45 protein-coding genes are annotated in these 49,259 nt (G+C 72.5%); 22 read left to right on the forward strand and 23 right to left on the reverse strand.

The annotated features are described in order from the left end of the window. From FAF44_RS37105 to FAF44_RS37115, 3 genes are all read right to left on the reverse strand, one after another. On the reverse strand, positions 1-805 hold an 805-nt coding region (locus FAF44_RS37105), incomplete at its 3' end, for a serine/threonine-protein kinase (RefSeq protein ID WP_237108023.1). 185 nt (positions 806-990) lie between these two features. Beyond that, entirely contained in the window at positions 991-1,836 is an 846-nt protein-coding gene (locus tag FAF44_RS37110; protein ID WP_237108024.1) for a siderophore-interacting protein, read from the reverse strand. A gap of 98 nt (positions 1,837-1,934) precedes the next feature. Beyond that, positions 1,935-2,912: an alpha/beta hydrolase gene (locus tag FAF44_RS37115; RefSeq protein WP_237108025.1), complete on the reverse strand. Its 978-nt coding sequence runs from the start codon at positions 2,910-2,912 to the stop codon at positions 1,935-1,937. A gap of 361 nt (positions 2,913-3,273) precedes the next feature. On the opposite strand from FAF44_RS37115, the gene FAF44_RS37120 reads away from it, so the two are divergent. From FAF44_RS37120 to FAF44_RS37130, 3 genes are read left to right on the forward strand one after another with little or no spacing between them, the layout of a single operon-like run. Then, positions 3,274-3,960, forward strand: coding sequence for an ABC-2 family transporter protein (locus FAF44_RS37120; protein WP_237108026.1), 687 nt, complete (start codon positions 3,274-3,276; stop codon positions 3,958-3,960). Continuing rightward, positions 3,953-4,741 carry an ABC transporter permease gene (locus FAF44_RS37125; protein WP_237108027.1) on the forward strand — a complete coding sequence of 263 codons (789 nt, stop codon included), beginning with the start codon at positions 3,953-3,955 and terminating at the stop codon, positions 4,739-4,741. Before FAF44_RS37120 ends, FAF44_RS37125 begins: the two co-directional genes overlap by 8 nt. A gap of 3 nt (positions 4,742-4,744) precedes the next feature. Beyond that, entirely contained in the window at positions 4,745-5,485 is a 741-nt protein-coding gene (locus FAF44_RS37130) for an ATP-binding cassette domain-containing protein (RefSeq protein ID WP_237108028.1), read from the forward strand. A 61-nt stretch (positions 5,486-5,546) separates the two neighbouring features. On the opposite strand, the gene FAF44_RS37135 is transcribed toward FAF44_RS37130, so the two are convergent. Next, the gene (locus FAF44_RS37135) at positions 5,547-6,002 is read right to left on the reverse strand and encodes a hypothetical protein (protein WP_237108030.1); all 456 of its coding nucleotides are present in this window, start codon (positions 6,000-6,002) and stop codon (positions 5,547-5,549) included. Between the two features lie 148 nt (positions 6,003-6,150). Between FAF44_RS37135 and FAF44_RS37140 the strand changes: the two genes are divergently transcribed. Continuing rightward, entirely contained in the window at positions 6,151-6,693 is a 543-nt protein-coding gene (locus tag FAF44_RS37140; protein WP_237108032.1) for an MFS transporter, read from the forward strand. Positions 6,694-6,741: 48 nt separating this feature from the next. Further along, entirely contained in the window at positions 6,742-7,497 is a 756-nt protein-coding gene (locus FAF44_RS37145) for a YcnI family protein (RefSeq protein WP_237108033.1), read from the forward strand. Positions 7,498-7,564: 67 nt separating this feature from the next. On the opposite strand, the gene FAF44_RS37150 is transcribed toward FAF44_RS37145, so the two are convergent. From FAF44_RS37150 to FAF44_RS37160, 3 genes are read right to left on the reverse strand one after another with little or no spacing between them, the layout of a single operon-like run. After that, positions 7,565-8,611 (reverse strand): ABC transporter permease, encoded by a 1,047-nt coding sequence (locus tag FAF44_RS37150; protein WP_237108034.1) that lies wholly within the window; start codon positions 8,609-8,611, stop codon positions 7,565-7,567. Then, positions 8,598-9,572: an ABC transporter ATP-binding protein gene (locus tag FAF44_RS37155; RefSeq protein ID WP_237108035.1), complete on the reverse strand. Its 975-nt coding sequence runs from the start codon at positions 9,570-9,572 to the stop codon at positions 8,598-8,600. Before FAF44_RS37155 ends, FAF44_RS37150 begins: the two co-directional genes overlap by 14 nt. After that, complete coding sequence (locus tag FAF44_RS37160) at positions 9,569-10,708, reverse strand: DUF2092 domain-containing protein (protein ID WP_237108036.1); 1,140 nt, start codon at positions 10,706-10,708, stop codon at positions 9,569-9,571. Before FAF44_RS37160 ends, FAF44_RS37155 begins: the two co-directional genes overlap by 4 nt. A 127-nt stretch (positions 10,709-10,835) precedes the next feature. On the opposite strand from FAF44_RS37160, the gene FAF44_RS37165 reads away from it, so the two are divergent. Next, a complete protein-coding gene (locus FAF44_RS37165) occupies positions 10,836-11,510 on the forward strand; it encodes a response regulator transcription factor (protein ID WP_237108037.1) in 675 nt (224 codons plus the stop codon). Next, positions 11,503-12,849 carry a cell wall metabolism sensor histidine kinase WalK gene (locus tag FAF44_RS37170; protein ID WP_237108038.1) on the forward strand — a complete coding sequence of 449 codons (1,347 nt, stop codon included), beginning with the start codon at positions 11,503-11,505 and terminating at the stop codon, positions 12,847-12,849. Before FAF44_RS37165 ends, FAF44_RS37170 begins: the two co-directional genes overlap by 8 nt. A gap of 240 nt (positions 12,850-13,089) precedes the next feature. Here FAF44_RS37170 and FAF44_RS37175 read toward each other — a convergent pair whose 3' ends face one another. Then, entirely contained in the window at positions 13,090-13,959 is an 870-nt protein-coding gene (locus FAF44_RS37175; protein WP_237108039.1) for a LysR family transcriptional regulator, read from the reverse strand. Positions 13,960-14,161: 202 nt separating this feature from the next. On the opposite strand from FAF44_RS37175, the gene FAF44_RS56040 reads away from it, so the two are divergent. Beyond that, positions 14,162-15,574, forward strand: a complete 1,413-nt coding sequence (locus FAF44_RS56040; RefSeq protein ID WP_237108040.1) for a neutral zinc metallopeptidase — start codon at positions 14,162-14,164, stop codon at positions 15,572-15,574. A gap of 134 nt (positions 15,575-15,708) precedes the next feature. Beyond that, the gene (locus FAF44_RS56045; RefSeq protein ID WP_237108041.1) at positions 15,709-17,478 is read left to right on the forward strand and encodes an LCP family protein; all 1,770 of its coding nucleotides are present in this window, start codon (positions 15,709-15,711) and stop codon (positions 17,476-17,478) included. Positions 17,479-17,673: 195 nt separating this feature from the next. Here FAF44_RS56045 and FAF44_RS37190 read toward each other — a convergent pair whose 3' ends face one another. Continuing rightward, entirely contained in the window at positions 17,674-19,623 is a 1,950-nt protein-coding gene (locus FAF44_RS37190) for a spermidine synthase (protein WP_237108042.1), read from the reverse strand. A gap of 276 nt (positions 19,624-19,899) precedes the next feature. Here FAF44_RS37190 and FAF44_RS37195 point away from each other — a divergent pair, with 276 nt between their 5' ends. Further along, positions 19,900-21,258, forward strand: a complete 1,359-nt coding sequence (locus FAF44_RS37195) for a S8 family serine peptidase (RefSeq protein WP_237108043.1) — start codon at positions 19,900-19,902, stop codon at positions 21,256-21,258. A 36-nt stretch (positions 21,259-21,294) separates the two neighbouring features. Here FAF44_RS37195 and FAF44_RS37200 read toward each other — a convergent pair whose 3' ends face one another. Both FAF44_RS37200 and FAF44_RS37205 read right to left on the reverse strand, forming a co-directional pair. Then, on the reverse strand, positions 21,295-22,020 hold the full coding sequence (locus FAF44_RS37200; protein ID WP_237108044.1) for an ABC transporter permease: 726 nt from the start codon (positions 22,018-22,020) through the stop codon (positions 21,295-21,297). Continuing rightward, the gene (locus FAF44_RS37205; RefSeq protein ID WP_237108045.1) at positions 22,020-22,775 is read right to left on the reverse strand and encodes an ABC transporter ATP-binding protein; all 756 of its coding nucleotides are present in this window, start codon (positions 22,773-22,775) and stop codon (positions 22,020-22,022) included. Before FAF44_RS37205 ends, FAF44_RS37200 begins: the two co-directional genes overlap by 1 nt. Before the next feature lie 68 nt (positions 22,776-22,843). Here FAF44_RS37205 and FAF44_RS37210 point away from each other — a divergent pair, with 68 nt between their 5' ends. Continuing rightward, positions 22,844-23,545, forward strand: coding sequence for a TetR/AcrR family transcriptional regulator (locus tag FAF44_RS37210; protein WP_237108046.1), 702 nt, complete (start codon positions 22,844-22,846; stop codon positions 23,543-23,545). Here the strand turns inward: FAF44_RS37210 and FAF44_RS37215 are convergent. Continuing rightward, a complete protein-coding gene (locus FAF44_RS37215) occupies positions 23,471-23,770 on the reverse strand; it encodes a DUF4190 domain-containing protein (protein ID WP_237108047.1) in 300 nt (99 codons plus the stop codon). The genes FAF44_RS37210 and FAF44_RS37215 overlap by 75 nt on opposite strands. Before the next feature lie 113 nt (positions 23,771-23,883). Between FAF44_RS37215 and FAF44_RS37220 the strand changes: the two genes are divergently transcribed. Then, entirely contained in the window at positions 23,884-24,804 is a 921-nt protein-coding gene (locus FAF44_RS37220; protein WP_237108048.1) for an ion transporter, read from the forward strand. Between the two features lie 72 nt (positions 24,805-24,876). Here the strand turns inward: FAF44_RS37220 and rpsD are convergent, their stop codons facing one another. Then, positions 24,877-25,491, reverse strand: a complete 615-nt coding sequence (gene rpsD, locus FAF44_RS37225) for a 30S ribosomal protein S4 (RefSeq protein ID WP_237108069.1) — start codon at positions 25,489-25,491, stop codon at positions 24,877-24,879. A 77-nt stretch (positions 25,492-25,568) separates the two neighbouring features. Between rpsD and FAF44_RS37230 the strand changes: the two genes are divergently transcribed. Then, on the forward strand, positions 25,569-26,270 hold the full coding sequence (locus FAF44_RS37230; protein WP_237108049.1) for a DUF2470 domain-containing protein: 702 nt from the start codon (positions 25,569-25,571) through the stop codon (positions 26,268-26,270). 184 nt (positions 26,271-26,454) lie between these two features. On the opposite strand, the gene FAF44_RS37235 is transcribed toward FAF44_RS37230, so the two are convergent. Next, positions 26,455-27,669 (reverse strand): ROK family transcriptional regulator, encoded by a 1,215-nt coding sequence (locus FAF44_RS37235; protein WP_237108050.1) that lies wholly within the window; start codon positions 27,667-27,669, stop codon positions 26,455-26,457. Positions 27,670-27,811: 142 nt separating this feature from the next. Between FAF44_RS37235 and zwf the strand changes: the two genes are divergently transcribed. The 8 genes from zwf to FAF44_RS37275 all read left to right on the forward strand — a co-directional run bounded on the left by zwf (position 27,812) and on the right by FAF44_RS37275 (position 38,019). Continuing rightward, positions 27,812-29,296, forward strand: coding sequence for a glucose-6-phosphate dehydrogenase (zwf, locus tag FAF44_RS37240; RefSeq protein ID WP_308193445.1), 1,485 nt, complete (start codon positions 27,812-27,814; stop codon positions 29,294-29,296). Beyond that, positions 29,293-31,236 (forward strand): phosphogluconate dehydratase, encoded by a 1,944-nt coding sequence (gene edd / locus FAF44_RS37245; protein WP_237108051.1) that lies wholly within the window; start codon positions 29,293-29,295, stop codon positions 31,234-31,236. The genes zwf and edd overlap by 4 nt, the downstream gene beginning before the upstream one ends. A gap of 162 nt (positions 31,237-31,398) precedes the next feature. Beyond that, positions 31,399-32,364, forward strand: a complete 966-nt coding sequence (glk, locus tag FAF44_RS37250) for a glucokinase (RefSeq protein ID WP_237108052.1) — start codon at positions 31,399-31,401, stop codon at positions 32,362-32,364. 95 nt (positions 32,365-32,459) lie between these two features. Continuing rightward, a complete protein-coding gene (gene eda, locus FAF44_RS37255; RefSeq protein WP_237108053.1) occupies positions 32,460-33,071 on the forward strand; it encodes a bifunctional 4-hydroxy-2-oxoglutarate aldolase/2-dehydro-3-deoxy-phosphogluconate aldolase in 612 nt (203 codons plus the stop codon). A 95-nt stretch (positions 33,072-33,166) separates the two neighbouring features. After that, entirely contained in the window at positions 33,167-33,793 is a 627-nt protein-coding gene (locus FAF44_RS37260; RefSeq protein WP_237108054.1) for a TetR/AcrR family transcriptional regulator C-terminal domain-containing protein, read from the forward strand. A gap of 176 nt (positions 33,794-33,969) precedes the next feature. Further along, complete coding sequence (locus FAF44_RS37265) at positions 33,970-34,728, forward strand: IclR family transcriptional regulator (RefSeq protein ID WP_237108055.1); 759 nt, start codon at positions 33,970-33,972, stop codon at positions 34,726-34,728. Positions 34,729-34,867: 139 nt separating this feature from the next. Then, positions 34,868-36,010 carry a cytochrome P450 gene (locus FAF44_RS56050; protein ID WP_237108056.1) on the forward strand — a complete coding sequence of 381 codons (1,143 nt, stop codon included), beginning with the start codon at positions 34,868-34,870 and terminating at the stop codon, positions 36,008-36,010. 149 nt (positions 36,011-36,159) lie between these two features. After that, a complete protein-coding gene (locus tag FAF44_RS37275; protein WP_237108057.1) occupies positions 36,160-38,019 on the forward strand; it encodes a serine/threonine-protein kinase in 1,860 nt (619 codons plus the stop codon). Here the strand turns inward: FAF44_RS37275 and FAF44_RS37280 are convergent. The 6 genes from FAF44_RS37280 to FAF44_RS37305 all read right to left on the reverse strand — a co-directional run bounded on the left by FAF44_RS37280 (position 38,016) and on the right by FAF44_RS37305 (position 43,814). Beyond that, the gene (locus FAF44_RS37280) at positions 38,016-38,756 is read right to left on the reverse strand and encodes an NAD(P)-dependent oxidoreductase (protein WP_237108058.1); all 741 of its coding nucleotides are present in this window, start codon (positions 38,754-38,756) and stop codon (positions 38,016-38,018) included. The genes FAF44_RS37275 and FAF44_RS37280 overlap by 4 nt on opposite strands. Positions 38,757-38,847: 91 nt before the next feature. Beyond that, complete coding sequence (locus tag FAF44_RS37285; protein ID WP_237108059.1) at positions 38,848-39,564, reverse strand: FadR/GntR family transcriptional regulator; 717 nt, start codon at positions 39,562-39,564, stop codon at positions 38,848-38,850. A gap of 5 nt (positions 39,565-39,569) precedes the next feature. Beyond that, positions 39,570-40,244 carry a bifunctional 4-hydroxy-2-oxoglutarate aldolase/2-dehydro-3-deoxy-phosphogluconate aldolase gene (locus FAF44_RS37290; RefSeq protein WP_237108060.1) on the reverse strand — a complete coding sequence of 225 codons (675 nt, stop codon included), beginning with the start codon at positions 40,242-40,244 and terminating at the stop codon, positions 39,570-39,572. 197 nt (positions 40,245-40,441) lie between these two features. Further along, positions 40,442-41,326, reverse strand: coding sequence for a PfkB family carbohydrate kinase (locus tag FAF44_RS37295; RefSeq protein ID WP_237108061.1), 885 nt, complete (start codon positions 41,324-41,326; stop codon positions 40,442-40,444). Next, the gene (locus FAF44_RS37300; protein WP_237108062.1) at positions 41,323-42,348 is read right to left on the reverse strand and encodes a LacI family DNA-binding transcriptional regulator; all 1,026 of its coding nucleotides are present in this window, start codon (positions 42,346-42,348) and stop codon (positions 41,323-41,325) included. The genes FAF44_RS37295 and FAF44_RS37300 overlap by 4 nt, the downstream gene beginning before the upstream one ends. Before the next feature lie 5 nt (positions 42,349-42,353). Then, positions 42,354-43,814 carry a glycoside hydrolase family 13 protein gene (locus FAF44_RS37305; RefSeq protein ID WP_237108063.1) on the reverse strand — a complete coding sequence of 487 codons (1,461 nt, stop codon included), beginning with the start codon at positions 43,812-43,814 and terminating at the stop codon, positions 42,354-42,356. Positions 43,815-44,055: 241 nt separating this feature from the next. Here FAF44_RS37305 and FAF44_RS37310 point away from each other — a divergent pair, with 241 nt between their 5' ends. Then, positions 44,056-45,354, forward strand: a complete 1,299-nt coding sequence (locus FAF44_RS37310) for an ABC transporter ATP-binding protein (protein ID WP_237108064.1) — start codon at positions 44,056-44,058, stop codon at positions 45,352-45,354. Between the two features lie 10 nt (positions 45,355-45,364). Here FAF44_RS37310 and FAF44_RS37315 read toward each other — a convergent pair whose 3' ends face one another. The 3 genes from FAF44_RS37315 to FAF44_RS37325 all read right to left on the reverse strand — a co-directional run bounded on the left by FAF44_RS37315 (position 45,365) and on the right by FAF44_RS37325 (position 49,076). After that, the gene (locus FAF44_RS37315; protein ID WP_237108065.1) at positions 45,365-45,991 is read right to left on the reverse strand and encodes a Uma2 family endonuclease; all 627 of its coding nucleotides are present in this window, start codon (positions 45,989-45,991) and stop codon (positions 45,365-45,367) included. 117 nt (positions 45,992-46,108) lie between these two features. Continuing rightward, positions 46,109-47,326, reverse strand: coding sequence for a hypothetical protein (locus tag FAF44_RS37320; protein ID WP_237108066.1), 1,218 nt, complete (start codon positions 47,324-47,326; stop codon positions 46,109-46,111). Between the two features lie 433 nt (positions 47,327-47,759). Continuing rightward, positions 47,760-49,076 carry an acyltransferase gene (locus tag FAF44_RS37325; protein ID WP_237108068.1) on the reverse strand — a complete coding sequence of 439 codons (1,317 nt, stop codon included), beginning with the start codon at positions 49,074-49,076 and terminating at the stop codon, positions 47,760-47,762. Positions 49,077-49,259 lie beyond the last annotated feature (183 nt).

A 49,259-nucleotide genomic window follows, 5' to 3' on the forward strand; every position in this document is an offset into this window, starting at 1 on the left:
CCACGGCGGCCAGCAGCGCCCGCAGCAGGCCGGCCGCCCCGGGCCGGTCGGCGGGCTCCTTGGCCAGGGCGGCCGCGACGGCGGGCCTGAGCATGGCCGGTACGCCCTCGAGGCGCGGCGGCTCGAACAGGATGCGCCGGGTCAGCACGTCCGGCTCGCCCCCGCCGAACGGGTGCTGCCCGGTGGCGGCGAAGGCCACCAGGCAGCCCCAGGCGAAGACATCGGAGGCGGGCAGCGCGACGCCGCCGGTCAGCCGTTCGGGGGCCACCCATCCGGGGCTGCCCATGACCTGCCCGGCCTGCGTGTGCGCGGCCAGGGTGTCGACGTCGCGGGCGATGCCGAAGTCGATGACGCGCGGCCCCTTCGCCGACAGCAGCACGTTGCCCGGCTTGAGGTCGCGGTGCACCAGCCCCGCCTCGTGCACCGCCACCAGCGCCGCCGCGACGCCGAGCGCCACCCCGTGGGCGAGGTCGGGCGGGAGGGGGCCGGTGGCCGTGACGACCTGGGACAGCGCGGGGCCCGGGAGGTACTCGGTGACCAGGTACGGGCGCTCCCGGTCGGTGCCGTCCTCGATGACCGCCGCCGTGCAGAAGGGCACCAATCTGCGCGAGAAAGCCACTTCCTCGGCGAAGCGCGCCCGTAACGTGGCATCGTTGAGGTGCACCACGTGCGGCGTCTTGAGCGCCACCAGGCCACCCTGAGGGTGCTCCGCCAGGTACACCACCCCCATCCCGCCCGTGCCCAGGCGGCCCAGGAGCAGGTATCGGCCGATGATGACCGGGTCCCCCACGGTAAGCGGTCGCACGCCAGGAGGCAGGTCGCTCACACCACGCGCCATCCGGTTTCGCCTCTCCTGATCAGGGTCATGGCAAGGCACACTGTGACGGCACAGGGGGCGGGCTTTCCGCATGTCTTACCCAAGGGGTATCAGAGGTAAGGCGGTCATTCCTTCTCGGTCAGTAAGGGGTGTGACAGCAGGCGTCGCGCGGGTCAGGAGGCGATCGCCGCGGCCTCCTCGGACTCCACCCGCCGGTTCCACTCACCCTTGACCTGCCGCCAGCCCTCGTCGTCCACGCCGATCCGCCAGTAGCCGGAGATGGACAGCCGCTCGAGCGGGATCCCCCGCTCCAGGCGCAGGTGGCGGCGCAGTTCCTTGACGAAGCCGGCCTCGCCGTGCACGAACGCGTGCACGGCCTGCCTGGGCCCGTCGGGGAAGTCCAGTTCGCGGACCGCGGCCACGAGCCGCTCCCCCACCGGGCGGTCGTCCCGGTACAGCCACACGATGTGCGCGTCGGCGCGCGTCTCGAGCTTCTGCTCGTCCTCGGGGCCGTCCACCTCGATCAGGACGCGGGCGGGCACGCCCTCCGGGAGCGCCTCCAGCGAGGCGGCGATGGCCGGGATCGCGCTCTCGTCCCCCACGAACAGGTGCCAGCCGGCCTCGGGGTCGGGCGCGTAGCCGCCGCCGGGGCCCAGCATGAGCAGTTCGTCACCCGGCCGGGCGCGGTCGGCCCAGGGGCCGGCCAGGCCCTCGTCACCGTGCACCACGAAGTCGAGGGTGAGCTCGCGGGTGTCGGGATCCCAGGCCCGTACGGTGTAGGTGCGCAGTTTCGGCCACACCTCGCGCGGCATGGTCTCGCGGCACGTCTTGACGCTGAACGGCCGCGGATACTCGACGCCCTCGCACAGGAAGACCAGCTTCACGTAGTGGTCGGTGAACCCCGTGGTGGCGAAGCCGGCCAGCCCGTCGCCGCCGACGACGACGCGGACCATGTGGCGCGAGATACGCTCGACCCGCTGAACGATTCCCCGATGATGATCCGTGCGCTCGTCCGCCATTGGACAATCCCCCTACATAAGGTTAGGTATACCTAACCTTACACTCCCCGTTTCGCCGGCCGTAAGCCCATCACCCGGAATAGGGGACAGGCGAAAATTCAGGCCGCCGCCGATCCCCCCATCCGCTCGGGCGCTCCGGCCACCGCGCGCAGGAACCCCGCGATGTGCCGGAAGGCCAGCCGCGCCTCGGGCAGCACGTCGGCCAGGATCGGGAAGACGTGCGGCATGCGGGGCCACTCCTCGTACCTGACCGGCACGCCGGCCAGCCGTGCCCGCCGCGCCACCCGGTGGCCCTCGTCGCGCAGCAACTCGGTCGAGCCCGTCACGATCATCAGCGGCGGCAGCCCCGTGAAGTCGCCGTGCACCGGCGAGACGAGCGGGTCGAACGGGTCGAGCCCCGAGGTCCACCGGCGCGCCAGCCAGCGTACCCGGCCGGCCGGCAGGATCGGGTCCTGGCGGCGGTTGGCCTCGCGGGGCACGTCGGTGAGGTCGGCCCACGGTGACAGGCAGATCGCCGCCGCGGGCAGCGGCTCGCCCCTGTCGCGCAGCGCCAGCAGGGTCGCCAGCGTGAGATGGCCGCCCGCGGAGTCCCCCGCGAGCACGATGTCCCCGGGCGCGTGCCCGCGCCGCAGCAGGCACGCGTACGCGTCGAGCGCGTCGGCCAGCGAGTCGGGCAGGCGGTGCTCCGGCCCCTGCCGGTAGTCCAGCGCCAGCACCGGACGCCCGGCCGCCTCCGACAGCCGCCAGGTGATGGGCCGGTGGGTGCGCGGCGAGCCGGAGAAGTAGCCGCCGCCGTGGAAGTAGAGCACGGCCTTGGCCTCGTCGAGCTCCGGCCCGCCGCGCACCCACTCGCCGCCGCAGTCGGAGAAGGCCGCGGGGGCGACCACGACGTGCCCGGGCGGCGGTACGTGCACCAGGCGCGCCAGATCGCCGAGGCGGGCGGCCCCCACCAGGGCCAGGGGGTGGCGCATCAGCAGGCTGGAGGCGGGTTTCACGGTGCCGCGCAGCAGTCCGGTGAGCGCCCGGGCCTGCCAGCTCAACGGATACTCCGGGACCACATCGGTGTCGACGCGCATGCCGCCGCCCCCTCTCATTACCTTTCTTCCCGTTTACACCAGATTCCTACCGGTCAGTAAGTAACTCATCTCTTACGCGGATATTTCGGGCCGATGACATGCCCGCCCGGCGGGGACCTCACAGAGCCCGGCACGGCCCCGTTTATCACGTTGCGGGCGGCCGGACCCGCAACGGATAATTCCGTGTTTCCCATCTGCCGACCCGCGCGCGGGTCCAAGCACGGTCCGTCACCGTGTCATCACCCCCCGGAGGTGCAAAACCATCCCGCTCTATGCCCGGCTCGTCCGGTACGGTTTCCGAAAACACGCCACCTACGTCTGGGCCGCGCTCGCCGGCGCGTTCACCAACAGCGTGTTCGGCGTGCTGCGCGCGTACACGCTGATCGCCCTGTGGCAGGCCCGCCCCGGCCTGGCCGGCTACGACGTGACCGACGCCGTCACCTTCTGCTTCGTCACCCAGGCGTTCATCGGGCCGATGCAGCTCTTCGGCGGCGGCCTGAACATCCCCGAGCGCATCCGCAGCGGCGACATCGCCCTCGACCTCGTGCGCCCGGCGTCCCTGCAACTGTGGGCGCTCGCCGAGGACACCGGCCGGGCCGCCTACCTGTTCCTGGTGCGCGGCATCCCGCCCATGCTGCTCGGGGCCGCGCTGTTCGGCATCCACTTCCCCGCCGACCCCGGCCGGTGGCTGGCGTTCCTGGCCGGCTTCGCGATCGCCGTCGTCGTCAGCTTCGGCTGGCGCTACCTGGTCGCGCTGTCGGTCTGCTGGCTGCTCGACGACCGCGGCGTCGCGGTCCTGTCCCTGGTCCTCACGACGTTCTTCAGCGGCATGATGCTGCCGCTGCACCTGTTCCCCGGCTGGCTCGGCGACCTCGTCATGGTCCTGCCGTGGGCGGCCATGGTGCAGTTGCCCACCGACCTCTACCTCGGCAAGGCCCCGGTGCTCGACACGCTCGCCTTCCAGGCGCTGTGGGCGGTGGTCCTGCTCGGGCTGGGCGCGCTGGCCACCCGGGCGATCCGCCACAAGGTGGTGATCCAGGGTGGTTAGGACGTACGCCCTGCTGATGTGGACCTGGACCCGCGCCGCCGCCGCCTACCCCGCCTCGTTCGCGCTGATGACCGTGCTCGGCGTCTTCGTCGCCGCCATGGACGTGGGCGTGATCCTCATCATCTTCGCCAACACCACCACGCTGGGCGGCTTCTCCCGCGACGAGGTGCTGTTCCTGTACGGCACGTCCGCGGTGGCCTTCACCATCTGCGACACCTTCGTCAGCAACATCGACCGGGTCAGCGAGCACATCAAGGCGGGCACCCTCGACACGTTCCTGATCAGGCCGGTCAGCGCGTGGATCCAGCTCGCCACCGACCGGTTCGTGGCCAACCGCCTCGGGCGCGTCCTGCAGGCCGGGGCCGTGCTCGGCTACGCGGTCGTCGCGCTCAGCCTCGACTGGGGGCGCGCCTGGATGATCCCCGTCATGGTGATCACCGGGATCGTCATCTTCGCCGCGCTCTGGACGATCGCCGGGGCGGCCCAGTTCGTGCTGACCGACGCGCCCGAGGTGGTCAACACCTTCACCTACGGCAGCAGCACGCTCACCCAGTACCCGCTCAGCATCTACGCCCGCGACCTGGTCAGCGGCGTGACGTACGTACTGCCGCTGGCCTTCGTCAACTGGCAGCCCGGCCTGTACGTGCTGGGCCGGGACGACCCCTTCGGCACGCCCGGGTTCATGCGCTTCCTCGGACCGGCCGCCGCGCTGGTCCTCGCCCTGGTCGCCGCGCTGGCCTGGCGGCAGGGCATCCGCCACTACCGATCCACGGGGAGTTGACCGATGATCGAACTTGACCGGGCCGGGCGCTCGTTCAAGGTGCGCAGAAACGTCGTCCACGCCGTACGCGACCTGTCGTTCCGGGTCGCGCCGGGGGAGTTCGTCGGCTACCTCGGCCCCAACGGCGCGGGCAAGTCCACCACGATCAAGATGTTGTGCGGCATCCTCACCCCCACCACCGGCAGCGTCCGGGTGGCGGGGCTGGACCCCTCGCGGCGGCGCACCACGCTCGCCCGGCGGATCGGCGTGGTCTTCGGGCAGCGCACGACGTTGTGGTGGGACCTGCCGCTCAAGGACAGCTTCGAGCTGATCCGGCACCTCTACCGGGTGGAGCGCGCCGACTTCGCCACCCGGCTCGCCGAGCTGACCGAAACCCTGGATCTGGGCGAGTTCCTGCGCACCCCGGTCCGGCAGCTCAGCCTCGGGCAGCGCATGCGCGGCGACCTGGCCGCGGCGCTGCTGCACGCGCCCGACGTGCTGGTGCTCGACGAGCCGACGATCGGGCTCGACGTGGTCAGCAAGGCCGGCATCCGCGACTTCCTGCAGCGCCTGAACACCGAGCGGGGCACGACCGTGCTGCTGACCACGCACGATCTCGGCGACATCGAACGGCTGTGCCGCCGGGTCATGCTGATCGACCACGGACAGTTGGCCTTCGACGGCACCCTCGACGACCTGATGGCCACGGCCCCCGGACAGTCGTCGATCGAGGAGGTCGTCACGCGCCTCTACACCGGCACCTGACCAGGGCCGGCGGGCGCGGGCCGGCCGCGTCCGCCCGGGGGCCCGGGTCAGTGGCAGCGGGTCAGTAGTAGCTGCCCTCCGGCGTGGCCTCGTAGTCGTCGTCGAGGTCGTCGTCGCGCCGCGACCAGCGCGACGGCATCAGCACGGGGATGAACAGGGCCACGCCGAGCAGGGCGTACACGCCGGTCGTGAGCAACGTCCTGGCTCCGGTCCCGATGTCCCGGACGATCTGGTTGACCGACGGCTCGGCCGGGACGAAGGACAGCGCCCGGTTCGCGTCGAGCGCGTACACCACCGTCCAGGCGAGCAGCACCAGCGACGGGACGAAGGTCGCCATCGGGGAGATCCGCCCGGCCATGACGAGCCCGGCGACCAGGCCGACGGCGGCCATCGCGCCGAGTGCGATCCACAACTTCTGATCGACCGGCGGGGTCGCCGCGGCGTTGGCGGCGGCCTGCTGCACCGCCCATCCGCCGCCTCCGAGCACAGCCGCCGTCACCACAAGGCCGACCAGCAAACCACCTAAGTGCCGCAACGTTCTCACCTCAATGTCGACGCGGTCGGCACCGACCCTAGCGATAAATACACATTTCGGACCAGGCATTGCGCAGCTTGGCACTTGAGGTCTCCCGACCGGCCGCCCCGTGAGAGCATGGGACCCACCCATGCGCGCGCGACTTCCCCTCCGGCTCGCGCGGACGGCCGCCTTCGCCGCCGTCTGCGTGACCCTGGCCGCCCTCGCCCACGTGCTCGGCGGCGGTGCGGCTCCCGCGCCGTGGGCCGCCGCGCTCGGGCTCGCGGGCGTGTCCGCGCTGGGTCTGGCGCTGTGCGGCAGGGAGCGCTCGGCGGGCACGATCACCCTGGCGCTGTCCGGGGCGCAGCTCGGGTTGCACGAGCTGTTCGCGGGCGAGGGCGCCGCCTACGTCTCGGTGCACGGGCACGCCCAGGGCGGCCTGGCGGTCAACGCCGGCATGCTGCTCACGCACCTCACGGCCACGGTGATCACCGGCCTGTGGCTGGCGCGCGGCGAGAGCGCGCTCTGGTCGCTGCTGCGCCGGCTCGGCCGCCGGCTCGTCGTCCTGCTCCCCTTCCCGGCCGCCGCGCCCGTGTCGCGGCCCGGCGTGCCGGTCGTCCGCACCAGGGTGGTGCCGCCGCTGCCGGATTTCCGGCACAGCGTGGCCAGGCGTGGTCCTCCACTTCCCGCCTGACCGTCTGACACCCCTTTTTCACGCTCATCGTCCAAGTGGAGTTCTCGCATGTCCTTCGTACGCCGTGCCGCGACCGTGCTCGCCGCCGCCACCGCACTGACCGCGGGCCTGGCCCTGCCCGCGCTGGCCCACGTCACCATCCAGCCGGGCACCGCCGAACAGGGCGGGTTCACCAAGGTCGCCTTCCGGGTGCCGAACGAGCGCGACGACGCCTCGACCACCAAGGTCGAGGTCTCCTTCCCCACCGACCACCCGCTGGCCTTCGTGTCCGTCAAGCCCGTGCCCGGGTGGAAGGTCAAGGTCACCGAGGGCAAGCTGCCCGCACCCGTCAAGACCGAGTACGGCGACCTGGAGGAGGCCGTCACCAAGGTCGTCTGGGAGGGCGGCAAGATCGAGCCCGGCCAGTTCCAGGAGTTCGAGGTGTCCATGGGGCAACTGCCCAAGGACGTCGACTCGCTGACCTTCCCCACCAAGCAGACCTACTCCGGTGGCGAGGTCGTCGACTGGGCGGACGCGCCGAAGACCGACGGCACGGAGGCCGAGCACCCGGCGCCGCAGCTCAAGCTGGTGCCCGCCGCCGCTGACGGCGACGGTCACGCCGCGAGCGCGCCCCCGGCCAGTCCCGCCGCCGCTGCCGCCACCGCTGAGGCCACCGCTGAGGCCACCGCCCCGTCGGTGACGCCGGTGGCCGCGGCCTCGTCCTCGGACGGCACGGCCCGCCTGCTGGGCGGGGCCGGGCTGGTCGTGGGCGTCATCGGCGTCGTGGTCGGCTTCCTGGGCCTGCGGCGCCGCCCGTCCGCCTGAGCCCGCGTCCCGCGGCCTGGGCCGCGTCGCCCCGTACGGGTGGCGCGCCCGGCCGCCGGGGCGGTGATCAGGACGTGATGTCCTTGCCGGAGAAGCGCGCCCACGCGATCGACCCCGACAGCACGATGTACGCCCCGAACGTCAGCAGCCCGTCCCGCAGCGCCGCCGTGTCGATCGGGCTGCGCAGCACCGCGTCGAAGTCCATGAACCTGGTCGGCAGCAGGTACGGCGTGATCGCGCTCAGCTCGGGGATGGCCCGCAGCACCTGGCAGACGATGACCAGCACCATGGTCCCCGCGATGGCCCCGATCGCCACCTCGGTGAACACCGACAGCGTCAGCGCGACCGCGGCCAGCGCCGCCATGGCGGCCCCGACGTACCCGACCGCGACGGCGATCCGCAGCAGGCCCTCCCCCAGCGAGATCGTGGTCCCCGACAGCAGCGTCACGTCCCCGGCCGGGAACAGGATCAGCCCGGTGGCCAGCGCCGACAGCGCCACCACCGCGGTCACCGCGTAGGAGTAGAGGGCCGCGTTGAGGTACTTGACCGCCAGCAGCCTGGTGCGCCCGGCCGGGGCGGCCAGCAGGTAGCGCAGCGTGCCGCTCCCGGCCTCGCCCGCGATCGAGTCGCCCGCCACCACGCTCACGGCCACCGGCATCAGCAGCAGCACCAGGAACGAGAACGAGACGAACGTGAGCATGAGGCTGTTGCCCACCACGTTCTGGACGATCCCGCCCATCTCGCCGTCGCCCGAGCCGAACAGCCGCAGTGCCACGCCGACGATCACCGGCACCACGGCGAGCACGGCCAGCATGACGAGGTTGCGCGGGCGGCGGAAGGTCAGGCCCAGCTCCGAGCCGAGCAGCCGCAGGAACGCCCCCACCGCCGTCGTACGGGCGGGCTCGGGAACGGCCCGCTCCGCAGGCCCGTTCGCGGGCTCGTTCCCGGGCCCGGCCGGCCGGCGTTCGGCGGTGCGCATGGTCTCCGTCACCGGCACCAGGCCGGGGGTGCGCCGCGGCCCGAGCGTGGCCGTCCTGGCGCCCTCTCCCTGCGCCGGTCCGGACGCCGGCGCCCCCGAGGTGCGAGCCGGCGTCGTACCGTCACCCGTCGACATCGAAGCCCTCCCCTGTCAGTCCCACGAACACGTCCTCCAGGCTCGGCCGCACCACGGCCAGCCCCCGCACGGCCACGCCCTCCCCCACGAGCGCGGCGTTGACCTCCTCGGGCGCGTGCCCGCCCAGCTCCGCCGTGACCTCGCGCTCGCCGGCCCGCACGTCGGGCAGGCCGAGCCCGGCCAGCACGCGGGCGGCCCCGGCCGCGTCCGGCGTCTCCACCCTGATCCGGGCGGCCAGGCCGGCGCTGAGCGAGGCGATCGTGCCCTGCGCGACGAGCCGCCCGGTACGCATGATCGCGGCGTGCGTGCACATCTGCTCGACCTCGGCCAGCAGGTGCGAGGAGACGAACACCGTCGTGCCCTCCGCGGCGATCTCCTTGACCAGCGCGCGCACCTCGCGGGTGCCCTGCGGGTCGAGCCCGTTGGTGGGCTCGTCCAGCACGAGCAGCTCGCGCGGCCCGAGCAGCGCCGCCGCGATGGCCAGGCGCTGGCGCATGCCGAGGGAGTAGTTGCGGTAGCGCTTGCCCGCGGCGGCCGACAGGCCCACCCGGTCGAGGGCGTCGGCGACCCGCCGGGCGGCGGTGCCGCGGGGCGCGGTCGGGTCGGCCGCGTCGAAGCGCGCCAGGTTGGCCGAGCCCGACAGGTACGGGTAGAACGCCGGCCCCTCGACCACCGCGCCCACCTTGGGCAGGGCCCGCGCCTGCGGCAGCCCGAGCACGGAGTAGTCGCCCGCCGTGGGCGTCACCAGGCCGAGCAGCATGCGGATCGTGGTCGTCTTGCCCGAGCCGTTGGGCCCGAGGAAGCCGAACACCGAGCCGCGCGGCACGCTCAGGTCGAGCGTGTCCACGGCGACCTGGCCGCCTCTGAAGCGTTTGGTCAGCCCCCGGGTGCGGATCGCCGCGTCCCCGGAGGGCGGGGCCGCCCCGAAGGGCGCCCCCGCTTCCTGCGTGACGACGGTCACTTGATGCCCGCCGCCTTGGTGATCTCCTCCGGGGTGACCGCGCCGACCAGCAGCCGGCCGTCGTCGGTCAGCAGGGCCGTGACGAGCTTGGTCCTGATCAGCCTGCCCGAACCCCACGTGCCGCTCACCGGGGTGGCGGACTTGAGCACGTTGTCGATCACCGCGCTCTGCTCACCGCCCTCGCCCTGCTGCTGGGCTCCGGTCAGGTCGGACGGGGAGAACGGCACGACCGCGACGGTCGTCCAGCCCTCGCCGACGGCCTTGACCTCGCCCGCGACGTCCCTGGCGTGCTCGGCGCGCTCCTCGGCGTGCTTGCCGAAGCCCTCGTCCAGGCCGAGCGTCTTCTCCTCCACCTTGGCGCCCGCGGGCGGGGTGAAGGTGAAGTTCTCGGCCGCCGGGGGCGTGAACGTCACCTGGGTGAACCCGACCTGGTAGGCCGGTTCGGCCGAGCCCTTGGCGTACACCTGGACCTGGAGCGGGACGTACGTCTCGCCGTCGAGGGCGATCCGGATCTCCTGCACCAGCGAGTTGTCGGCCTTGGGCGCCAGGACGAGCTGGTAGACCGCGCGGCCCGCCACCTCCGCCGTGTTGATCACGCGGACGGCGGTGTGCTCGTCGGCCCTGGCCAGCAGCCGCCCGGCGAGCTGCTGCGGTGTCAGGTCGGTCTCCTGCGGCAGCGGCGTGGCCTGCTCGGGGCCGCTCTCGCCGTGCTTGATGGTCAGCTTGGTGGCGGTGTTGGTGGCGCTGTCCCAGTACCAGGCCTGGCCGCCGTTCACGATCAGGTTGGTCTCGTTGAGCTGGGTCGGCATGGCCACACGGAGCTTGTCGGCCGCGCCGTACCAGACCTTCACCTCGTGCGAACCGGACAACAGGCTCAGCGGCGACGACGCCCCGCCCGACGGCAGCGCCGGCAGGCCGAGCGAAGCCGTCTGCTGGACGGTGCCGGACATCGGCGGCGGCCCGCCTCCCTTGTTGGTGGCCGCCACGGCGTCGGCGAGCAGTTGCTCGGCCGAACGCTCCGGCAGCACCGGGTCGCCGCTCACCGCGGCTATGACGGGGCCGGCTCCGATCGCGGCTCCGATCACGGCCGCTGCCGCGATCGGGACTCCCCACCTCACGAACGTGCCTCTACGCATCTCACTCCTTCACGGTATGTCGATGCCCAGAGCCTGCGTCATGCTTCCTGTGGCAAGCCTGAGACAGTCTGAGACGACTCTCAGCCTTCTCAGCGTTGTCTCAGTGGAAGAGCAGGAGAATTGCCACATGAGAGTACTTGTCGTCGAGGACGAGCGGCGGATGGCGGCGGCGTTGCAGCGTGGGCTCCAGGCCGAGGGCTTCGCCGTGGACCTCGCGCACGACGGCGAGGACGGCCTGCACGCGGCCCGGCACGGCGACTACGACGTCGTGGTGCTCGACATCATGCTGCCCCGGCTGTCCGGCTACAACGTGTGCAAGCGTTTGCGGGCCGAGGAGAACTGGGTGCCGATCCTGATGCTCTCGGCCAAGGACGGCGAGTACGACATGGCCGACGGCCTCGACCTGGGGGCCGACGACTACCTGACCAAGCCGTTCTCGTACGTGGTGCTGGTGGCCAGGCTGCGGGCGCTGATGCGGCGCGACGCGGGGCGGCGGCCGGCGGTGCTGCTGGCGGGCGACCTGTCGCTGGACCCGGCCCGGCGCAGGGTCGAGCGGGGGGAGAGCTCCATCGAGCTGACCCCCCGGGAGTTCGCGCTGCTGGAGTTCCTGATGCGGCGGCGGGACGAGGTGGTGTCGAAGTCGGAGATCCTGGAGCACGTGTGGGACACCTTCGACACCGACCCGAACGTGGTCGAGGTGTACGTCGGCTACCTGCGCCGCAAGATCGACGCCCCCTTCGGCAGGAACGCGCTGCAGACCGTGCGCGGGGCGGGCTACCGGCTGGCGGGCGACGGTGGCTGACTCCCCGCTGGTCTGGTGGCGGCGGCAGGGGCTGCGGTTCCGGCTCACGGTGGCCGCCGCCGCGGTGCTCGCGCTGGCGCTGGCGTTGTCGGCCTCGGTGCTGGTGAGCGTGCTGGAACGGGCCCTGATGGCCACGGTGGACGACTCCACCAGGGCGCAGGCGCAGACGGTGCGGGTGGCGGCCGACGCGGGCACCCTGACCAGCCCGATCACCACGCACGACGGCACGATCGTGCAGGTCATCGACGCGGACGGGCGCATCACGCACGTCACGTACGGGGCCGACCGGCTGGTGCCGATGCTGGACGCCGGGGCCAGGGCGCGGGTGCTCGCGAGCGGGCAGGCGACGCTGCTGGACGGCCGGCCGTACGCGATCCCGGGCTTCCTGCGGGTCGTCGTGCTCAGCGCGGACCGGGGGCAGACGGTGGTGGCGGCGCGGCCCATCAGCGAGATCCAGACCAGCCTGGTCACGGCCGGGCGGGTGCTGCTGGTGGGCACGCCCGCGCTGGTCGTGCTGCTGGCGGTGGCGAGCTGGCTGATGATCGGCCGTACCCTGCGCCCGATCGCGGCGCTGCGCAGGGGCGCGGCGGACATCACGCACACGGCCAGGTCGCGCCGCCTGCCGGTGCCGCAGTCGCGCGACGAGGTGCACTCGCTGGCCACGACGCTGAACGACATGCTGGCCCGGCTGGAGGAGGCCGAGCAGCGCCAGCGGGCGCTGGTCTCCGACGCCGCGCACGAGTTGCGCAGCCCGCTGGCCAGCATCCGGCTGCAGCTCGAGGTGGCGCTCGGGCACCCCGACGGCCAGGACTGGCAGGAGACCGCCGAGGGCGTGCTGGAGGACACGATGCGGCTGTCCCGGCTGGCCGAGGACCTGCTCGCGCTGGCCAGGCTGGACGAGCGCGGCGGCGTGCCGGCCCGGCGCGAGCCGGTCGATCTCGACGAGGTGGTGCGGCGCACGGCCGACCGCTACGCCGAGGCCCGCCTGACGGCCTGCGAGCCGGTCGTGGTCCGCGGGGACGCGCTCGACCTGGGCCGGGTGCTGACGAACCTGATGGACAACGCGGTGCGGCACACCACCTCCAAGGTCGAGGTCGCGCTGAGCGCCGACGGCGTGCTGACCGTCACCGACGACGGGCCCGGCATCCCCGCGCAGGATCGCGAGCGGGTCTTCAACCGCTTCACCCGCCTCGACTCCGGCCGCAGCCGGGACGAGGGCGGCACCGGGCTGGGGCTGGCCATCGTGCGCGAGACGGTGCGGGCGCACGGCGGCACGGTCGTCCTGGAGGACGCCGGGCCGGGCCTGCGGGCCGTGGTCCGGCTGCCCGTGGCGGGCTGACCGGGCACAGGCCCGCCAGGGCCCCGCCCCCCGATCCGACACAACCGGTCTGGCACGACCGGGCTGGCACACCCGGTCTGGCACACCCGGTCTGGCACACCCGGTCTGGCACGGCCCCGGGGCGGGGGTTCACGATGGCCCTCAGGGGGCGCGGCGTCGGTGCCGGGCCCCGCGTGGCTCTGCGGTTCACGTGTCACGCCGGGGGACGCGAGACGGGAAATGGATCGTTCCCGATGAGATTCAGGCGGCGCTTCCCTTCTCCGCGGCGGCCAGGAAGTCCTGGGCGATGAGCGGCAGCCGGCGACGGGCGTGCACGACGGCGATGACGCGACGCACGGCGGGTTCGAGCGAGCGCACCACCAGGCCCGCGCGCGCGGCCTGCTCGGCCATGCCGCGATACCACAGCAGCGACGCCTGCCCGGTGCGGACGGCGTTGAGCCAGCCGTTGCGTTCGTCGGTCTCGACGACGACCGTGGGGCTGATCGCGTACTTGCCGAACATGGCGTCGAGCTCTCTGCGCCGCATGCTGCCACGGGCGGGCAGTGCCAGGCGCATGCCGTGCAGCTTGCCCATGGGCACCGGGTTGGGCAGTTCGAGCCCCGGCGGCGAGATCAGCACGATCTCCTGGCGTTCGAGGGGGTGGGTGATGAGGTCGGTGGGCACGGGCAGGTCCGTGAGGCCCAGGTCGGCCCGCTGGTCCCTGATGGCGCTGACGACGGCGTCTCTGCCGTCACAGCGGACGATGTGCACCCGTACGCCTGGATGCTCGGCCGCGTAGGCGGGCAGCAGCCGCCCCGCGAGGCCGGGTTCGAGGCTGGGGGTGGAGGCGATGCGGAGCTCGGAGTCGGTGACGACGGTCTGGCTGGCCAGCCCTTCGATCTCCCGTACCGCGTCGAGCGCCTCTCTCGCCAGCTTGACCACCCGGCGTCCCTGGGCGGTGACGACCACCCCACGACCGGAACGGGCGAACAGCGTCATGCCGAGCTCTCGCTCGAGATCGCGGATCGCGCGGGAAAGCGCAGGCTGCGCGATGTAGAGCGATCTGGCCGCGTCGGTCATCGTGCGGTGCTCCGCAGTCGCGACCACATAGCGGAGCTGCTGGAGATTCATGCAAATGAAGCTAGGACAACGCCCGCCGCCGGGACCGGGAGATAGCGGAGATCACCTCGAATGATTTCGGACTGTGACCGAGCACTGCTACATCCGTGACGGGTGATAAATCAGTATGCTTTTGCCCCAAATTTGGCAATGGTCCGACAAGTCGCATGGCAAAGCCATCCATATCGGACGACGGGGCAATCGGGGAGACACGGTGACAGGGAACGGGCAATATCCACCCCCGCCACAGGGGCCAGGGCAGCCTCAGCGGCCTCACGCGCTGCCCTGGCCGCCACCCGGACACCGGCAGCCGCAGCCGCAGGGCGGGCAGGGGAGCCCGTACCAGCAGCAGCCGGGCGGACAGGGGAACCCGTACCAGCAGCAGCCGACCCATCCGCAGGGGCAGCCGTACCCGCAACAGCCGTACCCGCAGCAGCCGTACGGGCAGCCACCCCACGGCCAGCAGCCTTACGGCCAGCCACCCTACGAGCCGCCTCCCTACGAGCTGCCTCCGTACGCGCACCAGCCGTACGGGCAGCCACCGCCGCCGCCCCCTCCCCCGCCCACGCTGCGCATGCCGCCGCAGGAGTGGCAGCCGCCGCCGCGCAGGAAGACGGGGATGGGCGCGTTCGGGATCGTGGCCAGCGTGCTCGGGGGCATGGCGGCGCTGTTCGTGCTGATGATCATCGGCGGGACGATGCTCGCGAACTCCACCGGCTCGGACACGACGACACCGGTGGCGATCCCGTCGTACGAGCCGGACGACGAGCCGACCAGCAGGGGCAGGACCGACTCCACCCCGTCCCGCAGCGAGCGGCCCACCGAGCGGCCCACGCAGCGCCCGACCCAGCGCCCGACCCAGGACACCGAGCCGGAAACCCCCAGGGTCACGCTCAACACGAGCCTGAAGAACAACACGGTCTACAAGGCGGGCACCCTGCCCCGGCTCAACTGCCGGGCCGGCGGCGCCAGCATCTTCAACCACACCCAGCTCAAGTCACTGATCCTCAAGACCGGCAAGTGCATGGACCGGGCCTGGCAGCCGATCCTGGAGAAGCAGGGCATCAGGTTCCGGCCGCCGAACTACGCGATCGCGTCCGGCCGGGGCAGGGGCGCCTGCGGCGACTACCCCTCGGCGGGCAGCATCGTCCCGTACTACTGCCCGCGCAACAACACGATCTACGCCTCCACCTCGGCCATGGCCAGGGGCAACGGCAACTCCCGCGGGTACGGCCAGATCATCTCCTGGCACGGCGGCATCATCAGCATGATGGCCCACGAGTACGGCCACCACGTCCAGAACATCACGGGCCTGATGAACTCGTGGTGGTCCACGACGCTCGCGTCCGGCAGCCAGAGCACCAAGCTCGCGCTCAGCCGGCGCCTGGAACTCCAGGCCACCTGCTTCGCGGGCATGTGGATGCGGTCGGTGGCGACGAGCTACCCGGTGAGCACGTCCGACCGCAGCCGGCTGTTCTGGTTCTACGGGCAGGTGGGCGACCATCCGGGCTATCCACGCGACCACGGCAGGCCGGCGAACAACAATCGGTGGTTCCGTCAGGGATGGGAGAGAGACAAGGCATATCAGTGCAATACGTGGCTTGCGCCGGCCTCGACGGTCTCCTGACAGATGCGTGGTGTTCATCTCAGGTTGGGCACATGTCTCTGATGTCCAGGTATGGGGACTAGAATCCTGGCAATCTTGTGCCGATCGGGGGGCAAAACGCGGGTTTTGCCTGGTAGGCAGGTAAGGAGCCAGGTGTGAGCAATGGCGATGGGGTGGACACGCCGCCAGAAGGCAGGAAACGGCGCCCCACGCGACGATCGCGCGCGACTTCCGGCACGGCGGGCAACCCCGAGTCCGCCGCGCCCGGCGGCGGCGCGCCGGGCCGCAGCGGCAAGACGGGCGGCACCGGCACGTCCGGCAGAGCCGCTTCCGGCGGTTCCGGCGGTTCCGGAAGCGCGCCGCGCGGCGGCCCCGGCAAGACCGACGGGCCGGGCAGGTCCCGCGCGAGCCGGCCCCGGCCGGGCGCGCCGCGCTTCGCCAAACCGCTCACCCCCGCCTCCCTGCTCGGCTGGACCGCGCTGTCCGCCATCGTGCCCGGCGCCGCGCACCTGCGGGCCGGGCACCGCCGTACCGGGCTGGTGCTGATCAGCGTGTACGCGGTGCTGCTGCTCGGTGCCCTGGCCATCGGCCTGAGCCTGGCCGGGAACCTGGCCAACGCGTCCTGGCTGGCCCACGAGGGCAACATGATGCTGGTCGTCGTGATCTCCTCGGTGCTCGCGCTGTGCTGGTTCGCGGTGCTGGCGACCTCGTACGCGGTGCTCGGCCCGAACCGGCTGAACCAGCACGGCCAGATCGTCACCGGCATCGTGGTGGGCGTGCTGTGCGTGGCGGTCATGTCGCCGTTCGCGCTCACCGCCAACTACGTCGTGGCCTTCCGCAACACGGTCGGGGCCATCTTCCCCTCCGACCCCGACCCGGAGTCGCCCGAGACCTCCCACAACCCCGCCGACCCGTGGAACGGCAGGGACCGCGTCAACTTCCTGCTCATCGGCGGCGACGCGGCCGGCAACCGGACCGGCGTTCGCACCGACAGCATGAACGTGGCCAGCGTGGACCTCAACACCGGCGCCACCGTGCTGTTCAGCCTGCCGCGCAACCTGCAGCACGTGCGCTTCCCGTCCTCCTCGCCGCTGCACAAGCAGTTCCCGAACGGGTTCATGGCCGAACTGCCCAACGGCGGCCTGCTCAACGAGGTCTGGCAGTACGCCAACGACAACCCGCAGCTCATGGGCGGCAAGAACAAGGGCCCGCGGGCGCTGATGGACGCCATCGGCTTCACGCTCGGCCTGAAGATCGACTACTACATGCTGATGAACATGTACGGCTTCGCCGACCTCGTGGACGCCATCGGCGGCCTGCGGATCAAGGTCACCGAGGACGTCAAGTGGGGCGGCCTCTACGGCACCGCGGGCACCATCAAGGCGGGCTACCGGAAGCTGACGGGCGAGCAGGCCCTGTGGTACGGGCGCTCCCGCGTCGGCAGCGACGACTTCTCCCGCATGTCCCGCCAGCGCTGCGTCATCGGCGCCTTCGCCCAGCAGGCGACCCCGTCGGTGATCCTCACCAGGTTCGAGAAGATCGCCGGCGCGGCCAAGCGGCTGGCGCAGACCAACATCCCGCAGGGCCTGCTGCCGGCGCTGGTGGAGCTGGCGGTCAAGGTCAAGGACGCCAAGATCACCAGCCTGCAGTTCGTGCCGCCGGAGTTCTACTCGGGGCGTCCGGACTGGGCCAAGATCCGTACGGCGACGCGGAAGGCGGTCAGCGACTCGCTCCGGCCGCGGCGCGCGCAGGCGGCCAACGTCAGCGCCTCGCCCAGCGCGACCGCGTCACCGAGCACGACCGCCTCGCCCGGCGCGACCGCCTCGGCACCGCCCGGGACCCGCGCCGCCACGCCCACCGAGACGCCGACCCGCAACAACCAGAAGGGCGCGGCGCAGTCCCTCGACGAACTCTGCGGCCTGTGACCCCGCGCCTTTCCAGCGCCGGATGACCGCGCGCCGGGCGGGCCGGCGAAGCCCGCCCGGCGATATCCGGGAAACCGGCTTCCCTTTCCGCCGGGCCCTTCGGCCGGCGCCATTCCGGAAGGTCCGATATCCCGGCGGAAACCACCCACCTGACCGCCGGTCAAGGCGCCAGGAAGGGCGGCCCCGGAAACGCGCTCACGCCGGGACGGCGTTCTTCCTGGGCAGCAGGGCCATCGCGCCGACGTAAAGCAGGGCCGCCACGATGAGCAGGCCCTTGTAGCCGGTCACCAGGGCCACGTACTCCAGGCAACCGCCGACCATCGCGCCCAGCAGGTTCGCGCCGAAGGACGTGGTCGCGTCGGCCGTCTCCGCGAAGCGCTTGGCGAAGACCACGTTCGCGGCGAAGATCGGCAGGAACGCGACCACGACGGCGGCCACCGCCCGCAGCGGGAGCGGGAGCGACAGCAGCCACTCGTTCGGCACGAGCCAGGACAGCAGCAGGCCCGCGAACAGCACGCCGTACATGACGGGCAGCGGCGGGGTGCGGAAGCGGCGGGTCACCTCGACGGCGGCGAGCACCGCGACGAGCACCCCGGCGAAGACGATCGCGTTGACCACCCACGTGGTGCCGAACAGCAGCGCGAACCCGGTCACGCTCTTGGTCTCCAGCAGCATGAACGCCACACCCAGCAGGAACAGGTCGGTGTACGGCCGCATCCGCCGGTACGGGCCCGCCACCACACGCACGGCCAGCAGGCTGACGATGAGGATCAGGCCGAGCGTGATGATGTAGATCGGCGGGATCGTGGCTTCCTTGAGGTACAGGAAGGGCCGGTCGTCGCCGGCGGGCGCGGGCGTGCCGGCCGCCGCCCCCGGCCACTCGGCGGCGCAGCGCTGGTCGGCCGCGGCCAGCCCGGCGGTGATGACGGCCTGCTGCCCGGCGGTGCTGACGACGTCCACGCAGGGCTTGTGGCCGAAGGCGCGCTGCATGGTCGAGGCGAGGCGATCGACGAGCCAGCTCTCGCGGTAGTAGTTGTACATCGAGAACGTGCCGCCCGGCTTGAGGTGGGCGCGGGCCGCCCGCATGGCCTCCTCGGTGAACAGGTAGCTCTCCAGGCGCAGCGAGCTGGCCCCGGAGACGAGGGTGAGCGAGTCGGGCAGGGCGAACAGGATCAGGTCGTAGGTGGCGCCGGTGCGCTCCAGGAAGGCGCGGCCGTCGGTGACGTGGGTGGTGACGCGCGGGTCGTCGTAGGGCCGGTCGGGGTGCACGGAGCCGCCCAGCTCGCGCAGCTTGGGGTCGATCTCGACGGCGTCGACGCGGTTGGCGCCCTTGGACAGCGCGATCGCCACGTCGGTGCCGCTGCCCGCGCCGACGATGAGCACGTCCTTGGGCGGCTTGCTCGCCCGCTCGTACGGCAGGCCGTACTGGGCCTCCCACTGCAGGCGGGCGTGGGCGGGCACGGCCTGCTGGTGCGGGATGCCGTTGACCGCGATGTCGGTGACGGGGATGCCGACCTGCACGAGCTGCTTGGTGGTGACCTTGTAGTACGGCGACCAGATCGCGCCGGCGGTGAGCGTCTCGGCCAGCAGCAGCCCGACCACGGCCACGGCCGGCACGGCCACGAGCCCGACGTAGAGCGTGCGCGGCCTGGGCACGAGCAGCACGCCGTAGCAGACGGCCGCGATGAGCCCCCAGAACACCGGCGGCGCGCTGAGGAACGACAGCGCCGTGAACGCCACGATGCCGGTGAGGCTGCCGATCAGGTCGTAGCGGTAGGCCTCCAGGCGCGGCAGCTCGGGGAAGCACCGGCCGACCAGCTCGGCGGGCCCCATGAGCACGACGGCGGCGGCGCAGAAGATCACCGGCAGGATCGCCCAGGCGGGCGGCCCGCTGGTGGACAGGCTCGTCCAGTAGAGGACGCCCTCGGTGTTGCGGTCGACGGTGACCGGGAAGGTCAGCACGACGATGACCAGCACGGCCAGCACGACGGGCGAGTAGTACGGCTGCCGTCGCGAGCGCCCCACGCGCAGGAAGCCGAGCCCGATCCCGAGAAAGGACCCGAGCAGCACGAAATTGGTGAAATAGCTGAGGTGGACGATGTTCGACCCGGTCCAGCGGATCAGCGCCAGCTCGAGGAAGAGCATGAAGGCACTGGCGAGGATGAGCCTCGGCCGCACGGCCAGCCAATGGGCCTTTTCTCCGTCGTCTACCGGCTTTTGCGCCTGGAGCGTCATAACGCCTCACCGTAGTGAACAGACCGGGGACAAGGAAGTCTGACGTCCCGGAACAAATGTCATCCCCTTCCTCACAAATGCGGAGTTTTCGCAGGTCAAAACGCGCGGATCCGCTGGACGAACGTGTCGGGATGAGTGAATGTTGGGAGGTTCGTTTCCCTCCACAAACGTCTTCGGCGGTGGCACATGCGGATCCTGATCCAGCTCCGTCCCTCCCCTGATCTGGTCGCGGCGGTCGCCGACCCCGCCCAGACCGTCACCACGGCCGACGTCGCCGACGGGCTGCCCGGGGTCGAACTCGACCCGGCCTTCACCCCGGTGGCCGTGCCCCGGCCCGTGCCCGCGGCGGGCGCCGACCCGCTCTCGCTCAGCCAGCCGCTCGACTTCTCCCTCGCCGCCGGGGACGCCTCGGTGCTCGTGCGCGGCACGATCTCCGACGACGAGCTGACCGCCAGGGTCGCGCTGCTGCCGGCGCTCAGGCCCGACGTGGTGGGCGTCTTCGCCGACCCCGTCATCGAGTCCACGCCGGTGTGCGGGGGCGACCCGCCGTCCGGCGACTGGCACGACGTCGAGCGGCTGCTGACCGTACCCGGACTGCACGCCGAGGGTCTCGACGGGACCGGCGTGGCGACGGCCGTGCTGGACACCGGGATCAACGCCGCGCACGCGGCCAGGCGGCTCGGCAGGGCCGTCACGGTGGACGCCGCGCGCTCCTGGAGCCCGCCGGGCGTGCGCGGCAGGCCGGGCGGGTTCGAGGTCGGCCACGGCACGATGTGCGCCTTCGACGTGCTCGTCACCGCCCCCCAGGCGTCGCTGATCGACGTCCCGGTGCTGCTGTCCGCCCGGCCGGGCGGCTCGGCGCTCGACGGGCTGCTGTCGGACGCGGTGGCGGCCTTCGCGCACCTGCGCGGCGTGCTCGACGCGCAGCCCGCCGGGTCGCGGGCGCTGGTGGTGACCAACTCGTGGGGGTCGTTCTCGCCCGAGTGGGACTTCCCGGTGGGGCATCCGGGCAACTACTCCGACAACGCGGCGCACCCGTTCAACCTGATGGTCGCCGCGCTCGACAAGGCGGGCGCGGACGTGCTGTTCGCGGCCGGCAACTGCGGGCGCGAGTGCCCCGACGGGCGCTGCGCGTTCACCGGCCGGCCCATCGCGGGCGCCAACTCCCACCCGAAGGTCCTGTCGGTGGGCGGCGTGGACGTCAACGGCGAGCGGGTCGGGTACTCCTCGCAGGGTCCGGGACGCCTGACCGCCCGCAAGCCGGACGTGTGCGCGTACACGCACTTCCTCGGGTCCGGGGCGTTCGGCTCCGGCGAGGCCGACTCGGGCACCTCGGCGGCCACGCCGGTCGCGGCCGGGCTGGTGGCGGCGGTGCGCACCCGCTGGCCCGCCGCCAAGCTGTCGCCGGCCCAGTTGCGGGCGCTGCTGCGCAGGACGGCCGAGGACCGCAGCGAGGTCGGCTTCGACTACGACTACGGTTACGGCATCGTGGACCCGGCCGGGATCCTCGCCGCGCTCCAGCGGCGCGCCAGGAACGCGGCCTGACGCCTCGGGGCGGGCCCCAGGGCGGGGCCCGCCCTCCTACGCGTGCTCGCGGTTGTGGACGCGGGTGCCGATCGCGAGCCCGGCGGCGGCGAACAGGAGCGTCACCGCCACGCCGGCGGCCACCGCCCCGGTCAGGTAGCGGCCGTGGAACAGCTCGCGCAGCGCCTCCAGCACGTACCGGAACGGGCTGGCGTGGGACAGGCCGTCAAGCCAGCCCGGCGCCATCGACATCGGCAGGAACGTGCCGGACAGCAGGAGCAGCGGCACCACCGCCGTCGTCATCACCGGCGCGAACAGGTGCTCGTCGATGGTCAGCGCGATCGCGTACGACAGCGCGGCCAGCCCGGCCCCGAGCACGGCGACCAGGGTGAGCCCGGCCGCCAGCCCGAGCACGGGGGCGCGCAGCCCGAAGGCGAAGGCCACCGCGAGAAGCAGCAGCGTCTGCGCGACCAGCGTGACGACGTTGTTGAGCACCCGGCCGAGCAGCAGCGCCAGCCGCCCGACCGGGGTGACGCGCATGCGCTCCAGCACGCCGGTGCGCCGGTCGAAGACCACCCCGAACCCGGCCATGCCCGCGCTCATCAGCCCGAGCTGGACGATCAGCCCCGGCACCAGCGTCTCCCAGGTGCCGAAGGTGGCGAAGATCGGCCCGAACAGCACCAGGAACAGCAGCGGCTGGAGCATGCCGATCACGACACCGGCCTTCTGCCGCAGCGTGACGTCCAGGTCGTGGCGGAACAGCAGCCAGGTCTCGCGCGGCATCAGGCCCCCTTGCCGGTCGGTGTGCCCTGCTCGCGCGGCGACCTGCCGGTGAGGTCGAGGAAGACGTCGTCGAGCGTGCGCCCGCCGGTCTTCAGCTCGGCCGGCGCGCCCTCGGCCACGATGCGGCCGTGGTCGATGATCAGCACGCGGTCGCAGAGGGCGTCGGCCTCGTCGAGGTAGTGGGTGGTCAGGAAGACCGTCATGCCCCGGCCGTCGCGCAGCGCGCGGACGTGCTCCCACAGGTTGGCGCGGCTCTGCGGGTCGAGGCCGGTGGTCGGCTCGTCGAGGAAGAGCAGCACCGGGTCGTGCAGCAGCGCGAACGCGATGTCGAAGCGGCGGCGCTGCCCTCCGGAGAGCGCGACGGGGATCTGGGTCTCCAGCCCGGTGAGCTCCAGCCGGCCCAGGACGTCGTCGATTCGCGCGGCGACGGCGCGGCGGCTCAGGCCGTACAGCATGCCCTGCAGTTCCAGTTCGCCCTTGACCGGGCTGACGGGCGGCAGGCCGCTGCCCTGGGCGACGTAGCCGATGCGCCGGCGCACCTGCCGCTGCTCGGCGACCAGGTCGTGGCCGGCCACCGTGGCGGTGCCCGCGGTGGGGCGCAGCAGGGTGGTCAGCATGCGCATGGTCGTGGTCTTCCCTGCGCCGTTGGGGCCGAGGAAGCCGACGATCTCGCCCGGCCGCACCGACAGATCGACTGCGCTGACGGCCTCCACGCCGCCTTTGAAGGTCTTGCTCAGACCTGAAGTGTCAATCACTTTTCATCGCCTCCAAATTTATGGTAACCCCAAACTTAGTGTCACTGCAAATTTGGTACGATGGAGGCATGACAGAAGGGCTGCGGGAGCGCAAGAAGCGCGAGACGAGGGAGCGCATCTCGGACATCGCGACGGGCCTGTTCATTGCCCGGGGCTTCGACAACGTGACGGTGGCCGAGGTCGCGCAGGCCGCGGACGTGTCCGTCAACACGGTCTTCAACTACTTCAGCACGAAGGAGGACCTGTTCGCCGACCGGCAGGAGCTGGCCGTGGAGCTGCCGCAGCAGGTGCTGCGCGAGCGTGGGCCGGGAGAGAGCGTGGTGCGCGCGTTCCGGCGCGACTTCCTCGACGCCGTCGGCACCCGCCACTGGCGCTACGGCCTCAACGCCGGCAACGACGTCTTCACCAGGGTCGTCAACGCCAGCCCCGCCCTGGTGGCCAGGATGCGCGAGGTCGGCGACGGACGCGAACGGGGTCTGGCCCGCGCGCTGGCCAGCGAGCTGGAGGCCGGGCCCGGAGACCTGACGCCCAGCATGGTCGCCGCGCACGTCCTCAACACCACGCGGATCCTGAGCGAGCACGCCGTGGCCATGATGCTGGCGGGCGAGCCGTGGGAGCGGATCGAGCCGTCGCTCAGGGCGCAGGCCGAGAGCGCCTTCGACCTGCTGGAGGCCGGGCTGGGCGACGTCGGCGGGCTAGGCCGTCGAGCTGATGATGGCGGCGAGGACGCCGAGGGCGATGAACCCCAAGGTGAGGATCAGCATCACTGAGCCGATGATGCCGCAGACCCGCCCGGCCTGGATCTGGCTGCGGTTGTCGTAGTGCCGGCCGCTCTCGTCGATCTCGCGCAGCGCCCGGTTGCCCATCGACCAGGCGAAGGGGCCGATGAACGTGCAGACCACCAGGCTCAGGATGCCCAGGACGAGGATGGTCGTGCCGTTCGGATGGCTCTGCGGCGGCGGGTAGTACCCGGCGCCGTAATCGGGATAGGACAAGTCGCGCGGCCCTCTCACGTGAACGTCAGGTGGGCTTTTATACCACAGTCTCCCTCTTGATCATTATGCGTCATCATGGTACGCACCTGATCCCCCCTGAGGAGCCTGCCCCCGTGCGTGAACGCACCCGAACCCTGCTGTCCCACCGGCATTTCCAGCGGTTCATCATCGGCGTCATCCTGATCAACGCGGTGACCCTCGGCCTGGAGACCTTCCCCACCGTCCTCGCGGAGTACGGCCCCCTCCTGACCGTGGTCGACCACGTGGCGCTCTACATCTTCACCGCCGAGCTGATCGCCAAGCTGTACGTCGAGCGCGCCGCCTTCGTCCGCGACCCGTGGAACATCTTCGACACCATCATCGTCGCCATCGCCTTCGCCGCCACCAACGGCGGCCTGTCGGTGCTGCGCGCCCTGCGCATCCTGCGCGTGCTGCGCCTGCTGTCCGTCGTGCCGAGCCTGCGCCGCGTGGTCTCCGCGCTGCTGCGGGCGATGCCCGGGATGAGCTCGATCGTGGTGCTGCTGTCGCTGGTGCTGTACGTGGCCGCCGTCATGGCCACCAAGCTCTACGGGCAGACCGCGCCGGACCGCTTCGGCAGCCTGCCGACCTCGCTGTTCACCCTCTACCAGACGATGACGGGGGACGACTGGGGCAACATCGCCAAGGAGGTGATGAGCCGGCATCCCACGGCGTGGATCTTCTTCACCATCTTCATCCTGGTGTGCACGTTCGTCGTGCTCAACCTCTTCCTCGCGGTCGTGGTGAGCGCGATGGACGAGGAGAACGCCGAGGAACGGGCGGCGATTGAGGACAACACGACGCACCTCATGGAGGACACCAGGGCCCACACGCGGCAGCTCCTCGACGAGCTGGCCGAACTGCGCAAGGAGGTCGCCGAGTTGCGCGGGCTGCGCGAGGCCGCCCCGGCCCTGTCCGCCGCCGGCGGCGGCACGATGGCCGGAGCCGGCGGCGGCGCGATGGCCGGAGCCGGCGGCAAGAAGAAGGCCCGGGGGAAGCGGTCACGGTCCGCGTGATCGCTTCCCCCGGGCCCGTCCCGGTGGAGCCTCCCGGTCAGAGGCTCTCCGGGGTCCCCGGGGTCTCTGGGGTCATCGCGAGTAGAACTCCACGACGAGCTGCTCGTCCACCGGGATCGCGATCTGCTCGCGCTCGGGCCGCTGCGCCAGCGTGAAGCGCAGCTCGGGCAGCTCGACCGACAGGTAGGCCGCGGTGCGCTCGTCGGCGTACACGCCCTCCGCCGCGGCCACGAACGGCTGCATCCGGCGCGAGCGCTCCCGCACCGAGACCACCTGCCCCGGCTTGACGAGGTAGCTGGGGATGTCCACCTTCCGGCCGTCCACGGCGATGTGCCCGTGGTTGACGTACTGGCGGGCCGCGTAGATCGACGGCGCCAGGCCGGCGCGCAGCACGAGCGAGGCCAGGCGGGTCTCCAGGATCGTGACGAGCTCGGCGCCCGACGCGCCCGACCTGCGTACGGCCAGGTCCCAGTAGCGGCGGAGCTGCCGCTCGGACACGTCGTAGTACCAGCGCAGCTTCTGCTTCTCCATCAGCCGCAGCCCGTAGTCGCCGGAGCTGCGGCGATTGGTCTTGCGGCCGTGCTCGCCCGGCGGGTAGGGGCGCTGCTCGAAGTAGCGGACGGCTTTCCTGGTCAGCGGGACGCCCGCGCGACGAGACAGTCGCACCTTCGGGCCGGTGTAGCGCACGTTCACCTCGATGTGATTAGGTAGTCCTTACTTAGGCAAGCCTAACCTACCATCGTTGTCGCTCTCAAGGAGGCGTCATGCTGCCGATCCCCGAGCGGGTCCGCACCCTCGCCGCGACGGCCAACGTCGCCAAGCTCTCCGTGGACGGCGCCCCTTCGCCCGCGCGCGGCGGGGTGGACGAGCGCGGGCGGCCCGTGCTGCTGGTGCGGCCCGGCGAGCCCCTGCACGGGCTGCGCGCGGACGCGGTCGTGGCGGTGAACCTCACCGCGATGCGGGAACTGGGTACCGTCACACACCCCCGGGGACTGATCGAGGTGCAGGGCTGGGCGGAGGCCGTACCGGAGGCCGAGGCCCGCGCCGCCGCGGTGGCCGTGGCCGGGCACAGCGCCGACGAGAGCCTCTTCGACGCCCTCGAACGCTTCGGACACCCCGACGCGCCCCGGCTGCTGCGGCTCGACGTGGGGCAGGTGGTGTACCTGACGGGACAGGAGTCGGGCGTGCTGGACGCCGACGACTACCTCGGGGCATCGCCCGACCCGCTCGCCGAGACGGCGGAGCGGGTGCTCGCCCACGTCAACGCCTCGCACCGGCCCCAGCTCTCGGCGGGCGTCGCGCGGCAGCTCGGCGAGCCGGCCGCCGAGGTGTGGCTGTGGGAGCTGGACCGCTACGGGGCCACCGTGCGGGTGGACGAGGCGCTGGTGCGCTTCCCCTGGCCGACGCCCGCCCGCTCCGGCCTCTCCCTGGAGACGGCGCTGCGCGGGCTCCTGTGCACCTGCTGACACCCGCCTGATACCCGCCGCACGCGCCGATGCCGCGCGCCCGCTGATAGCCGTACGCCCGCTGATACCCGCGCGCCCGCTGATAGCCGTGCGCGTGCCGATACCCGTGCGCGTGCCGATGCCGTGTGTGTGCCGGCGAACCGTCGTCCCGGGCGGTGCCGCCCGCGCCGGGCCCGGTGGGCGGTCAGCCCGCTTCGGTCGCGGGCACCCGGTCGCGGCGCAGCATCGTGAGGGTCATGCTCTCGTCCACGGTCTCCGGCGACAGCACGTGGTCCAGGACCATCACCGCGCACCCGTTGATGCCCGCCCCCGCCCCCAGCCGGCTCGGCTCGATGCGCAGCCGGCGGGTCGCCAGGGCGGTGGAACGGCGGTAGACGACCTCGCGGATGCTCGACACCAGGGGCCCGAACGCCTCCGCCATGTCCCCGCCGAGCACCACCACCGACGGGTTGAGGATGTTGACCGCCACGGCCAACACCTCCCCGATGCGCCGGCCGGCCTCGCGGACCGTGGCCATCGTCTCGGCGTCGCCGGCCCGGACGAGCGCCGTCACGTCCGAGATCGCCCTGACGTCCTTGCCGCGGGCCCGCAGGTCGCGCAGGAGCGCGGTGCCGCTGGCCACGGAGTCGACGCAGTCGTGGTTGCCGCAGCGGCACAACACGCCGCCCCCGTCCAGCACGGGGATGTGGCCGATCTCGCCCGCCGCCCCGAGCGCGCCGCGCAGGATGCCCCCGGCGGCGATCACCCCGGCGCCGATGCGGGTCGAGATCTTGACGAACATGAGGTCGTCGAGGTCGGGGTAGGCGCCGCGGTGCTCGCCGATGGCCAGCACGTTCACGTCGTTGTCGACGAGCACGGGGACGGGGAAGCGCGCGCGGATGATCGGCGGGATGACCACGCCGGTCCAGGACGCCATGACGCGGGCGCTCTCGGTGCGACCCTGCGCGAACTCGACCGTGGCGGGCACGCCCATCCCGACGCCCCTGATCATCGAGCGCGGCCGGTCGCCGAGCAGTTCGTCCCAGGTGTCCATGAGCAGCGGCAACACGGTGCCGGGCCCCTGCTCGACGTCCATGGCGAACTCGCGTCCGGCCAGCTCGTGCCCGGCGAGGTCGCAGACGGCCACCCGCGTCCGTGAGGCGCCGAGCGCGGCCACCAGCACGACGCCGCCGGCGGCGTTGAACTCCAGGCGGACCGGCGGCCGGCCGCCCGTGGACGGGGCGTCGGTGCGCTCCACGACGAGGCCGCGTTCCAGCAGCTCTCCGACGCGCAACTGCACCGCGGGGCGCGACAGGCCGGTCACCCGGCCCAGATCGGCCCGCGTCACGGCCTCACCGGTGCGGATGAGGCGGAGCACCTCGCCACTCGTGGCGAGGGCGGCAGCGGTACGTCGAGGCATCGGCTAAGTGAACCACATGCAGTTGTGTCATGAAAAGTCACGACTTTTTCATCTCAAATACCAAAACTCCGCTTGTGTACGACCCAAACTCTCGTTAGTGTCCGTTCTGTCCCTGCTTGGTAGATCATCGGAGTCCCGCACCGTGTCCACCGCCCCGTCCGCCCCCGCCGCTCCGGTCGCCCACGCCGCCGACCTCGTCGTCTTCGGCGGCACCGGCGACCTGTCCATGCGCAAGCTGATCCCGGCGCTGTTCCACAGCGACAGGGAGGGCAGGCTGGCCCCCGAGACCCGCGTCATCGCCATGTCCAGGGGCGGCCTCACCGACGCCGACTTCCGCGGCAAGGTGGACGCCGAGGTGCGCCACCAGTTCCCCGTGGACGACGAGACCCTGTGGCAGCGCTTCCTCGGCCGCCTGCACCACGTGTCGGTGGACGTCGGCGGGGACGACACCTCCGGATGGGACGCCCTCGCCGAACTGCTGACCGGCCACGAGGCCCGCGACCGGGTCTTCTACCTGGCCAGCCCGCCCCGGACGTTCGGCCCGTTCTGCCGCGAGCTGGAGCAGGCCGGCCTGGTGACCCCGCGCTCGCGCGTGGTGCTGGAGAAGCCGCTGGGCCACGACCTGCCCAGCGCGCAGCGCATCAACGACGAGGTCGGCGCCATCTTCGACGAGCACCAGATCTTCCGCATCGACCACTACCTGGGCAAGGAGACGGTGCAGAACCTGCTGGTGCTGCGCTTCGCCAACGCCTTCCTCGAACCGATCTGGAACTCCCTCTGGATCGACCACGTCCAGATCACGGCCGCCGAGACGGTCGGCACGCCGGGCCGGCGCGGTTACTACGACCACGCGGGCGCGCTGCGCGACATGGTGCAGAACCACCTGCTGCAGCTCCTGACGCTGACCGCGATGGAGCCGCCGGCCCACAACGACCGCGAGGCCATCCGCGACGAGAAGGTCAAGGTGCTGCAGGCGCTGCGGCCGATCGCGGGCGGCGAGGTGGACCGTTTCACCGCGCGCGGCCAGTACACGGCGGCCGGCGACATGGTCGGCTACCTCGACGAGCCCGCCTCCACGCCGCCGAACGAGGCGTCGCGGCGGGTGGAGACGTTCACCGCGATCCGGGCCGAGGTCAAGAACTGGCGATGGGCCGGGGTGCCGTTCTACCTGCGCACCGGCAAGCGCATGCCGTACCGGCGCTCGGAGATCGTGGTGCAGTTCAAGGACGTGCCGCACTCCATCTTCCCCGGCGGGGCCCCGAACCGGCTCGTGCTGCGGCTCCAGCCGGAGGAGGGCATCGAGCTGCACATCATGGCCAAGGAGCCGGGCGCGGGCGAGGTGACGCTCAAGCCGGTGCCGCTGTCGCTGAGCTTCGGCAAGACGTTCACGGCGCGGGTGCCGGAGGCGTACGAGCGGCTGCTGATGGACGTGCTGGCCGGGAATCCGACGCTGTTCATGCGCCGCGACGAGGTCGAGGCGGCCTGGCGGTGGATCGATCCGATCCTCGACGCCTGGCAGGCCGACCCGGCGCCGCCCGAGCCCTACCCCGCAGGAACCACCGGCCCCGCCGGAGCCCACGAACTGCTCGGCCGCAGCGGTCGCGCCTGGCACGAGGAGGACCAGTGAACAGGATCATCCAGGAGATCACCGACCGCATCGCCGAGCGCAGCGCCGCCAGCCGTACCGCCTACCTCGAGCGGATCCGCCGTGACGGCGAGGCCGCCAGGGCGAAGGGGCCGGCGCGGGCGCACCTCGGCTGCGCGAACCTCGCGCACGGCTTCGCGGGTGCCTCCGCGCAGGACAAGCCCGCCCTGCGCAGTGCGGCGAAGCCCGGCGTGGCCATCGTGACCAGCTACAACGACATGCTGTCCGCGCACCAGCCGTACGAGACGTACCCGCAGGAGCTGAAGGAGGCCGTGCGCAAGGCGGGCGGCGTGGCTCAGGTGGCGGGCGGCGTGCCGGCGATGTGCGACGGCATCACGCAGGGCCGGGCCGGCATGGAGCTGTCGCTGTACAGCCGCGACGTGATCGCCATGTCCGCCGCGATCGCGCTGTCGCACGACATGTTCGACGCCACGCTGCTGCTGGGCGTGTGCGACAAGATCGTGCCCGGACTGTTCATCGGGGCGCTGCACTTCGGGCACCTGCCGGCGATCTTCGTGCCCGCCGGCCCGATGGCCTCGGGCCTGCCGAACAAGGTCAAGGCCCGCACCCGGCAGCTCTTCGCCGAGGGCAAGGTCGGCAGGGACGAGCTGCTCGACGCCGAGGCGAAGTCGTACCACTCGCCCGGCACCTGCACCTTCTACGGCACCGCGAACTCCAACCAGGCGCTGATGGAGGTCATGGGCCTGCACCTGCCGGGCTCGACGTTCGTCAACCCGCACACCGAGCTGCGCCACGCCCTGACGCGGGCGGCCGGACGCAGGGCGGTGGAGATCACGGCGCACGGCGGCGCGTACACGCCGATCGGCGAGCTGGTGGACGAGAAGTCCGTCGTGAACGCCTGCGTCGCCCTGCTGGCCACCGGCGGCTCCACGAACCACACGCTGCACCTGGTGGCCATGGCCGCCGCCGCGGGCATCGTGCTGACCTGGGACGACCTGGGCCGCCTGTCGGGCGCCGTGCCGTCGCTGACCAAGATCTACCCGAACGGCCAGGCGGACGTGAACCACTTCCGCGACGCCGGCGGCATGCAGGTGCTCATCGGCGACCTGCTGGACGAGGGGCTGCTGCACGCGGACGTCCTGACCGTGGCGGGCCCCGGCCTCGACCGCTACCGGGAGGCCCCGGAGCTGGTGGACGGCGAGCTGGTCTGGGCGCCGGTCACGGGCGGCAGCAAGGACCGGGACGTGCTGCGTCCGGTCGCCGACCCGTTCTCCGCCGACGGCGGCATCCACATGCTCGCGGGCAACCTGGGCCGCGCGGTCAGCAAGGTCTCCGCGGTCAAGCCCGAGCACCTGGTGATCGAGGCGCCGGCCAAGGTCTTCCACGACCAGCTCGACCTGCTGACGGCGTTCGAGGCGGGCGAGCTGGACGGGCAGGACTTCGTGGCGGTCATCCGCTACCAGGGCCCGAGCGCGAACGGCATGCCCGAGCTGCACAAGCTCACCTCGCCGCTTGGGGTGCTGCTCGACCGGGGGCAGCGGGTGGCGATCGTGACCGACGGCCGCATGTCGGGCGCGTCCGGCAAGGTGCCCGCGGCCATCCACCTGTCGCCCGAGGCCGCCGACGGCGGGCCGATCGCGCTGGTCCGCGAGGGCGACGTGATCAGGCTGGACTCGGCGGCGGGCACGCTGGAGCTGCTGGTGCCGGCCGAGGAGCTGGCCCGCCGCGCTCCCGAGGGCCGCCCGCTGAGCGACGCGCAGTGGGTGGGCACGGGCCGCGAGCTGTTCGCCGCCTTCCGGCGGATGGCGGGTCACGCGGAGCAGGGCGCGGGCATCTTCGGGGTGAGCGGCGCCGAGTCGCCGCACCACGGCCCCGGCCTGGGCTTCCCGGCCGAGGCCGGCGCCTCGCACCTGGAGACGGGCGCGCCGGTCGGCGCGCGGCCCGCCGGACTGGTGCGGTGACCAGATATTTGCCAGTACGGTGCTCTGTGTCCGTTTGGCGCGCGCTGAACGCTCCCGAGCCCGTACGTCCGCACGACCCTGCCTGGGGCGACGTGAACGAGCGTGACATCCTTCGGTGTACGGCGAGCGATCTTGCCGCCGCCCTGAATGCCGGAGGTATGCGTGAGTGCCTTTGACCTTCCGTGGCTCGTGGCCGACATCGGGGGCACCAATGCCCGGTTCGGCCTGGTCACCTCGCCGGGAGCGCGTCCGTCGAACGTCGCGGTCCTGGCGGGCGCCGACTACGGCACCCTCCCGGAAGCCGTAGCCGCCTATCTCGCGGAGCACGCGGGCGGAGTGCGGCCGGGGGCGGCCTGCCTGGCACTGGCGGGACCGATCGACGGCGATCACTACCGGCTCACGAACTCGGCGTGGTCCGGCTCCGTCCGCGACCTCGACGTGCCCTACACCCGGCTGCTCAACGACTTCGAGGCGCTGGCCGTGTCGCTGCCGCACCTGACCGGCGACGAGCTGGTGACCCTGGGCGGGCCCCCGCCCGGCCACGGGGTCAAGGCGGTGCTGGGCCCCGGGACGGGGCTCGGCGTCGGCGGCCTGGCGCCGATCGAGGACGGCTGGACGGCGATCCCCGGCGAGGGCGGGCACGCCACGGTGCCGGTGTCGGAGCCTCGGGAGATCGAGGTCGTGCGGGCGCTGCGCTCGCAGGGCGTGCCGCACGTGGTGGCCGAGCACCTGCTGTCGGGCCCCGGCCTGGTGCGGCTGCACCGGGCGCTGGCCCTGGTCAACGGCGTCGGCGCGGCGGCCCTGACCGCCTCCGACATCGTGGCCAGGGTGGACGACTCGCTGTGCGCCGAGACGGTGGACGTGTTCTGCGGCCTGCTCGGCACCTTCGCCGCCAATGTGGCCCTGACGCTCGGCGCCCGCGGCGGGGTGTACCTGGCCGGCGGGGTGCTGCCCCGTATCGTGGAACGGGTGCGTGCCAGCGCCTTCCGCGCGCGGTTCGACGGCAACCCCGACATGGCCGCCTACCTCTCGGGCATCGGGACCGTGCTGATCGTCGCGGCCCAGCCGGGGATGACGGGCGCGGCGGCCTGGCTGCACCAGCGGGCCCGCAGGGAGCTGGTGGGCTGAGCGCTGCCCGTTGAGCCGGCCCGTGCTGGGCAGGTGACCGCGTTGTACCGGACTATGACGACGGCCGTGAAGCGGCCGACGAGGAGAGATACCCCATGAGCCTGCTCGATCTCGCCCCAGTGATCCCCGTCTTGGTGATCGAGGACGCCGGGACCGCCGTGCCCCTCGCCCGCGCGCTGGTGGCCGGCGGCCTGCCGGTCATCGAGGTGACGTTGCGCACCCCGTCCGCGCTCGAGGCCATCGCCAGGATCGCCGAGGAGGTGCCCGAGGCGACCGTGGGCGCGGGCACGATCCGGACCACCGACGACATCGCCTCGTCCGTGGCGGCGGGGGCGAGGTTCCTCGTCTCGCCGGGCACGACCCTGGCGCTGGTCGAGGCGCTGGACTCGAGCGGCGTGCCGTACCTGCCGGGCGCGGCCACCGTGTCCGAGGTCATGGCGCTGGCCGAGCGGGGGATCAGGGACCTGAAGTTCTTCCCCGCCGAGGCGGCGGGCGGCCTGCCCTATCTGAAGGCGCTTTCGAGCCCGCTGCCCGACGTGCGCTTCTGCCCGACGGGCGGGATCCGTCCCGAGACCGCCCGCGACTACCTGGCGCTGCCGAACGTGGGCTGCGTCGGCGGCACCTGGCTGACCCCGGCCGACGCGCTGGCCGCCGGTGACTGGGGCCGGGTGGAGAAGCTGGCGGCCGAGGCCGCGGCCCTGCGGTAGGCCCTGCGGTAGGGCGCGGCGGCCCGATCCGGATGCTCACGTCGTACGCGGGACTATATTTACGACGTAAGAATCGCCGATCCGGGAGGCCCGCCATGTCCCCGAACCGCGGCCGCGGCCAGAACGCCGGGCTGACCCGCCAGGCCATCCTCCAGGCGGCCCTGGCGCTGGCCGACCGCGACGGGCTGAAGGCGCTGTCGATGCGCCGCATCGCCCAGGAGCTCGGCGTCGAGGCCATGTCCCTCTACCAGCACGTCGGCGGCAAGGACGCGCTGCTGGACGGGCTGGTGGAGCAGCTCGTCACCCGGGTCGCGCCGCCGCCCGGGGCGGGCTCCTGGCAGGAGGGCCTGCGCGGCTACGCCCACGCGCTGCTGGACGTCCTGCTCGCGCACCCGCACGTCGTCCCGCTCGTGCTCACCCGGCCCGCGCTCACCTCGCGCAACCTGCGGGTCATGGAGGAAGGGCTGCGGACGCTGCGGGCCGCGGGCTTCCCGCTGGATCGGGCGCTGGACATGCTGTACGCCGTGGCGGGTTTCGTCGTCGGCCACGCGGCCCTGATGACCGCCGACACCCCCGGCGGGAGCGTGCCGCCCGAGGTGGACCCCCAGGAGACGCCCCTCCTCGCCGAGGCCACCCGGGCGGGGGGTCTGTCCGGGGCGGGCGAGCGCTTCGACTTCGCCCTCGACGCCATGGTGCGCGGTTTCGCGCTCCCCTCGCGGTGAAGGGGCCGTTCCCCGGCCGCGCGGAGACCGTCCGGGCGCGCCGGAGCGGTGGTATCAGCGCGCGGCGACCGGGTACGTCAGCACATGTCAAACCGCAGCCCCGGGAAGCCCCTTCCGCTACTCGGAGAGCGAAAGGGACAGTGATGCCGACGGAAACGGTCAGTCAGCCGCGGACGATGACGCACGAGCGCCCCGCCTCCCAGCCGGGCAGTCTGGAACGGGGCATCGACATCCTGCTCGCGCTCAGCACCGCCGCCCGTCCCGTGACGCTGTCGCAGTTGTGCCGGAGCACGGGCCTGCCGAAGTCGACCGCGCACCGCATCCTGGGCGTGCTGTGCTCGCGCGGGCTGGCCCGCCGGGTGGGCAACGCGTACCTGCCGGGCGGGCTGCTGGAGTCGATGGCCGGCATCGCCCGCGCCCGGGTGCCGGGCACCCGCACGGTGGTGCTCCCCTACCTGCTGTACCTGTTCGAGACCACCAGGCAGACGGTGAACCTGGCGGTGCCGTCGGGCCTGGAGGCCCGCTACGTCGAGCGCCTGTACGGCCACAACCGCGTCGGCTCGCGCTCCGACGACCTCGACCGCGCGCCGCTGCACTGCACGGCGACCGGCAAGGCGCTGCTGGCCTTCGACCAGAAGCTGTGCCGGGAGCTGATGGCGCGCGGCGCGTTCGAGCGGCTGACGCGCCGCACGATCACCAACCTGACCGGCCTGGAACGGGAGCTGGCCCAGGTGCGCGCGCACGGCGTCGCCTACTCGCGGGAGGAGTTCACCGAGGGGGTCGCCTGCGTGGCCGCCCCGGTGTTCGGACCCGGCGGACGCATCTGCATGTCGGTCGGCGTGGCCGCGCCCGCCCACCTGGCGCCGCTGGCCAGGCTGGGCATCTCCGTGCGCGGGGCCGCCCAGGCCATCTCCGCCAGGCTCGTCGGCGGCTGAGCGGCGTTCCGGTGACCGGAACACCCGTGCTCCCCGCGGGGCAAGGTGTTCCACTGATCGAAACCGCGCATTGCGATCGCGGGTCCCTGACGATCACATCGGACCATGAACGTCCGAACCGGAGCGCGGGAGCCCGCACGTGCCTAGGGGGCTGCCCAAGGCCACCAGGCTGGAGAGCCTGCGGCTGGCGTCCGCGCTGGTGCCGCCCGGCACGCCGCACTCGACGCCGGGCCGCGACCCGCTGCGCGCACGGGCGCTGCTGGCCGCCCTGGAGGACCGGTACGGCGGCCGTCCCGTGCTGGTGCGCCGCCTGCGCGGGCGGACGCTGCTGGTCATGTCCAAGCGCGACGCCCTGCGCGTGCTGAGCGAGGACGACGACGCCTACGCCCCCGCCCTCGACCAGCGCCCGTTCGGCCTGCCCACGAACGCGCTGCGCCCGCGCTTCATCGAGCTGGCCGGGCAGGAGGCCGCGGGGCTGACCGAGGGGGTGGTGGACCACGCGCGGCTCGACGCCCGCTGGCAGCGCCTGGCCAGGCGCTGCGTCTACGGCGACGGCGCGGCCGGCGACGCCGAGCTGACCCGGCTGCTGGAGAGCCTGACGCGGGCCGTCCGGCGGCGGGCCGGGCGGCGTCAGGAGATCCTGTCGGGCCGCTACGACGCCCGCATCATCGACCACCTGCGCCGGGCCGAGCCCGGCAGCCTGGCCGGGCTGATCGCGCAGACGCCGGAGACCGAGTCACGGGGGCTCATGCAGGCGGCGTTCTGGCTGATGGGGCTGGGCTCGATCGCGGCCGGGCTGACACAGACCCTGGCGCTGCTCGCCGCGCACCCGGTCCACCGCAAGACGGCCCGCAAGGACCCCGAGTACCTGCGGGCGTGCCTGCGCGAGGGGCTGCGCCTGTGGCCCCCGGTGCCCGCGCTGTCGCGGGTGACCACCGCCGAGACCGAGTGGTACGGCACCGTCCTGCCCGCCGGCACCACCGTGGTCGTCCCGGTCGCGGCCCATCAGCGCAGCCCGCGGCTGCCGTACGCGAACGCGTTCGCGCCCGAGATCTGGCTCGACGGCACCGCCGCCGACGAGTGGTGGGCGCGGCCGGGCTGCGACGGCGTGCATCTGACGCTCGCGGTCGGCACGGCCTTCCTGGCGGCGATCCTGCGCGTCTCCCGTCCCAAACCGGTCGGACGGCTGATCTCGCCGCACCGCCCGCTCCCCCACACGATCGATCTGGCGCGGCTGCGGGTCACGATGCGGCCCCTGCGCCGGGACCCCGCTGCGGGCTAGTGGCCACCGGGCAGGTCCTTCCTCCGTTAGAGTTCTGAGGTACAAACGGGATGCCGGGTGGCGGAACGGTTCGGGTGGCCAGCAGCACGGACCGGCGGGAGGAACGGTTCGGTTTGCGACGGGATGACGACGGCGAGAGGACGGCGACGTTGGGGCGCTCCACAGGCACTCCCCTTCAGCCGGAAGATCCGCCGGCGATCGGCCCCTATGAGCTGATCAGCCGTCTCGGCTCCGGCGGCATGGGAGTGGTCTACTTCGCCAAGGACGCCGACGGCTCGCGGGTGGCGCTCAAGGCGATCCGGCGCGACTTCACCGCCGACCCGGTCTACCGGGCGCGCTTCCACGAAGAGGTGTCCAACGCCCGCAAGGTGGCCTCGTTCTGCACGGCCCGGGTGCTCGACCACGGCGAGGACCGCGGCGTGCTCTACCTCGTCACCGAGTACATCGACGGCATCTCCCTCGAGGACCACCTGATCGAGCACGGCGCGCTGTCGCCGTCGGTGCTGCACGCCGCCGCCGTGGGCGTGGCCGCGGCGCTGACCGCCATCCACGCGGCCGGGCTGGTGCACCGCGACCTCAAGCCCGCCAACGTGATGCTGACGCTGGCCGGGCCGCGGGTGATCGACTTCGGGCTGGCCCGCTCGACCCACGTCGACACCCGGCACACCAACGCCGGCATGGTGATGGGCACTCCCGGGTGGATCGCTCCCGAGCAGGTCTTCGAAGGACGTACGAGCCCGGCGGGCGACGTGTTCGCGTGGGGGTCGCTGATCGCGTACGCGGGGCTGGGCGGGCATCCGTTCGGCGAGGGTGACGCGTACGTGATGGCGGCCAGGGCCCGGCAGGCGCCGCCCGACCTGCGGGGGCTGCCCGCGCCGCTGGACCGGCTGGTCGCGACCGCGATCCACCCCGACCCGGCGCGGCGGCCCGCCGCCCGGCAACTGCTCCTGGAACTGGTGGAGGCGTCCGATGAGCCGGCCGCGCAGCTCGCCGCCACCAAGCACCTGACCAACGCGTGGAACCCGTCGGAGTTCGGCCCGCTGATGCCGCCGCCTCCCGAACGCACCGGCCGTCCGCCGCACCCTGCCGAACGGCACCAGGACCGCCCTGCGGAGCCGCCGCACCGGCCGCAGCAGCCGCCTCCTGCCGAGCGCACCGGCCCGACGCCGGGATCGTCCCGAGGGCCGCAGCCGGGCGCCGTGCACGGGGCGCCGCAGCCGCCGCCCGCCGAGCGCACCGGCCCCACGCCGGGATCGTCCCGAGGGCCCCGGCCCGGTGCGGCGCCCGTGCCGCCGCCCGGTGCCGCGCATCTGGTGCCGCCCGCCGAGCGTACGGGCCCCACGCCAGGGGTGAGCCGCGCGCCGAGCCCCGCCGAACGCACCGGGCCCACCCCCGGCTCGTCGCGGAGGCCCCGGCCGGGCGTGCGGGCGCCGTTACCGAACCAGACCGGGCAGGGGCCGCTGCCTCCCCCGACGGGTCAGGTGCCGTTGCCCCACCAGACGGGGCAGGGCCCACTGCCGGGCTATCGTCCGGCCAAGCCCAAGCGGGGCGTGTTCGCGGGCTGCCTGACGGTGTTGGTGATCGCCGCCGTGGTGCTGGTGCTGCTGCTGGCGGGGCTGGCCTGGGTGTTCCGCTCGACCGCCGCCAACGACGCCGGGCAGGCCCGCGACGGTGACCTGAACTTCGCCGTGACCTCCGCGCAGTGCCCCGGGCCGGGCAAGGCCGCGCAGCGCACGTGCCGGATCGGCGTACAGGTCAGGAACGTCGGGGCGGAGGCCAGGGTGCTCGACCCCGGCCGGCAGAAACTGATCGACGACGACGACGGGCCGCACGACGGCACCAAGCTGCTCGACCGCGACGGCAAGGAGATCGCGCCGATCCGCATCGAGGCGGGCGCGTCGTTCGCCGGCGCGCTGGTGTTCGAGCTGCCGAAGGACCTCGAGCCGGCCGAGCTCGAGGTGCACGACGCCGAGCGCAGCGCCGGGGCGCGGCTCGACCTGCCCGGCTAGAAGCCGCGGGCCGGCGACACCACGCCCTCCAGCGGCTCGCCGTCGGCGAAGCGGCGCACGTTCGCGGTGACACGCTCGGCGAGGCCGCGCCAGTAGGCCGGGCGCGGGTTCGCGGAGTGCGGCGTGATCAGGACGTTCTCCAGCGACCAGAGCGGGTGGCCGTCCGGCAGCGGCTCCGGGTCGGTGACGTCGAGCGCCGCGCCGCCGATGCGCCCGGCGCGCAGCGCCTCCACCAGGTCCCCGGTGACGACGAGGCCGCCGCGGGCCACGTTCACCAGCCACGCGTCCGGCTTCATCAGCCCGAACTCGTACGCTCCGAACATGCCCCTGGTGCCGGGCGTGGCGGGGGCCGCGACGACCACGTAGTCGGCCTCGGGCAGGGCGTCGCGGTAGCGGGCGCGGGGCAGCACCGCCGCCCGGGGCAGCTCGCGCGCGGCGGCCAGCATCAGGGCCAGCGCGTGCTCGGCCACGGGCCCGCCGTACGAGCCGGTGGCGGCGGTGAAGACGGGGTGCTCGGTGATGACTCCGGCGTCGGCCCACCGCTCGACGCCCGCGTGCGGGAGCTGGACCCAGGAGATGCCCTCGTGGAGCATGGAGCGCAGCTCGCCGGGGTCGTCGTTGCCGTAGTAGACGATCGCCTCGGCCTCCGCCAGCGGCACGACCCGGCCGCCGGCGCGGCGTACGGCGTCGATGAGCGCGGGCACGGGTTCCGGGCCGACGTGGACGGCGACGGTCATCGGGCTGCCTCCGGGGTCTCAGGGCGTTGATCCCGAGTGAGCATATATCGCACCCGATGTCCGTATGCCTCCCGGCCTGGTGTCCAGGAGATCACCCGACGAGAGGGCAGGCGCTGCCGTCGGGGAGGATCTCGACCTCGCGCCTGGCCGCCGCCATGATCGAGCCGGCCGCCCGTGCCGCGTCCTCGGCGCGGCCCTCGGCGACGGCCACGGCGACGTCGAGGTGGCGGCCCACGGCCGGGTCGTCGAGCCGGGCCGGCGGCAACAGGTCTCTGCGGGCCACGAGCAGTTCCTCGACCACCTCGGCGAGCTGGGCGAACATGCCGTTGCCCGCCGCGCCGAGCAGCACCCGGTGGAAGGCGGCGTCGGCGGTCACGAAGCCCGCGCCGTCGCCCGCCCGCGCGGCCGTGGTCAGGGCATGGGCGTGGACGAGGAGCTCCTGCCGGGCCGGCGACCCGGCGTTGCCGGCGGCCAGCGCGGCGGCGGCGGGCTCGACGGCGGCCCGCAACTCGGCCAGCTCGCGCAGTTGCGCCGCGCGCTCCGGCGAGGTCAGCCGCCAGCGGATCACCTGCGTGTCGTACAGGTTCCACGCGCTCATCGGGCGGACGGTGACCCCGACGCGCGGACGGCTGGAGACCAGCCGCTTCGACTCCAGCACGCGCACCGCCTCCCGCGCGACCGTGCGCGAGACGCCGAACCGCTCCTGGACGTCCTCCAGCCGCAGCACCTCGCCCGCGCGCAGCTCACCGGCCGCGAGCGAACGGCCGAGGCCGTCGACCACCTGCCCGTGCAGGCCCTGCAGCCGCACGCCGGTCAGCCCGCCTGCGCGAGGCGGGCCAGCAGCGCCGAGACCCGCTCCCCCGCCGCCCGCGCGCCGCCCGCGGTCAGCGCGGAGCCCATGCCGCAGGCCACCGCGCCGGCCGCGATCCAGTCGGGGGCGTCGTCGATGGTGACGCCGCCCGTGGGGATCGCGGGCGTCTGGGGCAGCGCGGCCCGTACGTCCCGCAGCCACGACGGGGTCACCGACGACGCCGGGAAGATCTTCACGGCGTCGGCCCCCTCCTCCAGGGCCCGGACGATCTCCGTCGGCGTGGCGACGCCCGGGAAGACGGGCACGCCGTAGCGGTGGCCGGTGCGGATCACCTCGGGGTGCAGGCTGGGCGAGACCAGGAAGCGCGCCCCGGCCTCGACGGCCGCGCGGGCGGCGGCGGCGTCCAGGACGGTGCCCGCGCCGAGCAGCGCCTGCGGCCGCAGTTCGGCGAGCCGGGCCACGGCGGTGAGCGCCCCGGGGGTGGTCAGCGCCACCTCCACGGCCCGCAGGCCGGCGTCCAGCACGGCTTCCGCCGCTTCCACGGCCTGCTGGGGGCCCGCGCTCCTGACGATGCCGAACACCCGCTGCTCGGTGACGGCCCGGACGATCTCCCAGCGATACATCTCTTCCCCTTCGAACGGTGCCGCGGGCTCGCCCACGCTCCGCCACTTGATCACGGGGAAATCGTACTATCAAATCACCTTAAATCCCCCGCACAACGGGGGCGCCGGGCGGCGCGGGCTCCGGGCAGGGGGCTCCGGGCTGTGGGCGTGCCGATCGCCCGGCGGGCGCGGGCTCCAGACCGCGGGCGCGGGCGGTGGGCTGTGGGCGTGCCGATTCGTCTGGCGGGCCTGGCGGGCGGGGCGGCGGGTGCTCAGCCGGTCGGCGGGTGGGCGCGCTCCAGCAGCAGCGGCTCGGTGATCGGGGACTCGTGCGTGCCGGTGACCGTGCAGGCGTGCGCGCCGGCGATCGCACCCAGCCGCACCCGCTCCTCCAGCGGCCGGCCGTGCAACATGCCGTACAGGAAGCCGGAGACGAACGCGTCGCCCGCGCCGTTGCTGTCGGCCACGGGGCCGGGCAGCGGGGCGGCGGGGAAGGCGCGCACGTCGTCGCTCCCGGCGGTCAGGACGAGGCAGCCGCCGGCCCCGCGCGTGCACACGACCGTGCGGGCGCGCCCGCGCGCGATCAGGTCACGCATCACGGCCGCCGGGTCCCGAAGCGCGGCGGCGGACAGGAACACCAGGTCGGCGCGGTAGGCGAAGTCCTTGTGGTAGTCGTTGACGCCGTCCCAGTCGTGCAGGTCGGTGGAGACGGGCATGCCCTCCAGCGCGGCGAAGACGTCGCGGCAGCGGTCGCTGATCGACACGTGGGCGTGGCGGGCGCGCACACCGGCGTACAGCGTGACGGGCAGGCGCTCGCCGGGCGTGGCCTTGGGGTCGTGCAGCGACAGGCGGCGGCCGTCGGGGCCGACGAGCAGGACGCTGCGCGTGGTGCCCGCCCCGGCCGGCCCCCAGCGGCAGTCGAGGTCGCGCAGCGCGCGGCGGACCAGCTCGCCCTGCGGATCGTCGCCGATCAGGTCGGCCAGGACGACGCCGAGCCCGAGCGCGTGGCAGCCGAGCGCCACCCCGGAGCCGGTGTTGCCGATGCGGTCGACGACCGGTGGCACGTGGTAGGTGTCGCGGTAGGGCAGCGGCAGTTCGGGCACGTAGACGGTGGTGTCGACCCCGGTGCCGCCGAGGACGAGCAGGTCGGGGCTCACCGGTTGACGAGGGGGCCGGAACCGGTGGAGCCGCGTACGACGAGCTCCGGCTGGAAGATCAGCTCGACGTGCTTGGCGGACGCGCCGTTGACCTCTTCGAGCAGGGTCTGCACAGCCGCCGAGGCCATCGCCCCTATCGGCTTGCGCACCGTGGTCAGCGGCGGGTCGGTGAACGCGATCAGCGGCGAGTCGTCGAACCCGACCACGGACACCTCCGCGGGCACCGACAGCCCCTTCTCCCTGCAGGCGCGGATCGCGCCGAGGGCCATCAGGTCGCTCGCGCACACGATGCCGGTGCAGCCGCGCGACAGGAGCTGGGCGGCGGCGGCCTGCCCGCCCTCCACCGAGAACAGCGAGTGGGCGATGAGGTCGTCGACGTCGGTCGCGCCCAGGAGCTGCGCCATGGCCTGCCGGTAGCCCTCGATCTTCCTGATCACCGGCACGAACCTGCGCGGGCCCAGCGCGATGCCGATCCGCTCGTGGCCGAGATCGACCAGGTGCTGCACGGACAGCCGGGCGGCCATGCGGTCGTCGGGCGAGATGAAGGGCGCGTCGATGTGCTCGCTGTAGCCGTCGACCAGCACGATCGGCAGGCCGCGGTCGGTCAGGCGGGTGTAGCGGTCCATGCGCGCGGTCGTGTCGGCGTGCAGTCCCGAGACGAACACGATGCCGCTCACGCCGCGGTCGACCAGCAGCTCGGTGAACTCGTCCTCGGGCGCGCCGCCGGGGAGCTGGGTGCACAGCACGGGCGTGTAGCCATGCTGGGTCAGCGCCTTCTCGATGGCCTGCGCGAAGGCCGGGAAGATCGGGTTGTCCAGCTCCGGCGTCACCAGACCGACCAGCCCGTTGCTGCGTTGCCGCAGGCGGGGTGGTCGCTCGTAGCCCATCAGGTCGAGCGCGGTCATGACCGCTTGGCGGGTGGCGGCCGAGACGCCGGGCTTGCCGTTGAGCACCCGGCTGACCGTGGCCTCACTCACCCCGGCCTGGGCGGCGATGTCGGCTAGGCGAGCGTGACCGTTCATGGCACTTACTTTACTTTCCACCAGGACGTCGAATCCGCTGCTCCAGGGACATCGGAGGCGACGAGCAGTTCACCGTCGAGCCCGAAGTCCACGGGCGTCCCGGTCAGGTTGACGGCGCAGACGAACGCGCCACGCGCGAAAACGAGCGTGCCCTCGGGCGAGTCGTGCCAGGTCAGCTCGCCGTCGAGGTCGCGGCGCAGGCGCAGCGCGCGCCGGTACAGCTCCAGCGTCGAGCCGGGCACGCCGTGCTGGGCCTGCACGCTGAGGTCGGCCCAGCCGGCGGGGATGGGCAGCCACGGGTCGCTCCAGCCGCCGTCACGGGTCCACGGGATCGGCACGCGGCAGCCGTCGCGCCCGCTGTCGGGGTCGCGCAGCCGCTGCGGGTCCTGGCACAGCTCCTCGGGCAGGTCGAGCACCTCGGGCAGGCCCAGTTCCTCGCCGTTGTAGACGTACGCCGAGCCGGGCAGGGCGAGCGTCAGCAGCGCGGCGGCGCGGGCGCGGGCGAGGCTGCCGTAGCGGGTGACGTGCCGCTTGACGTCGTGGTTCGACAGCACCCATGTGGTCGGCGCGCCGACCGAGCCGGCCGTGGCCAGCGAGGAGTCGATCACGGCGCGCAGCTCGGCGGCGTCCCAGGGGGCGAACAGGTAGTGGAAGTTGAACGCCTGGTGCAGCTCGTCGGGCCGGACGTACCTGGCCAGCCGCTCGGGCGTCGGGGCCCACGCCTCGGCCACGCCGATCCGCTGCCCGGGGTAGGAGTCGAGGACGCGCCGCCAGGCGCGGTGGATCTCGTGCACGCCGTCGTTGTCGAAGAACGGCACCGGCTCCCTGCCGACGAGCGTCGCCTGGTTGCCCCGGCCGATGTCGGGCAGGCCGGCGGGCTTGACCATGCCGTGCGCGACGTCCACGCGGAAGCCGTCCACGCCCAGGTCGAGCCAGAAGCGCAGGATCGACAGGAACTCCCCGCGCACCTCCTCGTCGTCCCAGTTGAGGTCGGGCTGGGAGGGGTCGAACAGGTGGAGGTACCACTGGCCGTCCTCGACCTGGGTCCAGGCGCTGCCGCCGAAGATCGACTCCCAGTCGTTGGGCTCGTCGCGGAAGATGTAACGATCACGTTTCTCGCCGCGCAGCGCCTCCTGGAACCAGGGGTGGGCTGAGGAGGTGTGGTTGGGGACGATGTCCACGATGATCCGCAGCCCGTGGTCGTGGGCCGCGTCGATGAGCGCCTTGGCGTCCGCGAGCGAGCCGAACAGCGGGTCCACGTCCCGGTAGTCGGCCACGTCGTAGCCGAAGTCCGCCATGGGCGAGGAGTAGAAGGGGGTCAGCCAGAGGGCGTCCACGCCCAGGTCGGCGAGGTAGGGCAGGCGATCGCGAACGCCGATCAGGTCACCGACCCCGTCGCCGTTGCCGTCGGCGAAGCTACGCACGTAGACCTGGTAGATCGCGGCGTTCCGCCACCAAGCGGTCATGGTCTCCCCCGTAGTCAGCCCCCGAACGTCCTGACCATGAAAGCCCTTTCCGTAACTTTACGCAAGTCCTTCCACGACCCCCGGATCCGGAAATATTGGCGTACGGATGCCCAAAACTCCTGTCCAAAACACCCAGTAAAGAGAATCTTTATGTCAAGGGTGGACATCTAGCGTTAAGGCGCGATGTACTACCTCATCAATCAGCCTCGTCACAGGTGACACGCGCGCAAGGTGTAGGCCCATGAGCTCGGTCGTTCTCGACAAAGTGACCAAGGTGTATCCGGGCGACTACCTGGCAGTCGACCGGCTGAGCCTACGTGCGGAAGACGGCGAATTCCTCGTCCTCCTCGGCCCCTCCGGATGCGGCAAGTCCACGCTGCTGCGCATGATCGCCGGCCTTGAGGAGATCACCGAAGGCGAACTCTGGCTGGACGGCCAGATGGCCAACCACCTGGCCCCCCGCGACCGCGACGTGGCGATGGTGTTCCAGAACGGCGCGCTCTACCCCCACCGGACCGTCCGCGGCAACATCGCCTTCCCCCTGGAGATCGCCAAGGCCGACCCGTCGCTCGTCCGTGAGCGCGTCACCGAATTATCGAAGGCGTTACACATCGACGAGATGCTGGAGCGCCGCCCCGGCACGCTCTCCGGCGGCCAGCGTCAGCGCGTGGCGATGGGCCGGGCGATCGTGCGCCAGCCCAAGCTGTTCCTCATGGACGAGCCGCTGTCCAACCTGGACGCCGGCATGCGCACCGAACTGCGCATGGAGATCTCGGCACTGGTCAGGTCGCTCGGCGTCACGACGATCTACGTCACGCACGACCAGGTGGAGGCGCTCACCCTGGCGGACCGGATCGCCATCCTGAATCGCGGCGTCCTGCAGGACGTCGGAACCCCGGCCCAGATTTACAACGATCCAGCGACCGCCTTCGTGGCGGCCTTCCTCAACTCCCAGCAGCTCAACCTGTTGGCGGCCGGTGTCAGGACGCCGCAGAACCAGTACGTGCTGCTCGACTTCGGCCCGCACCGGCTGACGATTCCGTGGAGCGATCCCAGGGCGTACGCCATCTCCCAGCACACCGGCGGGCAGGTCCTGGTGGGGCTGCGGCCGGACGGGCTGGCCCCGGTGCCGGAGTCGTACGACGGGCCGTCGTTCTTCGGGCGGGTGCGGGCGCTGGAGTATCACGGGCACGAGTGGATGGCCTACCTGGAGTGCGGGATGCCGGCCGTGCCCGTACCCGAACCGCCGGACCCGCGCGGTCGCGCCCGGCGCGGCGACGCCGCCGCGAGCGGCCCGGCCGGCAAGCTGACCGGGCTGGTGCGCCGGCTGTTCTCGCACGAGGAGGAGCAGCAGCACCAGGAGCAGGAGCGGGTGGGCCAGAACCCGAACAGCGGCATCCACCGCCGCTCCGACCTGATCGTCCGGCTCGGCGGGCGGCCCATCTGGCGCGCGGGCGACGCCGCCAAGGTCGGCGTGGACCTCTCCCGCATCATGATCTTCACCCCGGACGGCACCCGCATCGACCCACCCCGCCGCTGACGCGGCCCCGTCAACGACGGGTCGAGACGAGCACGGCGGGATCGAAGGTGACCGGGAAGGGGATCTCGATCGTCAGCCTGTCACCCGCCTTGGCCTCGGCGACCAGTTCATAACCCTGCGGACCGAGACCGAACGCCTCGACGCGCGGCGCGCCATCACCCTGCAACTCGACCCGCAGGAAGAACGGGATGCCTCCGGCGGCATACTTGGGCGGCTTGATGACGTAGTCGCGCTGATGACCACTCTTGCCCGGACTGACGATCTCGACCACACACACCACATCGTCCGAGGAGAGCCTGGCAGCGCCGGGCATCGCTGCGGCGTGCCCCACCACGATGTCCGGGATCAAGCCATCGCCGCGAACCTCCAGGTTGCCGGTCTCCACGACCTCGTAATCCTCGGGGCGAGCGTCATCGATGATCCGGAGCAGACGCTTGGCGGCGAGCACGTGATCGTAGTTGGGCATGGGACTCACCAGGAAACTCCCGTCGATCAACTCGATGCGCTCCCCTGTTTCGGGCAGCTTGAGCCAGTCATCGACGGTGTAGCCTTCCTCGGCATGCGGCACCGAGAAGGGCCCCACGCGCCCGGGCGGCGGATGAGCATCCAGCCAGCCGTCAGCCGGCAGAGCAGACATCGCCCTCCATGAACGAGAGCCTCGGCATGCATCGCACCAGGAAGCCAAGTGTGACCAAGCGAGCGCGTTGAGTGATGTGATCACATTACCGCAGCTTTGCCATCACCATCAGTCACCTCACGAAGGTTCACCGCCCAGCCAGGAGGACGGGGTCCAGCGGGGGCCGGACGGAGTGTCCTCCACGAGGACGCCGCCGCGGGTCATCGCCGCGCGCAACGCGTCCGCCACCTCGTAACAGCCCTGGCCGCGCAGTTCGGCCCGCAGTTCGAGCAGCGGCTCCACCAGCGCGGGCAGTCCCTCCGAGCGCCGGGTGGCCGCCGCGGCCAGCTCGCCCAGGCGGGCGATCAGCAGCCGCATCAGCTCCCTGGCCTGCTCCACGCCGCCGGCGTCCTCCTCCGTGTCGGCGGCCCACTTGACGATCTCCGCCTCCAGGTCGAGCACGGCCTGCGCCGCCGTCACCAGGTCGGGCCGGCCGGCGGCGGCCTTGAACAACTCCTCGCACGAGCGGATCGACTCCTCCAGCGTCACCTCGGCGGGCGCGCCCGTCTCCGGATCACCGGACGGGGACGGGGCCACCGGGGCGGCGGACCGGCCCTCGGCCAGGCGGCGCAGCTCGGCCAGGTCGGTATGGGCGCCCGCGGGCAGGACCGTACGGGAGCCCGCACGCCGCACGGTCAGGCCGCCGCGCCCCGCGACCCGGACCGACTCGCTCTCCAGGTCGATGATCAGGGCCGTGTGCTCGTCGAGGCCGAGAACGGCCGTGCCGGGCGGCAGGTCGCCTTCCATGCGCGACAGCCGGCGCTCGCCGAGGTAGCAGTAGCGGGTGTCGTGGGTGCCGCCCTCGGCGTTGTCGAAGTGCGGGATCAGCACCGCCCGCAGCCCGAGCGGCTCCAGCAGGTCGATGCCCGCGCGCCAGGAGGGCTCGGCGCCGACCTTGTAGATCTCGTAGACCGGCACGGTGGCCAGGCCCGCGGTGCAGGCCGCGGCCGAGGCCAGCACGGTGACGCCCTCCCGGGCGCGGACCCTGGCCCGCAGGTCGCCCGCCACACCGGACTCGGCCCACCGCTCCAGCGCGTACGTGGGGCTGCCGGGACCCGAGAACACCCAGTCGGCGCCCGTGATCGCGGAGCCCACCTCGACCTCCATGCCGACGCTGCGGGCGAAGTAGCGACAGGCTCGGGCGGAAATGTCGGCGCGGTTCTCCTGGAAGGCGTAGGGCGTGTCGAGCAGCACGGCCCGCGCCCCCGCGCGCAGGGTCCGCGCCGCCGCGCGGTGGACCTCGACCATCGTCGGACTGGTCTCCCCCGACCCCATCAGCACCAGCAAACCGGGCATGGCTGTCGACCCTCTCTCTCGCACGCCGCCGACGACAACCCGGCCCACCGGGACGTTTCAGGAACAGGACACACCTGCTTGGTGAGCGCACCTGCACATGATTGGCAGTAAGTTGTTGGCGGTGACGGGAAGACACGTGATCTCGGTCTCGGTTGAGACGCTCATGCTACGGGTGGGCGCCGACAACCGCTGGGCATACCGGCATGCACTCACCCAGCCGCTACACGGGGAGAGCCCCGACGAGGCGGCCCGCAGGCTGGCCGGCGTCGAGGCCGGCGATCACGACACCGTCCTGCACTCCACGAGCTGGCGGCACGAGCCGGGCGGGACGATCGTGCTCACCTACGCGGTCTGCCCCGACCCGCAGCCCTGGCGGGCCGCCGTCGAGGCACCGGTGCTGGAGATCGCCCGCGGCCGGGCCCCCGCGAACCCGTCACCCGAGCGGGTCGACCTGGCGAACGTGGTCGCGCACGCGGTCAGGCACCTGGCCTTCCTGATGGCCGAGGACGACGTCGTGTCCCGCGCCCTGGCCCGGCATCCGCGCGTCGCCGCCGCGCTGGCCCCCGTCGCGGCCCCCGCGTGACCACCGGCGGCCCAGCGCCTGCATGGGCCGCTCGATGTAGCGGTAGGTCAGCGCGCTGACGCCCACGATCACCGCCATGGCCAGCGCCGTCATGGCGAGCTGGTACGGCAGCCCCGCCCGCCGCAGGTCGCCGGAGACCTGCACGAAGTACTTCAGCACCGGATGGTGCACCAGGTAGAGCGAGTAGCTGATCAGCCCGAGCCACACCAGCGCCCGGGGCACCCGCCGCCCGCGCAGCGCCATCCCGCCCGCGAACGTCGCCGCCGCCAGCGCCAGCGTGGTGATCCACACGTCCGCCTGCACCCACCACCAGCCGTTCTGGATCGCCCACAGGGGCGCGATCGCGACCAGCGCCGAGGTGACCACGACCGGCCACAACCCGCCCGTGCCGCGCTCCCACCGGTGGATCGCCGTGCCCGCGAACATCACCGCCAGCACCGCGATGCCCAGCCACGGCACCCGGCTGCCCAGCACCAGCAGCGTCATCGCCATGAGGCCGAGCACGCAGGCGCACGCCGCGCGGTAGCGGCCCAGCACCACGCCCGCCAGCCCCACGACGAACACCGCGCACGACACGTACGCCGGCCAGCCGCCGGCGAACGCCGCCCGCGACGCGATCAGCCCCACCACCACCGCGCCCGCCGCGAACACCATCGCCAGCAGGCCGCTGCGCCGGTGCCCGCCCATCACGAACAGGGCCGTGACCAGCAGGTAGAAGACCATCTCGTACGAGAGCGTCCACATCGTGTCGGCCACGGCGGCGACGCTGAGGACGTCGAGCAGCATGGTCGCGTGCGCCGCCACCGCGCTCCCGTCGCGCGGCACGGCCTCGCGCACCGGCACCCACCACGCCAGGGCCAGCACGAGCACGATGACGGCCAGGTAGAGGGGGTAGAGGCGGAAGAAGCGGCTGATCCAGAACGCCCTGACGTCACCGTGCCGTTCCAGGGACGTGGGGATGATGTAACCGCTGACCAGGAAGAAGACCAGGATGCCGTAGAGGCCCAGGCTGAACCAGTACGGCCGCAGGGTGGGGACGAACCACGGCATGAGGTGCTCGGCCACCACGGCGAGCGCGCCGATGCCGCGCAGGGCGTCCAGCCAGGCGAGTCTCGCGGCGGGCGCGGCGGCGGAGGAGGTGGCGGCGGGAAGGGCGGCGGCGGACACCCGGCCCAACCTACCCTTTCCGGCCGTCGTGATGCGGAGGGTCGGCGAGGGTCGCCCGGCGCGTTTTCCCGGTCTGCCGCCACCGGCCCGCCGGACCTCGGCAAACACCACCGAACCACCGAACCGCGGCTTCGACGACGACTTGGGTGGACCCCGCGTCAGAGGCACGCCGGAGGTCGGGGC

This window comes from Nonomuraea sp. MG754425 (assembly GCF_021699195.1).
Classification (GTDB): Bacteria; Actinomycetota; Actinomycetes; order Streptosporangiales; family Streptosporangiaceae; genus Nonomuraea.

Coding starts and splice junctions, on each gene's coding strand:
- FAF44_RS37110 (WP_237108024.1), bottom strand. CDS start 1,836: ATGGCGGACGAGCGCACGGATCATCATCGGGGAATCGTTCAGCGGGTC.
- FAF44_RS37115 (WP_237108025.1), bottom strand. CDS start 2,912: ATGCGCGTCGACACCGATGTGGTCCCGGAGTATCCGTTGAGCTGGCAG.
- FAF44_RS37130 (WP_237108028.1), top strand. CDS start 4,745: ATGATCGAACTTGACCGGGCCGGGCGCTCGTTCAAGGTGCGCAGAAAC.
- FAF44_RS37140 (WP_237108032.1), top strand. CDS start 6,151: ATGCGCGCGCGACTTCCCCTCCGGCTCGCGCGGACGGCCGCCTTCGCC.
- FAF44_RS37145 (WP_237108033.1), top strand. CDS start 6,742: ATGTCCTTCGTACGCCGTGCCGCGACCGTGCTCGCCGCCGCCACCGCA.
- FAF44_RS37150 (WP_237108034.1), bottom strand. CDS start 8,611: ATGTCGACGGGTGACGGTACGACGCCGGCTCGCACCTCGGGGGCGCCG.
- FAF44_RS37160 (WP_237108036.1), bottom strand. CDS start 10,708: ATGCGTAGAGGCACGTTCGTGAGGTGGGGAGTCCCGATCGCGGCAGCG.
- FAF44_RS37165 (WP_237108037.1), top strand. CDS start 10,836: ATGAGAGTACTTGTCGTCGAGGACGAGCGGCGGATGGCGGCGGCGTTG.
- FAF44_RS37175 (WP_237108039.1), bottom strand. CDS start 13,959: ATGAATCTCCAGCAGCTCCGCTATGTGGTCGCGACTGCGGAGCACCGC.
- FAF44_RS37190 (WP_237108042.1), bottom strand. CDS start 19,623: ATGCTCTTCCTCGAGCTGGCGCTGATCCGCTGGACCGGGTCGAACATC.
- FAF44_RS37195 (WP_237108043.1), top strand. CDS start 19,900: ATGCGGATCCTGATCCAGCTCCGTCCCTCCCCTGATCTGGTCGCGGCG.
- FAF44_RS37200 (WP_237108044.1), bottom strand. CDS start 22,020: ATGCCGCGCGAGACCTGGCTGCTGTTCCGCCACGACCTGGACGTCACG.
- FAF44_RS37210 (WP_237108046.1), top strand. CDS start 22,844: ATGACAGAAGGGCTGCGGGAGCGCAAGAAGCGCGAGACGAGGGAGCGC.
- FAF44_RS37230 (WP_237108049.1), top strand. CDS start 25,569: ATGCTGCCGATCCCCGAGCGGGTCCGCACCCTCGCCGCGACGGCCAAC.
- FAF44_RS37235 (WP_237108050.1), bottom strand. CDS start 27,669: ATGCCTCGACGTACCGCTGCCGCCCTCGCCACGAGTGGCGAGGTGCTC.
- eda (WP_237108053.1), top strand. CDS start 32,460: ATGAGCCTGCTCGATCTCGCCCCAGTGATCCCCGTCTTGGTGATCGAG.
- FAF44_RS37260 (WP_237108054.1), top strand. CDS start 33,167: ATGTCCCCGAACCGCGGCCGCGGCCAGAACGCCGGGCTGACCCGCCAG.
- FAF44_RS37265 (WP_237108055.1), top strand. CDS start 33,970: ATGACGCACGAGCGCCCCGCCTCCCAGCCGGGCAGTCTGGAACGGGGC.
- FAF44_RS37280 (WP_237108058.1), bottom strand. CDS start 38,756: ATGACCGTCGCCGTCCACGTCGGCCCGGAACCCGTGCCCGCGCTCATC.
- FAF44_RS37300 (WP_237108062.1), bottom strand. CDS start 42,348: ATGAACGGTCACGCTCGCCTAGCCGACATCGCCGCCCAGGCCGGGGTG.
- FAF44_RS37305 (WP_237108063.1), bottom strand. CDS start 43,814: ATGACCGCTTGGTGGCGGAACGCCGCGATCTACCAGGTCTACGTGCGT.
- FAF44_RS37310 (WP_237108064.1), top strand. CDS start 44,056: ATGAGCTCGGTCGTTCTCGACAAAGTGACCAAGGTGTATCCGGGCGAC.
- FAF44_RS37315 (WP_237108065.1), bottom strand. CDS start 45,991: ATGTCTGCTCTGCCGGCTGACGGCTGGCTGGATGCTCATCCGCCGCCC.
- FAF44_RS37320 (WP_237108066.1), bottom strand. CDS start 47,326: ATGCCCGGTTTGCTGGTGCTGATGGGGTCGGGGGAGACCAGTCCGACG.